A 57,671-nucleotide genomic window follows, 5' to 3' on the forward strand; every position below is an offset into this window, starting at 1 on the left:
ATGGTAATGCCTGGTGACAACGTTGAGATGTCAGTAGAGTTAATCCACCCGATCGCAATGGACCCAGGTCTACGTTTTGCGATCCGTGAAGGTGGTCGTACTGTAGGCGCTGGTGTTGTTGCTAAAGTAACTGCATAATCGCTTAGAGTGATAAAAAACACCCCTCTGGGGTGTTTTTTTATATCTGTGGTTTTGTATTTCTTTTCTTATATCTAAAATCTAATATTCAGTTAAAATTTCCTTTTACGTCAGAAAAGTTGTTTCATTGATTTTCTTTTTTCTCTTGCATCGAGAATTAGTCTTACTTATTTTCTTTTTCTCTTGCGTCGAAAAATTTAATACTTAATTAAATTTTTCTCCTCATGTCCTAAACTGATACTACGCTGTCCTAAACTGCACTTAATTGATTCGCATAAAACCGTAATATAAAACTCAAGAAAACGAACAAAAGTGCTCAGTGGAGATATTCCACTGAAAAGGAGTAGGCAGCATGAATGCTAAAGTGAATGTTTCGAATCGTGCAGGTGCAAGTTTCCCAGTACGTCGTATGAATTTTGATTTTAATGAAGTTCCTGAATATTGGGTCAGTGGTTCTGCTGGATTAACTCATTTTATGACAGGTTTATCTGCACTATTTCCAGATGGTGAAAAACTCTTTATCGATTCAGTGCGTGCTGTACGTTATCACCCAGCCATTAAAGACAATGAAAAACTGCAAAAAGAAATCAGTGCTTTTATTGGTCAAGAGGCGATGCATACCCAAGAGCATGTCAACTTTAATGCTTCAGCTCAGAAATATGGTCATGATGTCGAAACACTTGAACGAAGAACAGGTGTCGTGATTCAAACAGGCCGTAAATTATTTGCTAAATTGGTTAAGCCATTTGGCATGACGCAAGAAATGGTCGATTTGACTGCAACTACAGCACTCGAACATTTTACTGCAACCATTGCATCAGAATTATTGCGTAATCCGCATATTCAAGAGTTAATGCAAGACAAGACCATGGAATATATGTGGTTATGGCATGCAGTAGAAGAAAATGAACATAAGGCGGTTGCTTATGATGTGTATGAAGAAATTTTTGGTCGTGGTGTAAAAGCCTACGCATTACGCAATACTGCACTGGTCGTTTCGATGGTTGCAATTTTCTTGACTCAATCTTCATTCGTATTGAAATTATTGAAAGATGATGGAAAATTAAATTTCAAAGAGCTCGGTATGATTTATGAATACGCCTATAGTCCGTCGAAAGGAATTATCTCTGGAATGGCGGGTGAAATGTTGGCCTACTTCAAGCCTGGTTTCCATCCAAATGATTTAGATACCGTACAATTATTGCAAGATTGGAAGGCAAAATTAGGTCTGTAAACGCTGTTTATTTTAGCCTCGTAATTCCTGAAAAGGGACAATAAGTATTGTCCCTTTTTTATTTTAATCTTTCATTTCATACAGAATTTTGAGCAAGCTGACATGTCCTAAGATGATGCTTTTCTGACCTTATCTGCACTTATTTCATGCACTGAAAAGAGCGTATAAATAAAGTATGGAATACGATCAATGAAAAATATTCATCGGATAGGAGAACAGGGTATGAATGCTAAAGTCAATATTTCAAACCGAGCTGGCGCCAGTTTCCCTGTACGCCGAATGGATTTTGAATTTGGTGAGGTGCCACGTTATTGGGCCAATGGTGATGCTGCTTTAACTCATTTTATGACTGCGCTTTCGGCACTGTTTCCAGAAGGTGAGCAATTCTTTGTGAACAGCACCCGTGCAGTACGGAATGATCCCAAACTCGCAGATGAGCGACTTCAGAAAGAGATCAGTGCCTTTATTGGTCAAGAAGCCATGCATTCAAAAGAGCATCTTGCATTTAATGCTTCAGCGGAGGCCTATGGTTACGATGTTCGTAAAATGGAAGGGCAAACAGGTCGTTTAATCAACCGTACCATTGGAATGACAGCAAAACTCTTAAAACCTTTCGGTTTCACCAAAGAAATGATTGGTTTGACGGGAACCTGTGCCTTGGAGCACTTTACTTCAACCATTGCAGAAGAACTATTAAGTAATCCAGACATTCAAGCGATGTTTATGGATGAAACCATGTACCATTTATGGATGTGGCATGCAGTTGAAGAAAACGAGCATAAAGCGGTTGCTTTTGATGTCTATGAAGCGATGTATGGTCAAGGCCCTAAAGCGTATTTTATGCGTTCATTGGCCTTAGTTATTGCAATGGGGCTCATCTTTATTACCCAATCTTATTTTACCGCCAAGCTTCTACAAACAGATGGCAAATTGACATGGCGTGATACCAAATACATGATCAAATTTATGTATGGCTATAAAGGTTTTATGACCCGCCAAATCCCGACCTTGTTAGATTTTTTAAGACCGAAATTTCATCCGAATGATGAAGATACCACAGCACTTTTGAATAAATGGCGTGCTGAATTGGGTTTTAATCTAAGTTAACTTCAATGGGCAGTCAAAACTGCCCATTTTTTTATTCAAATTTTGCTTTAAATTGCTGATAATCTGCACCAGTATTTTATAGAGTGATAGATCGTGATTCGATTGATGCAAGAAAATGACTTAGAAAGTGTGGCGGGGATTGAGCGATTGGTGCAAACCCATCCCTGGTCAAAGCAGCAGTTTCAGGAGTCTTTCGCCTCGTATCAATGTACGGTGTATGAACAAGCCAATCAAGTGGTGGGATTCTGTATTCTGCAGCCCGTTTTGGATGAAGCAAATTTATTGTTGATGGCGATTCACCCAAGCCAACAGGGTAAAGGACTGGGTTATGAATTATTAGAAAGCTCAATCCAGCAATTAAAAAACAATCCAATTCAGATTTTTTTAGAAGTTCGTGAAAGTAATGCAGCTGCGATTCGTTTGTATGAAAAAACAGGTTTTCATCAAATTGACTTACGTAAAAATTATTATCCAAACCCCGATGGTTCAAGAGAGCATGCCGTGATTATGGTCAAAACATGCACTGATGATTTTGCAGCGTTATTTCAATAAATTTATGCAATTTAAGTTTGACTCAGACATATATTCTAAAATATTAAAAAGTATTTGTTGTAACGGAGTCATTCAGGTTAATTATCCAATTTCATGATAAACCTGCGGTTCGCCCTACTTTTGTTTCGGTATGAGGAGCGAAAGCTCCGCAAGGGCAAACCATCTTTCTTGCACTACTTGATCAAAGTTCACCGCAAGGCGAAAAACTTTGCTTAGTATAAACTACGCACTTCGTTTGTCTTGCGCTGCGCTAAAGCTATAATCGCTTTAACTTGCTCAGGTTGTGAATGACACTTGCGTGTATCAAATAGTCGAAAAAATTATCAAATTTAAATTATTTAATAATTAAATTATTCCACTCAGAAGGCAGCGTACTCATCAATGAATTTCCAAGTTGATGGATTTCATTTTCAGAGAGTGGACGATTAAGTCGACGCCATTGCCCATCAAGCAATAATTCGAGTGGCGTATATTGCGATTTATAATTCATTTTGGGTGAATGTGGCACCCAGTAGCCTAGGTATAAATAGTCTAGGTTGAGTGTGCGTACATATTCGATTTGTTTAAGGATCGCAAACACACCTAAAGAACGGCGTTGTTCATCTGGATCAAAGAAGGTATAGACTGCTGACAGCCCATCGTCCATCAAATCACAGGTTGAAACACCAATCAGTTTTTGGTCTTTCCAAAGTTCAATAAAGAAACTTTCTGTGCAGCTATGTACCAGAAATTTTTCAAACTGATCTAGACTGGCAGGGTACATATCACCATCTGAGTGACGTTCATTGATATAACGTTCATATAAGTCGTAGTGTTGTTGAGTGGCTTGCGAGGTCGGCAAAATACTCATTTGCAAATCTTGATTGCGTTTCCATGCCTTTTTTTGGCTGCTGTTCATTTTAAATTCTTGAACGGGAACACGGCAAGATAAGCATTGGCGACATAAGTGACATTCAGGGCGATAGACAAAATCACCACTACGACGAAAACCAACACGAGAAAGTTCTGACAACGTCACCACATCGATACGGTGAATTGGATCTAGGAACACCATTCGGGCTGATTTGTTATCAAGATAACTGCAGTCGTGCGGTGGCGTAATATAGTACTGTAAGTCATTTAAAAGGGACTTGGGTTGATATGATTTCATTAATCTGTCCCTCCAAGGTGTTAATCCGTTAACCGTCTAATTTTGCAAAAACTGCTATTGTTTTACTTGAAAATACACGTTCTTGATAACTTTTCCAATTGATAGAGGGGGCAATAATTACATCTTGTAACGATTTAAGGTAGGCTTGGCGAGAAAGTGTACTCGCACCGAGGCTTAAAAGGTGATCATTGACCAATTGGCAATCAATCCATGGCAACTGATTTTCTTGTCCAATCAGCATTAAAGTATAGAAAGCCATTTTAGAAACGTCAGTTTCAGTACTAAACATCGACTCTCCAAAGCAGCCTTTGCCAACGCTGACACCATAGAGTCCGCCAACCAATTTATCCTGCTGCCAGACTTCAATACTATAAGCATAACCCGCTTGGAATAATGCGCAATAGCCTTCGATGATATCTTCACTAATCCAGGTTTCATTGGCATAGCTCCGAGGCAATGAACAAGAACGAATCACGTCTTCAAAAGCATTGTTAATGGTAATTCGATAATCATGCTTTTTCATATTTCGAATTAAAGATTTACTTGGTTTGTAAGCATGTGGTTCGATAATGCATCGCGGTTCAGGACTCCACCAGCAAATTGGCTCGTCTTCATTGAACCAAGGGAACAGCCCATGTGTGTAGGCTTCAAATAAAGTAGAAGGGGAGAGGTCTGCACCAATACAAATAAATCCTTGTCCTTCAGGATCAGCTTCGATTGGATTCGGGAAAATATATTGCGAGGGTGGGAGTTGTTGCATAGCATAAAAAATTAATAAGATTAATTCTAAGCTAACTGAAGTTATAGGGAATGGCAATCATTGGCAGAGCCATTCCCTATACGAGATTAATCAAACAAACGTAAATGTTTAGCAATTTCTAATTTTTTACTGTCGAGGAAAAGTTGTGCTTTAGTTTGAATAATTTCAAGACTTTTTTCTTTGTCTGATACGGTTTTACCTTCGCTGTCCAAGACTAACCAATTGAGTTGGCTGATTGCATCCTGTACATATTGCGCAAATTCACTCGCTGATGCTAAACCATCAATGAAATGTGCACGATAGAACAGTTGATGGAAATGCTCAGTTGGAATACCGATTCCTGTAATTGGGCTAATCAGGACATTATAGTTTTGATGAAAACTCGCTTGCTTTAATAAGTAGTGATTTAAACGTTGGGATTGCTCTAAAGTTTGTTGCTTCGGGTCTAAGTTTTGACACGGTTGAGCTAAACCAAGGTGCGATAGAATGACTAAAGCATTGAGAATTTTTGCATAGTTGAGATCTGGCAAACTTTGTTCCAGTTCAAAAATGGTCAGTGGTTGATAGTTTTCCTTTGCAAATTTATCGCCAATGGGCAGATAAATTTCTTCAATTAAATTAAAGGTGCCTAATAACCCACTGATACTGGTTGGTAGTTGTTCCTTGGCTGTAAGTAACACAAAGGCCGTGTTGCGCAGTCGTTCTTGTGCCTGTAATGGGGTTAAGTTATTTTTACCTCGAATAAACAAGTCTCGTCTAAATTGCGTGTTAGCAAAATAGTCGCGGCATTGTTCTTTAAAAATAGGGTGCTCAATGGCATTCAAAAAAGCTTGGTGCTGTTCTGAAAAATTGATGTTATCGAGGTGTGTATTTAAATCGGTTGAACCTGCATAGGACAGTTTGATTTCATCCAGAATACGCACAATTTGCTGGAAGGAAAAACATTGCCAATCTTGATTGAGATATTCATGAATCAAGTAGTTTGGATTTTGCTGTTTTAAATCAGCGACTTTTTGTACGGCATTGGGATTACGTTGCGCAAAAATTGGATTTTGCTTAAGTAAGTCTTCACTGAAGGTGAGGGCTTCATTGACCTTTTGCAGAGGATTGGTACTTTTGCTATTAAACTTAAAATGGCTATGGAACAGTTCGCGAATTGGCATATTCGCTGCCCAACCAGTAACGCAGTTATAGCTGATATAGACAATACCATTGGGTTTTAAGAATTTACGAATAAATTTGAGAATAATGTGCTGATTTTCATAGCTGATCCAGCTCCAAATCCCGTGTAGGCTGATCGAATCAAACATCGGAAGATCAGAACGATTAAGCAACTCTTCAAAACTATCATCATAGAAGTAATGTTCGGTTTTGCTCTGCTCAGCCAGTTGATTGGCATGTGCTGCATGTGCTGGATTGAAGTCTGTACCGTAGAATGCCGCTTCATTACAGGTGGCGTGAATATTAATACTGACACCTTGACCAAAGCCAAGTTCACAATGATTATGATTTTCCTGAAAATCTGGACTATCGATGCCATTTAAAAGTAAGCAAAACTTTTGGAAATTCGGGCTGAGGTCTCGATAATAACCGTAGGTATAATTTACTTCAGTTTGGTAGCCATTCGTCCAGGTCGTTGTCATTGATATATCCTATAGACTGATTGTTGATATGTTTAAAAAGCCGTCAATTTTTCGATTGTATGGATACTCGCAAAAAAAAACCACCAAAGATTGGTGGTTTTTCAATATTGGCCTAATTAGTTTAGATTATCGAGATATTTCTCTGCATCTAATGCTGCCATACAGCCTGAGCCCGCTGAAGTAATCGCTTGGCGATAGATACTATCTGCCACATCACCTGCAGCAAATACGCCTTCAATAGAGGCAGCAGTTGCATTACCCGCAGTGCCGCTATGCACTTGGATATAGCCATCACGCAGATTTAACTGGCCATCAAACATGCCTGTATTCGGTTTATGTCCGATCGCAACAAACAAGCCTTGAACTTGCACATCTTGCGTGCTTGAATCTTGGGTTGATTGGATACGAACAGCCGTTACGCCTGTTTTGTCACCCAATACTTCATCTACTTGATGGTTCCAGATAATACTGATTTTGCCTTCTTTTTCTTTGGCAAAAAGATGGTCTTGTAAAATCTTTTCAGAACGTAAGCTGTCACGACGGTGAACAAGGGTCACATGCGCTGCAATATTAGACAGATAAAGTGCTTCTTCAACTGCTGTGTTACCACCACCCACAACCATGACATTTTGGTTCTTATAGAAGAAACCATCACAGGTTGCACATGCGCTTACACCTTGGCCCATAAACGCAGCTTCAGATTCAAGACCTAGGTATTGTGCAGTTGCACCTGTTGCAATAATCAACGCATCACACGTGTACTCTTCCATATCGCCTTTGAGTACGAATGGACGAGTTTTAAGATCTACTTCATTGATATGATCGTAGACAATTTCTGTACCGAAACGTTCTGCATGAGCTTGCATACGTTCCATAAGCACAGGACCAGTTAATCCTTCTGGGTCACCTGGCCAGTTGTCAACTTCAGTGGTCGTTGTTAATTGACCACCGAGTTGCAAACCCGCAATCAGTGTTGGCTTGAGGTTAGCACGTGCAGCATAGACTGCTGCGCTATAGCCTGCAGGACCAGAACCCAAAATAATTAACCGTGAGTGACGAGCGCTCATTAAAGAACATCCTTTTTATATCAAAACTGCTAAAATTATACGTGAATCCAGAGCGGAGTGGTTTAAATCCATCGGGATAATATTGATTAACTCAATCGAATTGAGCTATATCCGAGCAGGATGTTAACAACAACAGTAAACAATCGTGCATCTTTTTTGTAAGAACGAGTGCATAATATAAAACTTATTGATTAAGGCATTTTAGGCCTTGAAAGATACTAACAAATAACGAATTGGGTTACAGGACTGTATATGACTGCGGTGTCAAGTGTTTATGCACAACGCTTTTTAATGACATTATTTTTGATTTCTTTTGGCATTTATTTATTTCTTGCCACAGTAACCTATACACCATTTGATCCGGGCTGGATGCATATTTCCAGTGATACCCAGCAGGTTTCAAACGCCAGCGGTGTAGCAGGCGCTTGGATCGCAGATTTACTGTTTGGTTTCTTGGGATGGGCAAGTTTGCTGATTCCACTGTTCTTGTTTATTGAAGCCATTCAAGTCTGGTGGCCAAGAAGCTTTTTAAACCGCCCATTTCGTTATGCTGCACAGTTTTTCTTGATCCTGTCCATTTCTAGTTTGTTGTATCTGCATTGGAATACACCTGCAGATACTTTGGATAATGCAGCGGGTGGTATTATTGGTTATGAGTTGGGGCAGAGTTTATCCCAATTATTAACCATCTATGGCGCAACTTTATTCTTATTGGCTTTTAGTATCTTATTACTGACTTTAGCCTTTGGCATTCAGTGGAACAAAACGTGGGCTACATTGAAAAATACGCCTGCTTATTTACAAGATTTATTTTATAAAAATGTGCCTCAGAATGAATCTGCGTATGATCTGACTGAGCAATTAGCCGCTGCTGATACACCTGCAATTAAGAACAAAGTACAAACTGAGTCTGATCTTGTAGCAGATACGAGTGAAGCTAAAGCGAATCAAGTTCAAGCAAAACTGATTAAAATTGATGATTCACATCATCAGTTGATGGCTGAAAAACTGTTTGCCGATGTGCTTGCAAAAGAACAGCAACAAGGTAGTCAGCCAGTACAAACTGAGCAGATTGAAGATTTTGAACAGACTTTACAACGTGCCCATCAGTTTGAAACCGAAAGCCAACGTTTGGTTCAAACAGGTGAAGTATGGCGTGCTTTACAGCGTGATGATGCGAGCCATAAACAGGAAATCGATGCATTATTAAGAGCTGCGGATGACGCTCCTCATGCTCCAGCACAGTATGCATCTACCGCACATGTGGCAACCGCAACGCAGACATCCAGTCACAGCAATCTAGATTGGAATGATGATCAAATCTTTGATGAATTGTTGGCTGCTGTTCCAAACAGTAAGACAGCGACAGATTTACATACTCCATTTACGCAAGAGCCTCCGGCGCATTCAGTCCCTCAGGTTGCTGAGGTCGAATTTGAGGCAGATATTGAAGCATTGATTAATGAATCTGCAAGACCAGCAGCTGTACAGCCAGAAACTGCACCGATTCAAAATGCAATACATCCTATCCAAGAGGATGTTCATCGCATAGCTGAGCAGCAAGCAGATGATTTTAGTGATCTTCTGGTCGAAGAAGAGCGTGAACAGGCTTCACCACGAACGACCAGTTATGCGCAATCCTCTGCTTTTGTAAAAGCACCGATTGAAGTTTCAACACCAACACAAAAAGAAACTCTGTCTAAAGAAGCCTTTATCGAAGCATGGCAAGAAACGGCAGGTAAAGCTGATCCAGATGCAGATTTGGATATTGAAGATGATTTTGATCTGGATGCACCTTTAACGGATGCATTTGGTCGTCCAATGTCACGCGCCATGCAAGTCGCGCAAAAACGCCGTGATCTACCGACTTTACCCGGTCTGGAATTGCTGGATGAAGTTGATCCAAACAAAAAGGTCAATTTTACCGCTGAGCAATTAGCACGTCTTTCTGAGCTGTTAGAGATCAAACTACAAGAGTTTAATGTGAAGGCTCAGGTGGTCGAAGCCCAGCCGGGACCAGTAGTAACACGCTTTGAACTCGATCTTGCACCGGGTGTTAAAGCCTCTAAAGTGACCAATATTTCACGTGATTTGGCGCGTTCAATGTCGATGGCTTCGGTTCGTGTGGTTGAAGTGATTGCAGGAAAACCATATATCGGAATTGAAGTACCGAATAGTAGCCGTGAAATGGTGCGGTTGATTGAGTTATTGAAAACGCCAGCTTTTGAAGACCCTGCGGGTTTGCTCTCTATGGCGATGGGTAAAGACATTTCAGGTAATCCTGTCATTACTGACCTTGGTAAAGCACCACATATGCTGGTTGCGGGGACCACGGGTTCTGGTAAGTCGGTTGCAGTGAACTCGATGATTTTATCGATGTTACTGAAATATACACCAGACCAGTTACGCTTGATTTTGATCGATCCAAAACAGCTTGAATTAGCCAACTATAATGATATTCCACACTTGTTAACGCCTGTTGTCACGGACATGAAAGATGCAGTCAGTGCTTTAAACTGGTGTGTCAATGAAATGGAACGTCGTTATAAGCTGATGTCCTTCCTGAAAATTCGTAAACTCAGTGACTATAACCGTAAGGTCGAAGAGGCGATTGCCAATGGTGAAGATCTCATTGATCCAACATGGAAAGCCAGTGATTCGGTTGTCGGTGAGCGTGCACCACGTTTAGCGCCATTACCATCGATTGTGATTGTTGCCGATGAGTTTGCTGACATGATCATGCAAGTCGGTAAAAAAGCCGAAGAAATGATTACTCGTTTAGCGCAGAAATCGCGTGCAGCAGGAATTCATTTACTGCTAGCAACACAACGTCCATCGGTCGACGTAATTACAGGTTTAATTAAAGCCAATATTCCAACCCGTGTTGCATTACGTGTAAACAGTAAAATTGACTCACGTACCATTCTCGATGCAGGTGGTGCAGAAGACTTACTTGGTCATGGTGATATGTTGTTCCTAGGGCCAGGTAAAATCGAGCCTGAGCGTGTGCATGGTGCCTTTATTAGCGATGATGAAGTGAACCGTATTTGTGATGCTTGGCGTGAACGTGGTGAGCCGGATTATGTTGATGAAATCCTGACGCCATTTGATGAGGAGCCAAGCTCACGTGGTTTTGAAGATGGGGATGGTGATCCAAGTCGTGATGCGCTGTATGATCAATGTGTATCGTTCGTTTTAGAGACACGTAAAGCATCGACTTCATCGCTACAGCGTAAATTTAGCTTGGGCTATAACCGTGCCGCTCGTATTATCGACCAAATGGAAGAGAATGGCATTGTCAGCTCAATGGGCGCCAATGGTAAGCGAGATATTCTGGTTTAAAATTATCTGCTAAAAAAAGCCTCTATTGATAGAGGCTTTTTTTATTGGTATTCAGTGGCTTTATTGAAGAAGAGATTAAGCAAATTTTGCTAAAACTTCTAAGAAACCATCTTTTTGACGTGGAAATTGAGCAATCACATCATGAATGCGTTGACCTTCTGGATTGGTCGCATTGAGATCACGACCATCAGCCAAAAACTGGATAATTAAGCGTTCATAATCATTTGGACGCATATGTTTGAATGCATGATAGAGCACATGAAAGTCAGCATTTACGCCAGTTGGAGGAAGTTGGTTAAGGTAGGCAAACACACGCTCATCTGACCACTCTTCATTGAAAGTTGCTGGCTGTGATAATGCCATGACAATCTCCTCAGTCTTATAAAATAATAAAGGCAAAATACTTGAAGTGGGGAAAGTCCTACTTTCCAAATCCACCCGCGTATTCTGCCTTTATTTGCGAAAAATCGCTAATGAAAAAACTTCTATCGATCTTCAGGTAAATTGATATTCATTTCTAACATTTCGATATTTGCTTCTGAACGAACCTGCATTTGAATATGCTGTTCATCCACACCACGAACATAACGACTCACCACCTGCATGATTTCTTTTTTCATCTGGTCGATTTTGTCTTGGCCTAGGCGACGGCCTAAACCTTGTTCAGAGGCAACAATTACCTTTAAACGATCTTTGGCAGTTTGTGCACTTGATGGCTTTTCATCACTGCTAAAAAGTTTACTCCAGAATCCTGCCATAATTACGCTCCAAATAGTCTAGCTAACCAACCTTTTGGCTGTACTGCAATGTGTCGATAAGGACGGTCTTCGCCAAGGAAGCGAGCCACTAAGTCATCATAAGCTTGGCCAGCTTTTTCTTCTGTATACAGAATCACTGGTTTACCTTCGTTTGATGCTTGAAGTACGCTCGGACACTCAGGGATAACACCCAAAGTTGGCACACGTAAAATATCTTTCGAAATATCATCGATTGTAAGCATTTCTTGTTTATCAGCACGTTCTGGGTTAAAACGTGTAATACATAAGTGCTTACGGATACGACCTTCGTTTTGTTCAACTTTTTTGGTCTTGCTGTCCAGCATACCAATAATACGATCTGAGTCACGTACAGATGAAATTTCAGGGTTAGTTACAATGATGGCTTCATCAGCATGATACATTGCTAAAATCGCACCACGTTCAATACCCGCAGGAGAGTCGCAGATAATATAATCAAACTCTTGAGAAAGTTCATCAATGACACGTGCAACACCTTCATCGCTCAAGGCATCTTTATCACGGGTTTGTGATGCAGGGAGAATGTATAAGTTTTCAATCTCTTTATCACGGATCAGCGCTTGCTGTAAACGTGCTTCATTATTAATAACATTAACGAAATCATAAACTACGCGGCGTTCGCAGCCCATGATCAAATCTAGATTACGTAAACCTACATCGAAATCAATCACAACAGTTTTATGACCACGTAGGGCTAAACCTGTTGCAAAAGATGCGCTTGTTGTAGTTTTACCTACACCACCTTTGCCTGACGTTACGACAACAATTTTGGCCACCGAATCCACTCCTATTTATGGTCATACGCCCCTAAAAGGGCTTATTTGGTGCTTTTAAAACTCAATTAAATAAATTAAAACTGCAAGGCTTCAAATTCAAGTTCTTGCTTGTTATTTAAATAAATATGTACAGGCTTTTTGATCATATCTTTGGGAATATCATCTGCTACACAATAAGTCCCTGCAATAGAGATTAATTCTGCTTCGAGCGAATGGCAGAAAATACGTGCCGCAGTTTGCCCGCCTGCGCCTGCAATGACTCTACCACGAGCATTGCCATAAATGTGAATATTTCCAGATGCAATCACTTCTGATCCACTATTCATACCCGCATTTAAGATAATATCGCCTTGATCTTGGACCAAACATTGGCCTGTCCGCAAAATCTCATCATGATAAGAGGTGATATATGCATTCGATGTATTTTTTTGTGGTGTTTGTATTGCAGCATTATCCGCTGTTTTTACAGGAGCATGATCAACCACTTGTTCTTTGGATGCCTTGATGCGCTGTAAGGGCTGATCGGCAGGGAGAACAGGGAATTGAATCGCCCGAGCTTCATCACCCAAAATGCCATCAATGACGGCCATCGGTTGTAAACCTAAATCAATTAAAAGCTGAATTAACGCAATCAGCTCTTGTTCAACGGTACTATCAATAATGACGAGTGTACCGATATAAGAACCTTCATTCAGTGTATCGCTAAGTTGCTGTCGGATTGCATTATGGTCATTTGTGTCGAAAGTCAGTCGACTAAAATTCACCATTCTGCCCGTAATCCGTATATCAGCCATAATTTATCCTTCAGGGCTTTTTAAGCGCTCTATTGTGTTGAAGCGTGTTGTAAATAAAAGCAAATGCTAGAACAAATTACACGAATTCTCTAGCTTGATTGGTAATTTTTCTTGTAATCATTCTGCTTTTTTATCCAATTGATCAGATTCTTGCAAAGTTTGCTGCCATTGTTTGACTTTTACCTGTTTTCGAATTGCTTCGAGGCTTTCAAATACGACAGATTCGACCAATTCTTCTAAGTACTGATTGTCGATATTCAGCTCACTGACCTGTTGTGCAATATATTGGTAATTTTCATTCGGCTTTTGTACGGAACCTGCTGTAAAGGGTTCGATGAGGCCTGCACTGATATTTTCACCCAATCGTTGCCCAATACTTTGTATTTGTTGTTCGATACGGCTGCCTACAATCGGGATCAGACGCAACAATTGGGTCAGTTCTGGGGTATCTTCAATGGCTTGATTGACAATAACACCGACTTTTTGAGTGATCATGGGTTGCTGTTGTTGTAAGGCTGTCGCCAAAGATTCTTGCAACATTGAAGTCAGCGTCACAGTAAACAGTTGCCGATGATGATCAACCAGATCATGAATAATTTTTTTATGACTAGAGCTGGTTTGCAATTCGTGTCGAATGCCATCAATCACGGTAATGACGACACGATCAGACAGCTCTTCCATCACCACACGATAATAGAATAGAGCTTTGATACGAATGCCATCTGGCACAACCTTATAACCGAGTTCATGGAGTCGATAAGCGATAATTCCTGCACGGAATAAACGCAGGAAACGTAGATGCGGAATGATGGCTAAGATTTCATACCAGTGAATAAAGGGGAAAAACCACCAACGGGCATGATGTTTTTGTGCAATTGAGATGATCCAGCGCACAACCAGTTCAACAATCAAAAAGATAATGAACCATGCTTCAGTGGTAATCACCCAAGGGTGTAAATGGGTACGATAAAAATCCAGCACACTGGAGAGATGGATAAAATTAAAAAACCACGCCCCGATATTACTCATCAGGAAAAAGTTCATACCTAAGCAGAACAAGTTAAAAACAATAATAAACACCATGAAAATGTCATAGACGAGGAACAGCTTAAAAAACACACTGTTCGGATTGACATAGTTATATTTAGAGTTTTGTCCTGAGTCCTGCTGGGTCATGTCTTTACTCAATTCCTGATGAGAATATTAATTATATTTTGCTTTCATTTGTGAAATCAGCTGATCTTTTTCAGTCCAGATTTGATCAACCCATTTTTGGAAACGTTCACGATAGACAGGGTCATCCTCATAATTACCGCCGAGTACCCAGTCTGGAATTTCTATTTTACGCAAATCGACAGCAATACGTGACACATCCCCCAACCAGAATTCGCCATAACCGGGTGCGCCATCAGGATACACAATTGTCATATCGACTAATGCATCAATTTGATCCCCCAGAATACTGAGCGCCAAGGCCAAACCACCCGCTTTGGGTTTGAGGAGGTTTTGAAAAGGGGATTGCTGTGCAGCATGTTTTTCAGCAGTAAAGCGAGTGCCTTCTAAATAATTTAATAAGGTAAAAGGTTGGCTAAGTAACTGTTCACAGGCTTTACGCGCTTCCAGCATATCGCGTGATTTTAGCTCTGGATTTTTGGCAATTTGTTCTTTGCTGTGACGCTTCATCATTGGGAAGCCCAAAATTTTGAAAGCTTGTCCCACAAAAGGAATAAAAATAAGTTCCCACTTGGTAAAGAAGCGAGTCAATGGCATACGGGTTAAACCGAAATACTGATTCACAGTGGTATCGACCCAACTTTGATGATTACACATCATTAAGTATCGCCCCTGCAAATTCAGATCAAGTTGTTCATCAATACTGATGTCCCATTGTAAATTTGGCAGAACATGATCAATTAACCAGTTATTTACCCCTAACCAACTGTTGGTAATTTGAATATTTGTTTCATCTACTTTTGCAGATTGTTTAAATAATTTGGTGAGGCCTAAAGCAAGTACTGGTGGTCCATGAAAGAAGGTACTGCCTGTAATCACAGAACTAACGGTTAATCCTTTACTGACTTTTTGCAATAGGGATGCTTTTTTATTAGCGGTAGCCATAAATCGAACCTTGAGTGCATATGTTTGAAAAAGAGATGTTCCAACTATAAACAACAGATGTTGAAATACAACTGTATATTTTAAGTTATTGACATTTTTATATATTCAAATGCGTACATCGGTTTTTATTGGTAAAAGGTCGAGATGATCTTGTCAAGTTTGCTTGTAAATTGCATGTTTTTTATTTTGTGATTTATTTCTCATTTTGTGTTTGTTATGAGATAGGTATAACAATGGAGAAATTGTGTTGCTTGAATCAAGTAAAATGCATCAAAATATTACAAAACTACAAATAAAGTGTTTATTATTAACAAAAAATCAATGGTCTAGCACCATTTTCTCATTCATCATTTGTCCAGACAACAAAATACATAGACAGGAGCAACGCAATGCGTGCATTAGTAATTTCAACACTCGTAGGGGCTGGCTTGGTACTTTCTGGTTGCCAAACGACTGGTAATAACATTGGTGGCGTAGAATACGATAAAGCAGCTTTAGGTGGATTAATCGGTGCTGCTGCAGGTTATGGTGTTTCTAAGGGTAACGCAAATACGAGTAAGCAAAACAACCGTGCTGCGGCAATTGGTGCAATTCTTGGTAGTGCTGGTGGTTTGTATCTCGATAATAAAGAGAAAAAATTACGTGAGCAAATGGCGGGTACTGGTGTAGAAGTAGGCCGTAACCCAGATGGTTCTGTACAATTAATCATGCCTGGTAGCATTACGTTTGATACGAACAAATCGAACATCAAACCGAACTTCTACGGTACTTTAAACAAAGTAGCGCAGACTTTAGGTGAAGATAACAAGAGTGCGATCCTTGTAACGGGTTATACAGATAACACAGGTAATGACTCAATCAACATCCCATTATCTCAAGCACGTGCTCAATCAGTGAAGAACTATTTAGCTGGTCAAGGCATTTCTGGTAGCCGTATCGATGCACAAGGTTTAGGTTCAGCTAACCCGATTGCTTCAAACACGACTGCTGCTGGTAAAGAGCAAAACCGCCGTGTAGAAATCAGCATTTATGCTAAACAGTAATTTTTACTGATTTCAAAAAAGCCACCTTCGGGTGGTTTTTTTATTGCAGATCAAAATAGGCGACAAGCTACGGCGTGCTATTTGTGTAAGGCATCATAATTTATACATATCCCTAGATTTACTATTGGGATTCTAAAACAGAGATGTCTATAATTGTGCTCGAAAAATCAGGCTCGGAAACGAGAGAGGTATAAACCATGTCATCTGCCAGTCAACTTAATGACAAGCAACTTGAGGCCATGAAATATGTTCAGGGGCCATTGTTGGTGCTTGCAGGTGCAGGTTCAGGCAAAACCTCTGTAATTACCCGAAAAGTTGCCTTTTTAGTGCAGCAGTGTGGTATTCCTGCCTATCGTATTACCGCAATGACCTTTACCAATAAAGCGGCGCGTGAAATGAAAGAGCGTGTTGGTAAGTTACTCTCACGTGAAGAAGCCAAAGGGCTTTCGGTCTCGACTTTCCATACTTTTGGGTTAAATTTACTCCGCCTCGAATTAAAACATTTACCACTTAAAAACAATTTTTCGATTTTAGATGCCGATGACTGTAAACGAATCTTGATGGATTTGATGCAGCGTGACAATTTATCAGGTGCTGAGAGCAAAGAGCTACTCGCCAAGGCGATGAAGAAAATTTCAGACTGGAAAAATGATCTAATCGTCCCTGAACAAGCACATTCAACTTGTGAAACGGTTGAGGATGTCCAGTTTGCACATCTGTATCAGCTCTACGAGCGTAATTTGCGTGCCTATAATGCCGTAGACTTTGATGACTTGATCGTGATGCCAACACGCTTACTTCAGGAAAATGCCGAAGTGCGTGACAAATGGCAAAACCGTGTTCGTTATTTATTGGTGGATGAATATCAAGACACCAACACTGCGCAATATACCCTCGTTAAGCTATTAGTGGGTGTGATGGGGCAGTTTACCGCTGTAGGTGATGATGACCAATCCATCTATGCTTGGCGTGGTGCAAAGCCTGAAAACATGGCCTTGTTAAAAGATGATTTCCATAATCTCAAAGTGATTAAACTAGAGCAGAACTATCGCTCGACCAGCCGTATCTTAAAAGCGGCCAATGCGGTAATTGAAAATAATCCGCATATTTTCGATAAGAAACTATGGAGTGATAAAGGTCACGGTGAAACCATTCGTGTGATCACCTGTTTGAATGATGATGATGAAGCGGAACGTGTGGTGAAAGATCTGATCACGCATAAGCTGATGAATGGTAAAAACTGGAAAGATTATGCGGTGCTGTATCGCGGTAACTTCCAAGCTCGTGTAATTGAAACCCAACTACGTCAGATGCAAATTCCGTATAAGTTATCAGGCGGACAGTCTTTCTTCGCCCGTGCGGAAATTAAGGATGTGATGAGCTATTTACGCCTCATCATTAACCCAGAAGATGACAGTGCATTCTTACGTATTATCAATACACCTAAGCGTGCCATTGGCCCGGTGACGCTAGAGAAACTCGGTTTATTCGCCCAAGAAAATACCTTGTCTTTATTAACGGCATCGTCAGACCAACGTTTAAGCATGGTGTTGCCGAAAAAAGCAGCAACACAATTACATGAGTTTGCTGATTTTATTGCGACATTTACCCGTGAATTGCTTGATGATGATGAGCCGATGCCGAAAGTGCGTCAGATGATCAACGAAGCCGGCTATATTGACTATATCCGTGAACAGGCGGCGACCCCTGCACAAGAGAAGACCAAACTCGACAGTATTGAAAGCTTGTATAGCAGTATTCAAAATCTATTGAATCGTACTGATGATGTGGATGAGAAAAATATTGAAAGCGTGATTCGTAAACTGGTGTTGTTGGATATGCTCGAACAGCAACAGGAAGAAGAAGATACCGATAAAGTGAATTTATTAACCTTGCATGCGGCAAAAGGTTTGGAGTTCCCTTATGTGTATATGATTGGCTTGGAAGAAGAGCTATTGCCGCATAAGAACTCGATTGCATCAGAAACAGTCGAAGAAGAACGCCGTTTGATGTATGTGGGCATTACTCGTGCCCGTCAAGGCTTAACACTGACCCTTGCTGAGCAGCGTAAGAATGGTGGACAAATGCGTCAAATGACGCCAAGCCGTTTCTTGGACGAGATGCCACAAGATGATTTGGAGTGGCATGGTCGTAAAAAGAAACTGGCACCCAATGTTGATCCAAAAGAACAAGCTCAGCAGTACCTTGCCAACTTAAAAGCATTGTTGAAACGTTAAGAAATTGTAAGTAGGAAATTTTAATGAAAGTTCAAGTTAAAGTATTAGATGCACGTTTAGGTCAAGAGTGGGCTTTACCTTCTTACGCAACGACTGGTTCAGCAGGTTTAGATTTACGCGCATGTTTAGATGAAGCGATTGACATTGCTGCAGGTGAAACCGTTTTAGTGAAAACAGGTTTGGCGATTTATATCGAAGATCCAAACTTTGCAGGTTTAATTCTACCGCGTTCAGGTTTAGGCCATAAACATGGTATTGTGTTAGGTAACTTGGTGGGGTTGATTGATTCTGATTACCAAGGTGAACTCATGGTATCGGTTTGGAATCGTGGACAAAATAGCTTCCGTTTAGAACCTGGTGAGCGTTTAGCACAATATGTATTGGTTCCAGTGGTACAGGCTGAGTTCGAACAAGTGAGTGAATTCGTTGCGACTGAGCGTGGCGCAGGTGGTTTTGGTCATACTGGAAAACAATAAGCTTTTTCAGTAGTTATCACTTTAAATGCAATGTTTTGCTGAAAAACGTTGCATTTTTCATATTGATTGTTGCCTTGATATATATTACAAAGCAGCTGACTAATTATTTTAATTTTTCTGAATAAGGGTTAATTAATTTCTTAATAGTTTCTGCTTTTTTTATGGATCAAATGATTATAAAAATAGGGGCTTACAGTGAATATACAACATACATTTCCGCTGAATATTTTCCGTGCTTACGATATTCGCGGAAAGCTAAGTAATTTAACGCCAAATATTATTAGCCTAATTGCTTATGCTTTAGCTTCGCAATATAAAAATGCTGAACAGACACACGTGGTGATTGGTTACGATGCACGTTTAACCAGTCCGACTTATGCCAATATCATCCAAAATATATTCGAAAAACAAGGTTTACAAGTCACTAATATTGGTTGTTGTTCATCGCCGATGATGTATTACATTGCCCGTGATTTTGGTGGCAATGGTATTATGGTGACCGCAAGTCATAATCCAAAATCGGATAATGGCATTAAATGGATTTTAAAAGGTGAGCCACCAACACCAGAAACCATTCAACAGGTGGGGCAGTATGCACAGACTTCTTTGAGCAATATTGAGGATTTCTTGCATTCAGAAAATACGGCACACCAAATTGTTGCTCCGTATTGTTTGCAGTATCAGCATTCCTTAATTAGTGACATACAGTTAGCGCGACCATTAAAAATCGTTCTCGATGGATTACATGGTTCTGCAGGGCGTTGTGCCAAACTGGTTTTAGAAAAACTAGGCTGTGATGTGATTGCTTTACGATGTGATGCCAATGGGCATTTTCCTGATCATGCGCCAGATCCATCTCATGCTGAGCATTTAAAGCAATTACAAGCCGCTATTGTTGCTGAGAAAGCCGATCTCGGTATTGCTTTGGATGGTGATGGGGATCGTGTGGTTTTACTCGATGAGAATGCACTTATTATTAGTCCTGATCGCTTATTGTCTTTATTTGCGCAGATGTGCTTACAGCAGCATCCACATAAAGAAATCGTTTTTGATGTGAAGTGCTCACGTATGGTGGCGGATACCGTACAGGGGCTGGAAGGTCAAGCCAAAATGATTCGTACGGGCAGTAGCTTTTTACGTGCTTATTTATCGCAATCAAAGGGCACGGCTGTTTTTGGTGGTGAATATGCGGGTCACTATGTCTTTAATGATGGACGTGGTTTTGGCTATGACGATGGTTTATACGCAGCTTTGCGTGTGATGGAATATTTAACTCAATCCAAAGCAATAACCCTGTCTGAGTTATTGGTAGCCTACCCAGAACGTTATTGCACAGAAGACACATATATCAGTACCCATGACGCCAATCCTCAGCAAGTTTTAAATGATATTGAAATTTTAAGTCATCGTTTAGGTGCGCGTTTAAGTAAAATTGATGGTGTAAGACTTGATTTTGACGATGGATTTGGCATTATTCGAGCATCAAATACTGGCGAATATTTTACCGTCCGTTTTGATGCTGATAATCAGAAACGATTAATTGAAATTCGTCAAAAGTTTGTTTCTATGTTGCAAGACCAATATCCAAAGATTGCACAAGAACTCGCACAGGCCTAAAAGGAGAGACGCATGCCACATGAGCATATCGGCATTGATAAAGCAAAAATTTTGATCGAAGCTTTGCCGTATATCCAACGTTTTGCAGGAAAAACGCTGGTTGTAAAATATGGTGGTAATGCGATGACTGATCCTGAATTGGAAAGTTCATTTGCCCGTGACATCGTGTTGTTAAAAACGGTTGGTCTGAATCCAATCGTTGTGCATGGTGGTGGTCCACAAGTGGATTCATTGCTAAAACGTTTAGGACAAGAGTCTGATCGTATTGATGGCATGCGCGTGACTGACCAAGCGACCATGGAAGTGGTCGAAATGGTGTTGGGTGGTAGTGTCAATAAGTCGATCGTGAATCTGATTAATAAACATGGCGGTCGTGCCATTGGTTTAACGGGTAAAGACGGTAATTTACTGCGCGCACGTAAATTATTGATGGAAAAGCAGGAAGCTGACGGCTCTATTTCACAAATTGATTTGGGCATGGTCGGTGAAGTGACTGGTGTAAAAACTGATGTACTGGAAATGTTTACCCAAAGTGATTTCATTCCAGTCATTGCACCCTTGGGTGTGGATGAAGAAGGTAATACTTATAATATCAATGCAGATCTTGTGGCTGGAAAAGTTGCAGAAGCGCTAGGCGCTGAGAAGTTGATTCTACTCACCAATATCACAGGGGTATTGGATGAAAATAAAAACTTATTAACAGGCTTAAGCACACAAGAAGTCGATCGCTTGATCGAAACGGGTGTGATTTACGGTGGCATGATTCCGAAGGTGGGTTGTGCATTAGATGCTGTTAAAGGTGGTGTTGTGAGTGCGCATATTGTTGATGGTCGTGTACCTCATGCAAGTTTATTAGAGATCTTCACCGATCATGGTGTCGGTACACTCATTACCAATCGTGCCAAACATTAATTCATCCTATTGATTTGAAAAGAGACCTCAAGCAGGTCTCTTTTTTTGTCATGACCTGTTCATGTTTTAGTCATCGCAATGTCATTTAAGCAATTTAAGGTAGGTCTAGTCATAAGGAGCTTTCATTATGCTAGAAAAATTAAATCAATATCGCCAGACATTGACTTTACCCTTACGCCACAAGCCAGCTCAAAATCAATTCCGTTTTGAATGGGTGGATAATTTAAAAGAATTACAAGAAGTACAACGCTTTAGAGCAACGCAATTTAGCCATCAATTTGGGATGCGTTTTGAAGATGGTTTAGATCAAGATCTTTATGATTTTGGCTGTGAGCATGCAGTATTACGTGAAAAATGGACAGGTGAAATTGTCGCTTATACCCGTCTTAAATTATTCCAAGGCTATGAAATCGGGCAGAGTTACAGTGCTCAAGAGTTTGAAATTGTCCCGCATTTATCTCATTTACCAAGTGTGTTAGAGATTGGACGTACTTGTGTACACCCTAAATTTCGCTCGGGTAAAGCACTATCCATGCTATGGTTGAACTTGACCCCTAAAGTACTTTGGTCAATGCGTGCGAAATACTTAATGGGCTGTGTCAGTATCCATTTGGATGATAACTTGGCACGTGCCTATTACACCCACCGTCAGATCCAACAGTTGGGTGATCATCAAACCATAGATATCCGCTCAAAACGTAGCTTTGAACCAGAACGTCCTGACTATAGTTTCCCGCAAGATGAACGCATGCCAAAACTGTTTCAGACCTATCTGGGAATGCAGTCGAAACTGTCAAAACAAGCATTTTATGATGAAGATTTTAAATGCTTGGATTATTTTGTTTTCCTTGAAGTGAATAAGATTGCGACCTCTTTTGTGATGAACAAAATGGTGCAACGTTAGTGCCTTATCATTCTTAATCTAATAGTGAGCACATATTGAGATTTACAAGCCATCTATCCCTCATGCACAATAGGCGTAGATGTTTGATAGTTTAAAGATATGTGCCAGCTATTAGGAATGAATTGCGCCACCCCGACAGATATTACTTTTTCTTTTCGTGGGTTTTCACAACGCGCAGGGGTGACCTCTGATCATTGCGATGGTTTTGGGATCGCTTTTTTTGAAGATAAAGCTTGCCGCTTGTTTGTGGATAATCAATCTGCGGTTGAATCTCCTATTGCTGATCTGATTCGTAATTATCCGATCAAGTCTCGCAACGTCATTGCCCATATTCGTAAAGCCACTCAAGGTAAAATCAACCTCGAGAATTCACATCCCTTTTTGCGGGAGCTTTGGGGGAGACATTGGATTTTTGCGCATAATGGTGATTTGCATGACTTCAAACCTGAACTAAGTGGGCGATTTGAGCCTGTAGGTAATACCGACAGTGAACTAGCGTTTTGTTATTTACTGGATCAGATGGTTGAAGCATTTGGCTATACAGAACCAAGTTTGGAAGAGATTTTCTCACTGTTGGAACGTATTTCGCCACAAATTGCAGAGCATGGCACCTTTAATTTCTGTCTTTCCAATGGTAAAGCATTATTTAGCTATGCGACGACGAAGTTACATTGGCTCGTGCGTGAGTATCCATTTCAACCTGCACATTTAATTGATCTCGACGTAGAAGTCGATTTTAGTCAGGTCACCACACCAGAAGATCGCGTTGCAGTGATCACGACAGAGCCGTTAACCCATAATGAAGCATGGACAGCATATCAAGCAGGGGAAATGATTTTATTCCAGCACGGTAAACCGATTCAGCATGCCTTAACACGAGTTGAGCGCTTAATCCGCGAAGCAGAAAATCCAGCCTTAAAACGCGTGACCAAAGCGGATCAGTACTGACGTATTCAAATGGATAAAAGTGAACTCATCTCCCGATTAATTTCTTTAGATTTACCCAAAGATGAGTATGTGGTTGTTGGTGGTGGGGTATTAGCCGCACATTGTATCCGTGATACAGCAGATATTGATCTTGTGGTAAGCCCAGAGTTGTTTTGTCATTTACAAGCGACCTGGAACCAGAAAATTCGCCCAAATGGGAAAATAGGACTTTATCAGGGCTGTTTTGAAGCTTATCTAGATGTGAACTGTGGTGACAGTCAGGAAAGTTTTCAAACCCTATTGGCAAGTTCTGACGTGATTGCTGGAATACATTTTATGCATTTATCTATACTCGCTGCATTTAAACGAAATTATGGGCGGAAAAAGGATTTATCTGATTTAAATTTAATAGCAGCATTTCAAAACAATAAATAAGACTATTTTTCTTGGATTTTTTTAATTTTAAAATTATTTTTTATAAAAATTAGACAGATAATTTTTCTTGTTGGTTAAAAAATACTTGAGTGTTTTGATTGGTATAAATATTAAAATAAATACAAAACAATGGGTTAATTTATTTCTTTGAAAATATTTAAATTCTGACAAAAACGCTGTGTTTTTATTTAATTCATTTATCGATATTATATTCTTATTCAATAAATCAAATATGGTTTGGGGTTCGATATGGGTATGAAATGGTCTGTCGAATATAATACAGGAATCGAGGTGATCGATGATCAGCATCGTCGTATTCTAGATTATATTAATGAAATTGATGAATTAAATGAGGGTGATGATCGGGCAAAATTAAAAGGTATTTTGGATAATATCATTGATTATACCCAGTCTCATTTTACCTTTGAAGAAAGCTTACAAGAAGAAGCAAACTATAAATATCGTGTACCACATAAGCGTGTACATGACTTATTTATCAAAAAGATAGAGACTTATCGTCAACGTTTTGAGCTGGGGCAAGAAATTGATAGCGAGCTACATGAAGCACTATCAAAATGGTTGATCAACCATATCCGTCATGATGATGCAGATTATGTCGGTGCTGTAAAAGAAAATATGATCGGAATCATTAAAGAAAATGAAAAGAAAAAAGGGAAAAACTGGTTTTCTCGTTTCTTCTCATAATAATAAGACAATAATAAAAGACCCCTTATGATAAAAAATAATAAGGTGTGGTATGAGTGAACATAAGGGGTCTACTTAATAATATAATAATTCGTGCGCAGCAAATCATCGTAAGGTGATTTGCTTCTTTCTTTCGATATTTTTTGTTTTGATTTTCAGGCGTGAGAAAGGCAAAATAGATTGAATATTTCATTGCAAACTCCATAAAGCGCAATGAGTTCAAAGATTTTTCAAGGAATGCATTATGCAGGACACAACTCTGTCACGCTGGCTTGCACCAGTGATGGCGTTTTGCCTATCTTTTGTCATGATTACCACATTGGCACCCACCGTTGGAATCCAGATTGACCGTCAATTCGATTTCTGGCTACTGTGGTTAGGCACCATGATTCTGTTGGCATTACCCATCGGTTATCTTGAAATTGCTTTAGCAAAGCGTTCGCAGACCACGGCATTACAAGCACTTTCAACCTTAACCCGTGATGCAGATGCTTCACCGAGATGGCGTATCGTGGGCTGGTTGGCTGTTATATTTGTTCCATTCTTTGCAGGCAGTGTATTGACTGCCGCAACACATGTCGTGAGTCAGCAGCCTACGCTTGCTGTATCAGAGCAGATTCTTTTTGCAATCCTTGCCATAGCTGCACTTGGATTATCTTTTATCCCTCGCCAATTTTTAATTGCTTTGACAACGATTGGTGTGATTGCTGCATTTGTTCTTGCCAATGTAATGGGAACACATCTAACGGCTTGGCATTGGACAGGAATCGAATTTAAAGAGTGGGGCAATGCAACAGTTCTTGCTTTGGTTGCAAGTGGTTTAGGACTTGGGTTGTATTGGCAAAGTAGTTTAGTCGCAGTGAAAAAACAGGACGCCGCAACAAGTACCGCCTTGCCAATTTGGGTGGCGCAATTACTTGCGGTGATTGCCTTTGGCTTCTTCTCTGTGCAGGCACAGTTATCTGCATTGGCATGGGTGTTTGCAGCCATCATGTCAGCGGCACTCTTAATTCAATTTGCAAAAGAACAGTTGGCACAACGTCAGCTTGCGATCGTGATCCAATGGGCGATTTTACTTGCTGCTATTGCTGTTTGGGCTGTACCGCAAGTGGAACAAATTTTTAATAGCCTGCTCATGCTTTGGGGATTACTGATTTGCTTGATTTACGCAGTATTTGCTGGCTGGATTATGAAGATTAGTCATCTGCGTAAAGCAATGGGCTTTAGCAATGAGCTGTTTTATAACATTTGGCGTATTGCCATCCGTATCGTGTTACCACTTTCAATTGTCGTAGCAATCATTGCTGTGATTGGACAAGTACTGTAATGGAGCAGGCTAAACAAGTATGGGTCGCTTTCTCAAGTCCTGAACAGCAATTCCATATCGCTGTTCGCTTTAGCGAGGGAATGACGGCCCAACAGGCAATTGATGCCAGTGGCTTAGCAGCACAGGCGGCACTACCAGAAGTTTTACAGTTAGGTGTATTTGGTAGCAGGATTGATGCAGATACAATCCTGCAAGCAGGAGACCGTGTTGAAATCTATCGGGCACTTACCATTAACCCGAATGATATCCGGCGTAAGCGGGCGGCAAAGAACCCCGTTGGGCGATTTATCAAAGGTAATCGCTTTAAGGCATAAAGCTGATAAGTAAAACCCCTCATGATTGACTCGATGAGGGGTTTCTTTTTACTGGAAAGCCGTTATAGTGGTGGCGCAGTCAAAATAGCTTCTTTTGATGCCGGTAAACCAGGTTGTGATTCTGGAATCGTATCTAAACCTTCTAAGCGTTCTACGTTACCATTCGCATCAAAATAAACTTTTAAATGTTGACCGTGTGCCGCAGGTATTTTTGCTTTTTTCGCATAAGTGCCTGGGATATAGTTGTAGATGTAGTCCCAACGTTGTGGGTTCAGTGGATCTGTCACTGTTGGACTACCAAGCAAGAAACGGACTTGCTGAAAGCTCATGCCCACTTGTACTTGAGAAGCTTGTGCTTTGGTTAATGGTGTTCCTTGTGGAATATCAACTTTATAAACACCAAAGACTGAACAACCGCTAAGTACTGTAGTGACGAACAACGCCAGCATGATTTTTTGCATTTTGCTACACTATCCTGATAAATGATGATGCATTTGATTCAAGGATAGATCATACTGCATCTAAACTCTATTGCCTATTCCAACTTAAGATTTGTTGAGAGACCTTTTTTTATGCCGATTTCTAATCAAGACTTACGCAAAGCTGGACTTAAAGTTACCCTTCCTCGTATTAAGATTTTGGAATTATTAGAAAATTCAAAACAACATCATTTGAGTGCTGAAGATATTTATAAAACTTTGCTTGAACAAGGTGAAGATGTTGGCTTAGCGACAGTTTACCGTGTATTAACACAATTCGAAGCTGCGGGCATTATTCAGCGTCATCATTTTGAAAACAATCACTCTGTTTTCGAAATCATGCAGGAAGATCATCACGATCACCTTGTTTGCTTAAACTGTAATAAAGTTATTGAATTTACAAATGATATTATCGAGAAAGAGCAACATTCAGTTGCAGACCAACATGGTTTTGCCTTAACTGGACACTCTTTGAATCTATATGGCTACTGTAGTGATGCAGAATGCCAAGAGGCTTATCGTAAAAAATAAGTTGTATTGAGTAAAAAATCTAAGTGTTCACGAAAATTGAACAAATAAAAAAGGGAAGGTTACAAAAACCTTCCCTTTTTTAATGGCTTAATTTGAATTACTGACCATCAAAGGTGATGTTGCGGCTGGCACTCAATAACTGGTCTGCACCTTCTTCTGACAGTTTGATGGTGAGGCGTAAGTCGTTTGGCGAATCCGCATGTTTTAAAGCATCTTTATAGGTGATCTGTCCTGCCTTATAAAGGTCGAATAGAGCTTGGTCAAAGGTTTGCATACCCAACTCCCGTGAACGTTTCATCAGATCTTTAATCTCATGAATCTCACCCTTACGGATATAGTCAGCCAGAAGTGGTGTATTAATCAGAATCTCAATCGCAGCACGACGTGAATTACCATCTGGGGTTGGAATCAATTGCTGTGCGACGAGTGCTTTTAAGTTCAGCGACAAGTCCATATACAATTGACTATGACGATCAGCTTCAAAGAAGTGAATGATACGATCGAGGGCTTGGTTGGCGTTGTTGGCATGCAGGGTAGCGAGGACCAAGTGGCCCGTTTCTGCGAAAGCGATGGCATAGTCCATAGTTTCACGTGAACGAATCTCACCAATCAAGATCACATCTGGTGCCTGACGTAGCGTATTTTTTAATGCGACTTCAAATGAATCAGTATCAATCCCGACTTCACGCTGTGTCACGATACAGCCTGCATGTTGATGCACAAATTCGATCGGGTCTTCAATGGTGATGATATGACCTTTGGAATTTTGATTACGGAAACCAATCATTGACGCAAGAGAGGTCGATTTACCTGTCCCTGTTGCACCAACAAAGATAATGATGCCACGTTTGGTCATCGCCAATTCTTTCAGCACTTCTGGCAGTTTTAGATCATCCATGCTTGGAATATGGGTTTCGATCTTACGCAATACCATGCCTGGCATATCACGTTGTTGAAAAGCACTGACACGGAAACGCGCTGTCTTTTCACGGTTCATGATCGCAAAGTTACATTCACGCGTCTCTGCAAACTCTTTACGCTGCTTGTCGGTCATAATGGATTGAACCAGTTGACCCACAATTTCCCCTGAAAGTTTCGATTTGGAAACAGGCACGATCTGCCCGTTAATTTTCATTGAAGGTTCAACATCCGCAGTGACAAATAAGTCCGATGCATTTTGTTGAATCATCAAGTTGAGTAAATCATTAAAATCCATGATATTTCTCTAATCCATTTATTCTTATAGGAATGATTCGGGTTGTTTTGCAACAGTACGAGCAGTTTGTGGGCTAATTAAGCCTTTAGACACCAGTGTTTTCAGGCTTTGATCCAAAGTGGTCATACCGTAGTTGGCACCTGTTTGGATCGCAGAATACATTTGTGCAACTTTGTTTTCACGCACAAGGTTACGAATCGCAGGAATACCGATCATGATTTCATGTGCAGCCACACGACCACCACCATTCTTTTTCAATAGTGTTTGAGAAATCACGGCTTGTAGAGATTCAGATAGCATGGCACGTACCATGTCTTTTTCTTCTGCTGGGAATACGTCGATAACACGGTCAATGGTTTTCGCCGCAGAGGTAGTATGCAGTGTACCAAACACCAAGTGACCTGTTTCCGCAGCGGTCAGTGCCAAGCGAATGGTTTCTAAGTCACGCATCTCACCGACCAGAATAATGTCAGGGTCTTCACGCAATGCTGAACGCAGTGCTGCATTAAAGCCGTGGGTATCACGATGCACTTCACGTTGGTTGATTAGGCATTTTTTCGATTGGTGTACAAATTCAATTGGATCTTCGACGGTTAAAATATGGTCATAACGGTTTTCGTTAATATAGTCGATCATCGCTGCAAGTGTGGTGGATTTACCCGAACCCGTTGGGCCTGTGACGAGTACGATTCCACGAGGATAATCACAGATTTCTTTGAAAATTGTGCCGAGTCCTAAATCTTCCATGGTCAAAACTTTAGATGGAATGGTACGGAACACCGCACCTGCACCACGGTTTTGGTTGAATGCGTTAACACGGAAACGAGCAATATTCGGTACTTCAAATGAAAAGTCAGTTTCTAAATCTTCTTCAAAGTCACGACGTTGTTTATCATTCATAATGTCGTACACCAAGCGATGTACATCTTTATGTTCAAGTGCTGGTAAGTTAATACGACGAACTTCACCATCCACACGAATCATAGGAGGCATACCCGCTGAAAGGTGTAAATCGGAAGCACCGTTTTTAACTGAAAAGGCGAGTAGTTCTGTAATATCCATAATTTCCCCGAAACAAACTAAAATGTCTCATTATTTTGTAGAATAATATAAGGCTTTCATTCGGGCTTACCAACACCTTAAAGAATGGAAAGCAAAAAAAGATTTCGTAAATGAGAACTGTGTCAATGAATCAATCGCAACAATCCCGCCAATCTGTTTTAAATCAAATAGAACAAGCCTGTCAGCGTGTTCAACGTGATCCTGCAACAGTGCAGTTGTTGGCGGTTTCCAAGACACATCCCAGTGCTAGCCTTCGCGAAATGTATGCAGTCGGGCAGCGCAGTTTTGGTGAAAACTATTTACAGGAAGCACTAGAAAAAATTGAGGAATTAAAAGAATTAGAGATCGAATGGCATTTTATTGGACATGTGCAGCGTAATAAAACCAAACATTTAGCAGAAAAATTTGACTGGGTACATGGGGTTGATCGTTTGATCATCGCTGAACGTTTGTCCAGTCAGCGTATCGAATCTCAAAAGACTTTGAATGTTTGTCTGCAAGTGAATATTGATGGGCAAGATTCTAAAGATGGTTGCCGACCTACAGAGGTTGCTGAACTGGTTCAGCAAATTAGTCAACTTCCAAATATCCGTTTACGTGGTTTGATGGTGATTCCAGCACCCGAAAATCATGCTGCATTTGCTGATGCGAAAGTGCTATTCGAGCAAGTGAAAGCGCAACATGCACAACCGCAAGACTGGGATACCTTAAGTATGGGCATGTCTGCTGATCTGGACGCTGCAATTGCGGCAGGTTCAACCATAGTGAGGGTAGGAACTGCATTATTCGGAGCACGGGATTATTCAAATTAATATAGAGTGAATTGAATAAAGAGCCGTAGAAATAAAGAACAAATTACAATTATATAAAATATCTCTGCTGCTGAAAAAAACGGCATAAATTAGAATGACGTGTTTATTCATTTATATTCAACCTGAATATAAATGAATCACGATTATTTTACAAAGATAAAAATTGAATTTAGGATTACGTTTAAAATGAAAAAACTGTATTTTTTAATCTCTTTTATTTTATGTCTATTTTTAGCAGCGTGCAGTAAAAAACAGAGTGATGTGGCTGCAGAGGCTGCCGATAGTAATGCTCAAGTAGCTGTAGATGAAAAGCTCGGTACAAAATGGGGCGATGAGATTAGCTCACATGTGACCGAGGTGAATTTAAGCCGTTTAACCGAGCAACCGATTGCTGAATCACAAGTCCGTTATGCCAATAAACAATATCAAGGCAAGACCGTTAATAGTATTTCGTTGGCAGCAGGGAAAATTAGTTTTTCTATTGTTGATGATACTGATCAACCCTTTGCTTTATCTCGTGATGGCCAAAACTATTATCTCTCAGCAAAAGATGGTCAAAGCTACCAATTAAAATATGAAAACCATACCGACAATACCTATGAAGTGGTGGCAAGTGTTGATGGGATCGATGTTTTAGATGGCAGTGCTGCTTCACGAAATAATGCAGGTTATGTGCTGCATCCGCACAGTGAAATTACCATAGAAGGCTTCCGTAAGAGTGACTCTGCTGTCGCTTCTTTTACCTTTAGTAAGCCTGAGGATGCTTATGCGGCAAATTCGGATAATGGCTCAATTCAGAATACAGGCATTATTGGAACAGCGATTTATCAAGTTGAATCACTGAAGTCCGCTGATGCAGCTGCAGAAGAAAAGCCATCTAAGTATGCTCCTCCACCAAAGGCTTTCCCCGCTGATAAGAATGAATAATGGATGAAAACATCCCTAAAAGATTGGTTAGCTTGAAGGGATGTTCTTATTTAAAAATAAGAATTTCTATAAGACGTTTAAAATCATATAGATTTTGATCGGCCAATGATAAATGAATAGAAGGCAATCTAGCCTCTGTTATTTAAAATGTAGGTATATAAATGAATATCGCAAAATACATATTGACTGTTTTAATTGTTGTTATATGTACTTCTAGTAAGGCAACTCCAACACCTGAAATTGAAAAAGCAGTTATTTCTGAGCATAAAACATATCAGGATTTTAAAGAAACTTTTATGTTTTTAATTGCAAAACTAGCTGAAAATACTGGAAATGATTCGCAACAAGATGAGGTCATTGATGCGCATTGGGCATGTGTACATCAAAATCAAATTGTTAAGATGTTTAATAATAATCAAAAATATAGAAAACAGTTTGACCAGGAGTTTGCCAAAGAATATACAACATTTGATGATACTTTAAAGGGCTTTCAAAAGTCTGTGCTCGAAACCAAATCTGTTTGTGCTGAGATGAAAACAGCCTACGACAAAATTTAAAGTTCAAAAAGAGGTGCAATTAGAACCTAATTCATCCTTTAAATGACTTCGCACTTGACCAAATGGTTATGCCTGAATTTTTAAAGGGCTTTGTGCATATTTTCTTTTTTAAGTCATTTATTCTAAGCATGTTAATGTTTTGATGAAGTTTTTAAAATCATGAAGATTTTGATCAGCTATTGCTGAGGAAATCGCTGGATTGGGATGAAAGAAAATAGTTTTCATCCCGACAGCCTTTGCACCTTGTATGTCTGCCAGTTCATTATCTCCGACAAAGGTACAATCTTTTGGGTGAACACCAAGCTGCTGACAAGATAATAGAAAAATTGCGGGATCGGGTTTTCTAAGTCCGACTGCTTCGGAAACAATGATGCTAGAAAAGTATTCAGTCAGCCCTAGCGCATAAAAATTATGTTCTTGAAAGGGCGTTCTGCCATTAGAGATTAATCCAATTAAATAGCCTTGCTGTTTTAATTGGATGATGATGTTTTCCACATGTTCAAAGCAGCATGAAAATTTATTAAAGTCATGAATATAACTGGCTAAAAGGATTTCTTTAGCATGACCTTGAATTGAAAATTCATGAATCAGATTTTCATAAACACGATCTTTCCAAACTTTGCCATTATCATCTAATTCAAGAAAGCGTTGGATAAATGGCTCTCTATCATCGGCAGCAACCAATTGAAAGAAATTAACCTGCCAAGTAAGGAATTTTATTAACGACGTTGTTCGATCTAGTAAGGTTTGATCGAGGTCAAAAATAACCGCTTTTTTCTGATTCATGTGATTTAAGCATGGTGATTATTTAATCATCATAATGCTTTAACCAACAATTTCAATCCGACTCGAACCTGACCCAATTGGCTGTACCTGAATCTGTACAGGAATTCGTTCATGCATTTCCTGAATATGTGAAATCAACACCACTTTACGGCCTTGGCTTTGTAATTGATCCAGCGCATTCATCACCATATGCAAGGAAGAGGCATCCAACGTCCCAAAACCTTCATCAATAAATAGTGATTCGATTTTCATGGAACCAGAGGCCATATTGGCAATTGCCAAGGAAATCGCAAGGGCAGTGAGGAAGGACTCTCCACCGGATAGTGAAGCCACGGAGCGGGTTTCTCCATCCATATCATGGTCAATGATGGCTAGGCTGAGGGAGTTATCCAAACGTTTTAAGGTATAGCGTTGTGACAACATGCTGAGTTGTTGATTGGCGTATTCCAGAAGAATATCCAAATTGTATTGCTGGGCTAAATCACGGAAATCTTTACCCTTAGAATCACCAATCAAACTGGAAATTTTATTCCAACGGTGTTCCTGCTGCTGAATCTGCTGGATCTGATCAGCAAATTGCTTTTGCTTGGCAAGGTTTTGTTGATGTAGTTCCAGTTTCAGTTTGAATTGATCACGTTGTTCAGCTTGTTGCTGTAGCTTCTCATGATTGAGATGGATGTGCTCAAGCAACTGGGTATATTCGATAGGTGGCTGTTGTTGCTGATGTGTCTGTAATTGCTGTTGCAACGTTTTTAGGGCAGAGGCGGCCTCATTGAGCAAGCGTTCTGCATGTTGTAGCGATGTTCGAATTTGCTGCTCTTGCTCAGCACGAATAGCAAGTAAATCCGCTAATTGTTGTTCTTCAAATTCAGGATGCTGGTCTAACCAGGCTCGGATTTCAGTCTTGGATTGGACAAGGGTAGCTTGTTGCTGCTGCTGTTGGGCTTTGAGCTGTTCCAGTTCATTTTTCTGCTGTTCAAAGCTTTGACGAGCTTGTTCAAAACGCTGCTTGATTTGCTGATATTGATTTTGGAGTTGCTGACGCTGTTGGTCGTGTTGGTTTAACCATTCATTGGCTTTGAGTTCGGTTAAACCTGTCATTGCCACAATCAGTTGATGCGCTGACTCTGTATTTTGTTTGCCTTTAATCTCGACATCTTTGAGTTGCTGGCTAAACTCGGTATGTTGAGTGATCAAGCTGGTTAAATTGGACTTTAATAGACTCAGTTGCTGTTCAAGCTGCTGCTGTTGTTTGCTGAGTGTTTCAGCTTGTTCAAGCTGTTGAACACGTTGCTGTAAACGTTGTGCTAGCTGTTGGGCAGAGCCCAGCGTTTGCTGCTGCCATAAGTTTAGTTCATCGTTGCTCAGGCAATCCACAACATGCTGAATCTGTTGCTGTGACTGCTGTACGCTTTCAAGTTGATAGCGGATATTTTGAATCGTTTGGGTCAGGTGATAGTGGTCTTTATTGGCCTGATGCAGTTGTTGTAATTCAATTTCAATCTGCTGTTTGAGTTGAGTTGCTTCACTCGTCCATTGTTGTTGAGCTACCGTGATTTCAGCATGTGGTTTGGTTAAATCTAACTGAATGTCGAACTGTGCTGCATGTTTGACTAATTCTTGATGTTGCAGTTTGAATTTGTCATCGGCTTGTTGCATGGCAGATTGCAATTGAGTCAGTTCGGTACGAATCTGGGTGAATTGCTGCTGTGTGTTTTGCCAAAGTTGAAAGCATTGTTGCTCTTGTTGAATGGCCTGTTGCTCTTGCTGTTGTTGCAGCTCATACAAGGCTTTGGAGAGCTGACTGGCATCATCACGGTAGGGGTGTTCGGTGCTGCCACAGACCAGACAGGCCTCGCCGTGTTTGAGTTCTGCACGGAGATGTTCAATATTTTCAGCATGCAATAAACGTTGTTGTTGCAACATTTGCTGTAATTTTTCCCGTTCAGTTTTGGCAGACTGGAATTCGCCTTGGCTGGTTTGCAGTTGTTGTTCAAGCTGCTGATGTTGTTGCTGTGTGCTACTGAGCTTATGGCTTAGTTCATCCCGTTCTTTTTTAAGCTCAAAATAATGCTGTAACTTTTGTTGAATCAGATCCAGTTGACTCAATCGGGCTTGTTGCTGTTCCCTGAGTTTTTGTTTCTGTTCAAGCTGGCTTTCAATCTGTTGTGGTGTGCCAAATTTTTGAATGAGCTCATTCAATACGATCTGATCTTGTTCAAGCTTGGATTGTGCCTGTTGAATCGAACCTAAATTCTGTTCGACTTTTTGGTATTGCTGAATAAATTGCTGCAGCTGCTGAAGATGTGCATTCAAGCCTTTATCTAAAGTAGAGAATTGTGCGCTCTGTTGCAGTTGTTCAGAGCAGCTTTGTTGTTGTATAGATAGACTGTGGCGACTTTGTTCAAACTGCTGCTGTTGCTCAAGTAATGGTTGTTGTTGCGCTTCGTTTTGGTTTAAGCGAACTTTGGTTTTTTTATATTCCTCGGCAATATATTCACGTTCCTGTACATATTTACGCACTTGAGTGAGTTCATGCTGATGCTTTTGTTCAAAACTCTGAAATTGCTGTAAGGCCGTTTCAGCCTGCGTATAAGCTACTTTTTCTTGCTCAAATTGGGTGCTTAAAGTGCTAAAGTGCTGCTGCTTGTGTTGAATCTGGGGTTCAAGCTGTTGCAGTGTTTTTTCTAGCTGTTGTTGTTGGAACACAATCGGACGAATGCCTGAAAAGGTTTCGAGTTGGCTGAGTCGATTGCGATCTGCGGCTAAAGCCTGATGTGCTTGAATTTGAATGTCATGCTGTTGCTGTTTTCGTGTGATTTCAGTTTCGAGTTTCTGTCGCTGTTCAAACCATTGTTGCTGTTGATTAAGCTGAACTTTGTCGGCTTCCAACCGTTGAACCTGTTGTTGTATCTGCTGAAATTGAGTCTGTAACTCGGCAACTTCTTCATCTGAACGGATTTCAATATGGCCGAGCACATTTTCCAGTTGCTTGCGTTGGTTGCTAATTTCACGGGTTTTTTCAAACGCCAGTTGTCCAATTTTGGCAAAAATACTGGAATTGGTCAGATATTCGAGTAATTCACCACGCTCATTATCGCGTGCCTTTAAAAAAGCGGTGACCTCGGACTGTGCCAACAGTACCGCACGGGTGAATTGCTCAAAACTCAGTTGAGTAATCTGTTGAATATGCGCTTCAACCGCTTTGGTTTTATCTGCAATCACCACGCCGTCAGTCAGGCATTTGAGTGAGCGTTGCACACTTTGCAGTTTGCCACTGGCATTTTCACGGGCACGTTTAATTTCCCAACGTGCGAGATAATGTTTCTGATCTTGTGCCACAAAACACAGTTCAGCAAAACCATGTCCTGTACCGCGACGTAGAACCGTTAAAGGGGAGTTGGTCAGCAGTTCCGAACCATCGACATCTAACAGTTTGCCGTCACTTTCTTTGAGGCGGGGAATTTTATTAAATAAGGCCAGACACATGGCATCTAGAATCGTAGATTTACCTGCGCCCGTTTTTCCAACAATGGCAATCAGTCCCGCACTGGCCAAAGGCTCAGTTTCAAAATCAATAAAATGCTCATCTGCCAGAGATGCCAAATTTTTCAGTCGAATTGATAAAATTTTCATGGCAGCTCCTTAAACAGTCTGATCATCTTCAAGTTGCTTTTGCGCTTCTGCGACCAAACTCATAAAGTCTTGAGTGACTTCATCATCAGCGTGATAGCCCTTTTTCTCCCAAATTTGCTTAAATAGTTTTTCGGGTGTCGGTGGTTCTAAGCTAATAGTTTGCTTGCTCTCGGCATTAGTTTCATTGGAGAGATATTGTCTGGAAATCCGCACCAGTCGATAACGATCTTTGGGCAAAGCATCTTCAAATTGTTGTCGTAAATTAGGCTGTGGTGGTGTCGCGGTATGATATTCGATATCGACATATTCGCGATGCTCGAGATTTTCGATCGGTTCATTTGGCAGATTGCGAAGGCGCTGCATGACTACAGTGAGTTCATCTTTAATTTTATGCAGTTGAATACTTCTGGGGATCGGCAAAGCTTCAAAGTTAAACGAATCTTTACTTTTTTTAGAATCAATCGTGACTTCAACCACTTGGTGTTTATAGTTGATTTCACTAAATGACAGTGGAATTGGTGAACCGCTATAACGAATATGTGGATGCTGTACTTTTTGCGGTTTATGCAAATGCCCCAGTGCCACATAATCAATGCTGTCGTCGAACAGAGCTGTAGATAGGGCTTCTTCATTACCAATAATAATCAGCCGTTCTGAATCGGAGGTTTCTCCGCCTTGCATATGCGCATGTGACATCAGAATCAGGGCCTGATCATCGGTTTTACGACGTTTGGCTTCTTCGATTAACTGTTGGTGTAGATAAGCAATCGCATTTTGACTGTTGGTGGTGTGCTCATTAAAGCCTGTAATTTCAGCTGAACGTAGGAATGGCAGGGCAATACACCACGCTACAATCTGCTTTTGTTCATTATAAATCGGCAAAATTAAACGCTCTAAGTCGAGGGTCTTATCTTGATTCCAGCGAATCACACCGACCGTTTTTGCGTTATATTTTTCTAATAAGGGTTCAACTTGTTCAATGCGATAACCTGAGTCGTGATTGCCAGCAATCATTAAGGTTTGCATATGTGGGGCAAGCTCATGTGCATCGGCAAGAAATTGATAGAGTTGTTTTTGTGCCTGTGAACTCGGGTTGATCACATCAAAGATATCACCCGCAATTAATAATGCATGCGGTTGTTTGGCTTTGATCTGCTCAAGTAACCATGTCAGAAATTGTTCATGTTCGTAGTGGCGGGAATGATTATAAAAAAACTGCCCCAAATGCCAGTCAGACGTATGAAAAAAACGCACGGTCATAAATGAATCTAAAAATAAAATAAACCCGAATAAGGTAGCACGTATTCAGGTGGAAGGGAGAGCCTTGATGAGCAGAAAAGCACTACAAGATCTGCCTTGATCATTTTTCAACGATGCTCTAGTTTGATCTCAATGCCATTATTTTAACAATGAGGAAGATAAAATGAGCTTAGGTCAAGTAAGCCGTGAAATTTTTGATCAGATTATGCTGATCGGTCTGGATCGTGTGGAAAAACGCAATGCTTTTGATAGCCATATGATTCATGATCTATCTCAAGCCTTGACTGAATATGAAAACCAGCCTGAACTACGCTGCGCCGTGATTTTTGCGCATGGTGATCACTTTACTGCGGGCTTAGATCTGGTGGAATTACAGTCCAAAATTTCACAAGGTATTTTTAATTTTGAGGCTGATCAGATTAATCCGTGGGGAACGGGCGGGCGGCATCGAACAAAACCTGTGGTGGTGGCTGTCCAAGGGATTTGTTATACCGCTGGCGTGGAACTCATGCTGAATGCTGATGTGGTGATTGCCAGCGAAAATACGGTCTTTGGTCAGCTCGAAGTGCAACGTGGGATTATGCCTTTTGGCGGTGCAACGGTGCGCTTTGTACAAGCTGCGGGTTGGCAAAAAGCCATGCCTTATTTATTAACGGGGAAGACCTTTAATAGCAAAACGGCGTATGAGCTCAATCTCCTGTCTGAAGTGGTGGAATCAGGGCAACAACTTGAACGTGCCTTGGAAATTGCCAAAGAGATTTGTAGTGCCGCACCGTTGGCAGTGCAAGCTTTATTAGCATCTGCAACCGATGCAGTCGTGGAAGGTCAAACAGTTGCATTTGAAAAAATGAACAATTATTTGATGCCGCTGTTTGTATCTGAGGATGCTCAAGAAGGCGTTCGTGCCATGTTAGAAAAACGGCCACCGCAGTTTAAGGGGCGGTAATCATTTTACTTTAACTTGAGTTTAGCAAGTTATTGCGCCCGCTCATCTATTTCACAAATCCCAAAGGTATTATGATCGAGGTCGATGAAATAGCCTTGCCAGCAGCGGTTCGGGATCGCAAATTTATCCATGGCGATAATCCCACCTAAACTTAGGATTTTAGCTGCAGTTTCATCGAAATTTGCCACCTCTATACTACAGGTAAAGGCATTGGTTCCACATCCTGTTGCTGGTGTTGCTACAGGACGTTGTAATAAACCGCCATGAATTCCTGTGGTTGCGATACGATAATATTCAATCGGTAGGCCTTCTACTTTTTCAAATTGCCAGCCAAATACGGATTGATAAAAGTGAATGTCACGTTGTGGATCTGATGACTGAATTTCAAAATAAATAATGCTGTTCATTCAATCTGTCCCTAATTTTTATAGTCGTAGAATTATTCTAAAGAGATATGGAATTGAAAGACGAGACATTTATGTAAGCAGCTGCGCATTTTGCGGTTTAATCATAAAAACGCGTTGAATACATTTGAGTAAGATATAAGAGGTTAATTCTGTATTGATGAAAATTATTAAATTAGCGAATCATCCTGAATTGCAAGAACAGGCTGCAATCTGGTTTTCAGATAAATGGGGGATTCCTATTGAGGCCTATCGAGACAGCATACAAACCTCGATTGAACAGCCAGAGGGAGTTCCGCAATGGTATGTGATTTTGAATGAACATCAGCACATCATTGCTGGCACTGGAGTGATCGACAATGATTTCCATGAGCGCAAAGATATCAGTCCAAACCTATGTGCTTTGTTTGTTGAGGAAACTTACCGAAAGCAAAATATCGCCAAACAACTATTGGATTTTGCCCGAGCAGAAATGAGAAGTTTAGGATTTGAAAAGCTTTATCTGGTGACAGATCTAGATGATTTTTACGAAAGGTGTGGCTGGACATTCTTAACCATGGTGACAGAAGATGAGGGTGGACTGATTAAAATGTATGTTGCCGATACGGTTTAATTAAAATACAAATTTCAGGCAAATAAAAACCGACGATTCGAGTGATGATAAATCGTCGGTCAAAATCTTTTTCAATGGTTCTGGCTGCTAACACAACCATTGTTAAAGATGGAGAGTCATAATGAAAGGTCACCGAAAACATTGCGGATGCCGTGCAATGTACAATCGGTTGCTGCGACCTTGTACCTTATATAACGCTACTGGTTGAGGATTGGTTGACATAAAAATGAAAAAAAAGTGAAAAAAATTTATAATTATTTTCTAAAGCCAGTCTAATTAGGTTTATCTTTATGATTTCATTGCGTTTGTACTATATCTGGTTTTTTATAATTTGTTTTACTGCAACATTGTTGGCAGGCGTACTGGCCGCTATTTTACCAAATAGTATTGGTGGCGTGTTGACTGCGGTTCCTTATTTAATTGCGATCATTGTTATTTTATTCAAATTTCTCAAGCAACAACGCCGTGCACCGATGGCACAGGAACGGACACGTTTAAGCATCGGCTTTAGTCTGATCTTTTGGGGCTATAACGCATGTGGCTTACTTCTTGGTCTGTTTATTTTTGCACGGAAAGATCCCGAAGTTTGGCAGAACTTTTTACTCTATCTGAAACAGCCCCAATTTTTGCTAACGGTATTGGCGATGTGGTTTGTGATTGCTGTACCATTATTCTTAATTACCTATTGGTTTTATGGACCGCAAGCACAGAGAATGGCCAATAAAATGTTCAACTAGTTGAACAAAGTTCACTTGTAATTCACTTTCATTCTGCTAAGACTGAGATATCGAGCTGATCAATATCATGCAGGATGAGAGTGCGATGCAAAAACAGACAGTTTTAATCACAGGTGCAAGTGGCTTTATTGGCTCACATTTGTTGCCTTTTTTATTAGAACGACAATATCAAATTATTGCACTGACTAGACAGCCAAATCGAGTTTCTCAGCATTCAGCACTACGATGGGTGAATGATCTTGATCAAATTGAAACGCAACAAATTGATTATGTGATTAATCTGGCTGGTGAAAATATTGGCGCAAAACGCTGGACTGAACAGCGTAAGCAACAATTAATACACAGCCGTGTTGCGGTGACAGAACAACTGTATCAATGGCTGGAAAAACGGCAAATTTTTCCGAAAGGTATTATTTCTGGTTCTGCGATTGGTTATTACGGTATTGATCCACAAGAACAATGGAAGCTTATTTGTGATGAAAATACAGCACCGCAAGCGATTTTTATGTCTGAGCTTTGCCAGAAGTGGGAGCAAACCGCTTTAAAATTTAGCCAACAAAATACCAAGATCATTCGTTTGGGTGTAGTTTTTGGACAGGGCGGGATTTTGCCACAAATGCTGTTACCGATTCGATTGAATGCGGTTGCAAAAATTGGTTCGGGACGACAACCGATCGTGTGGATTCATATCCAAGATGTACTGAATGCCATGGTTTTTTTGCTGCAATCCAATCACAGTCAAAAGGTGTATAACCTTGTCGCACCTGAACAAATCAATCAACAACAATTTGCTCAAACGGCTGCTCACATTTTAAAGCGCAAACCTTTTATGCGAATGCCTAAGTGCGTATTTACGTCGATGCTTGGCGAGCAAGCACAGCTTATTTTAAATGGTCAATATGTGGTGCCCAAAGCCTTGCTGGAACAGGGCTTCCAATTCCAATATCCAGATTTAAATGAGGCTTTAACTGCAATTTTAGCAAGAAATTAAATCTTGTCGCTTTAAACGCGAAGGTGAATAAGCATTCGGATCAACCAGCGTATCTTGTCCTAAAATGAGTTGACGTAGCAAACGTGCTGAACCTGAGCCCATGCATAGGCCATTGCGGAAATGTCCAAAATTGGCCCAAAGATTTTCCAGTTCAGGCATTGCGCCGATATAGGGAATGCCTTGTGGAGAACTCGGACGTAGGCCTGCCCAGCGTTTTACAATCGGAAATTGTGCTAATTCAGGCACCATATCTAAACAAGCACTGAGAATATCCTGTTGAGTGTGTTCATCCACCGCAGTACTAAAGCCCGTATCTGCCATGCTTGAACCACAGACGATATGACCATCTTGACGTGGAATTAGATACATCACCCGATTCATGCACATGGTTGGAAGCCAGTTTTCAGGGGTTTTAAATAACAGCATTTGTCCTTGCACGGGATGCACGGGGATATTGCGTTGGGTTTGCTCGGCCCATTGCTGACTCCATGCCCCAGACGTAATCACGACATGATCCGCGCTAAATTTCTGACCATCTTCGGTTTCAATTCCGAGTACTTTCTTATTCTGAATCATTAATTTTTTAACAGGACATTGTTCAAAGAAGCGCACGGCAGGGTGCTGTTTTAAGTAGCAAATTAACGATTGTAATAAACGTGGATTGCGAACATTTGAGAGTTGTGGGAAATAAATAGCTTGTTGGAATTTCTGGGAAATATAGGGATTAATGTTTTCTAGTTTGGGGCGATTGAGCAGTTCGCATTGCTGCATCGGTTCTTGGTACCGAGAGGCATAATTTAAGCCGATCTCGAAATCTTCCTGATCAAAGATCAGCATGCCTGTATCGTGGATCTGAAAATCAATACCAGTAATGGGAAGTAGTTTTTCATTCCATGTTTGGTAGAGCTGTTTGCCATATTGGGCCAGCTGATTGACTTCGGGCGCATAACGCCAAGGATACATGGGTGAGAGGATACCTCCACCCGCCCATGAGGCAGCTTGACCTGCAAGTTGTTGGTCAAAAATATCGACAGAGCAGCCTTGTTCAGCAAGTTCCAATGCTGACATTAAGCCACTAATACCCACACCAATGATGGCAATATGCATGATAAAGTTAAACCAGTTTAAAAATTCCCCTCTTTATAAAAGAGGGGTTAGGGGAGATTTTATTTCATCTCTTTTAATTTACGTGCTGCATCTTCCGCAAAATAGGTCCAGATCCCATCTGCACCTGCACGACGGCAGCACATCAACGATTCTAGAATCACGCTGTCAGAGAGCCAACCGTTTTGAATCGCACCCGCAAGCATGGCGTATTCACCACTGACTTGATAGATAAAGGTCGGAACACCAAAAGTATCTTTGACTTCACGAACCACATCTAGATAAGGCATACCCGGTTTGACAATTACCATATCTGCACCTTCTTGCAGATCCAGCGCAATTTCATGCAAGGCTTCGGCACGGTTGCCAATATCCATTTGGTAATTGTATTTATTGCCACCTTTCAGGTTGCTGGCAGAACCCACCGCATCACGGAAAGGGCCGTAGAAGCTTGAGGCATATTTTGCTGAATAGGCCATGATGTTGGTGTAGATAAAATCATTTTGCTCAAGCGCTTGGCGGATCGCACCGATACGGCCATCCATCATGTCACTTGGCGCAATCACATCTGCACCAGCCGCAGCATGACTAAGTGCTTGTTTCACTAGGCATTCAACGGTTTCATCATTGAGTACATAACCCGTGTCATCAATAATACCGTCCTGACCATGCGTGGTATAAGGATCAAGCGCACCATCGGTAATCAAGACCATCTCTGGTAATTCTTTTTTAAGTAGGCGGCACGTCGCCTGAACTAAGCCATTGTCATCCCAAGCGGCTTCCGCTGTTAAGCTTTTATCTTGTTGTGGTGTGACAGGGAATAGGGCAAGTTTTGAAACCCCGAGTTCAAGTAAGGTTTCTGCTTTTTTTAGTAATAAGTCAGCCGATAAGCGCTGCACATTTGGCATGCTTGGAATGTCTTGAGTTTGTTGTTGTCCTGGTAATACAAACACTGGATAAATCAAATGATTCGCAGTTAAATGAGTTTCGCTGACCATGGCACGAAGTTGGTCATTTTTACGGATACGGCGCATGCGAGTCGCAGGAAAAGCTGGACGATTGAACGTATAAGTCATAACAATCTCGATGTTCAGTATTACACTATAGGAATAATTGAGGTATTAAGTCACGCTAGGGAGAGCTTAGCGCTGTTACCCAATTACAGAACCCCGCTATTGTAGCCCCATATTTTTAGATTTGTGCAAAATAATGGAAAGTTATTCTTTCCATTGAGTGTAGGCCGCGTATGAATGATGTAAAGAGAAACTGGACTGGGAATATTCAGCTAGGTGCTAAGGCAGACCACCAAGTGGTTTTAAAACAGCTGTGCAAGGCATTCAATGCCTGTCCTTTTTTTAAATACAGTGGCATGGTCATGCGAGTGGTCGATGATCAGATTGAAGCGTATTTTGAGATGCAGCCAGAACTGGTGGGGAATGTTGCATTTCAGATTTTACATGGTGGCGTTGCTGCCACGATTCTGGACAGTATTGGTGGGGTGGTTGCGATGGAGCAGCTTTATCGCCGTGCCACACCAGAAGATTTACCCGATACCATAAAAAAAGTATCGCGTTTAGCCACGGTGGATATGCGGGTGGATTATCTGGCACCTGGGCGTGGCAAACATTTTATTGCCCGCGCTGAAACCTTACGCCTAGGTCGTAAAGGTTGCACCATGCGTATGACCATGGTCAATGATGAAGGTAAAGCGATTGCAACCGCGATTGCGTCTTATGCCTATTAATTTAGATGGCACAAGCTCAGCTGTCTTTTAGGCAGTCGTTTCTGTCCTGAACTCCGCTTCCTTTTTTCGCATTGATATCGTATTTCTATCTTGAACGATTTAAGTGTCAGAAAAGGGAGCTTCATTGTGGCAAAGCCAATCCATCATTTCGATTTTCTCAGCCATAATCGTGCAGCTTGGGATCAGCAGGCGAGAGAGCAGCAGGCTTGGTCACGTCCTGTCAGTCATGAACTGATTCGTGCAGCTCGTCATGGTGATTGGGAGCTACATATCACACCAAAGCCATTATCCAAAGCATGGCTTGGCGATATTGTCGGAAAAAACATCCTGTGCTTAGCCTCTGCTGGTGGTCAACAAGCACCTGTATTGGCTGCTGCGGGTGCGAATGTCACGGTCTTTGATCTTTCTGATCAACAATTGCAGCAAGACCGAATGGTTGCTGAACGGGAAGGGCTTCAGCTCAAGACCGTGCAGGGAGATATGTGTGATTTGCAGGCATTTCAGGATGCTGAATTTGATCTGATTATCCAACCGATTTCAAACCTGTATGTTGCCGATGTTGAAGCGGTATGGCGGGAATGCTATCGGGTACTCAAACCGCAAGGGGTTTTAATCGCCAGTTTTTATAATCCAGTGGTTTTTATTGCAGATCGCAATCCTGAATATGCCAAACAGGGGCTGATTCACCCGATTTATAAATTGCCTTATTCCGATCTTCAAGATCTGGGTGCAGGTGCGCTCAATGCCAAACTGCAAGCAGGTGAGGCAGTGGTGTTTGGACATAGCCTCACGGATTTAATTCAGGGGCAACTGACCGCAGGTTTTTTTATTCAAAGCTTTTATGAAGATGATCAACCACAACCACGCTTTTTGGTGGATCAATTTATGCCAACCTTTTTGGCAACACGGGCAATTAAAAATTAACAGCCTATCTTGCTAAAACATCATTCGATGAGTCTAGTTGAGGTGCGAATATTTCCACCTCAATTGGCTTTATTATCTAGCAATCGTGTGATCCTAAAATAATTCCCAAACTGGATAGAGATCTGGAAAAAGTGGATAGAGTCCAGCCATAAATCAAGCTTCAATCATGAAAAGGTTTTTATGGATTGGAGGAGATAAAAATGGCTCCACGTAATATTGCAGAATGGCAAGATTTCATCACAGGATGTTTGGATTTTCGCCCGAAAGAGGGTGTATTCCGTATCGCACGCGAGATGTTCACAGAAGCTGAGCTTTTCGATTTGGAAATGGAATTGATCTTTGAAAAAGTCTGGATCTACGCCTGTCACGAAAGTGAGATTCCCAACAATCATGATTTTTTAACTGTTCAAATTGGACGTCAACCGTTGATCATTAGCCGCGATGGCCAAGGTCAACTGCATGCCATGGTCAATGCCTGTGAGCATCGTGGTGCAACCTTAACCCGTGTGGCCAAAGGCAATCAATCGACCTTTACCTGTCCGTTCCATGCGTGGTGTTATAAGTCTGATGGCCGTCTGGTCAAGGTCAAAGCACCTGCTGAATATTGTGAAGATTTTGACAAGTCGAGTCGTGGTCTCAAACAGGGACGCATTGCCAGCTACCGTGGTTTTGTTTTTGTCAGTCTGGACACACAAGCCACAGATACCCTTGAAGACTTTTTGGGGGATGCCAAAGTATTCCTCGATTTAATGGTGGAGCAGTCGCCAACAGGTGAGTTGGAAGTCCTGCAAGGCAAGTCTGCCTATACCTTTGCAGGAAACTGGAAGCTGCAAAATGAAAATGGTCTGGATGGCTATCACGTCAGTACCGTGCACTATAACTATGTCTCAACGGTACAGCATCGCCAACAGGTCAATGCGGCCAAAGGCGATGATCTGGATACCTTGGATTACAGCAAATTAGGTGCAGGCGATAACCAAACCGATGATGGCTGGTTCAGTTTTAAAAACGGTCACAGTGTCTTATTCAGTGACATGCCAAATCCAGCCGTGCGTCCTGGCTATGACACGGTGATGCCTTATCTGCTGGAGAAATATGGCAGTAAACGTGCTGAATGGGCCATGCATCGTCTCAGAAACTTAAACCTCTATCCAAGCTTATTCTTCATGGATCAGATCAGTTCCCAACTGCGAATTGTCCGTCCGGTGGCATGGAATAAAACCGAAGTGATTAGCCAATGTCTGGCAGTAAAAGGCGAGTCGACTGAGTCGCGTCGTAACCGTATTCGCCAGTTTGAAGACTTTTTCAATGTCTCTGGCTTAGGTACGCCTGATGATCTGGTGGAATTCCGTGAACAGCAAAAAGGCTTCCAAGCACGTTTAGAGCGCTGGAGTGATATTTCCCGTGGACAGCATAAATGGTGTTATGAGCTGACGCAGAATGCACAGGATCTCGGGATTCAACCTCTGATCACGGGCCGTGAACTGACGCATGAAGGCTTATATGTCAATCAACATGGTCAATGGCAGCGCCTAATGCTGGAGGGCTTAAATCGCAAGGCCTTAAAAATGCAGGATATTACCTATCAGTTAGATACTGTGACAGAGGAGGTCTAAGCCATGACTGCTGAATTACATTTTGCTGTTTCACAATTTTTATATCAGAAGTCTGAACTGTGCGATTGCTATGATTGGGATGCCTATCTGGAACTGTATGATGAAGATAGTGAATATCACATTCCGCAATGGATTGATGATCATCGTTATGTCGAAGATCCGAATCAGGGCTTGTCTTATATCTATTATGCTGATCGCTCAGGACTTGAGGATCGCGTGTTTCGTATCCGTACCGGCAAAGCCGCATCAGCCACGCCATTACCTCGCACGCAACACAGCATTCAAAATGTACAGGTTAAAGCCCTACAGAATGGCTTAATTGAAGCCAAAGTTGGATGGAGCACTTTATATAATCGTCAAGGTCTGGAAGGTTGTTTCTATGGACATGCCACTTATCTGTTAAGACCTACGGCAGAAGGATTCCGTATCCGCCGTCAACACACGATTTTGCTGAATGACAAAATTGATTCGGTCTTAGATTTTTATCATGTTTAAGGGAGCATCATGATGGGACATTCAGTTGCGCTTAATTTTGCCGATGGAAAAACCTTTTTTATTTCAGTCCAAGAGGATGAGTTACTGTTGAATGCCGCCATTCGTCAAGGCATCAGTTTACCCTTGGATTGTCGTGAAGGTGTGTGCGGGACCTGTCAGGGACAATGTGAAACAGGCATTTATGAACAGGAATATGTCGATGAAGATGCCTTGAGTGAGCGTGATTTGGCTGAGCGTAAAATGCTGGCCTGTCAAACGCGGGTCAAATCCAATGCCGCCTTCTATTTTGATCATAGCTCCGAGATGTGCCATGCAGGTGAAACCTTAAAAATTGCCAGCAAAGTGACTAAGCTTGAACTGGTTTCAGAGAGCACCGCCATTCTGCATGTCGATGCCAGTTCATATACCAAGCAACTTGAGTTTCTGCCGGGTCAATATGCGCGTTTGCAGATTCCTGAAACAGAGGATTGGCGTTCTTATTCCTTTGCCAATCGCCCTAATCTAGACAATCAACTGCAATTTTTAATTCGGTTATTGCCCGAGGGAGTGATGAGCAATTATTTGCGCGAACGTTGCCAAGTGGGGCAAACCATTATGATGGAAGCACCTTTGGGCAGTTTCTATTTACGTGAAGTGCAACGACCGTTGGTCTTTATTGCAGGCGGCACAGGTTTATCCGCTTTTTTAGGCATGTTGGACAATATTGCCGAGCAAGCCGATGCGCCTGCGATTCAATTGTTTTACGGGGTCAATCAGGCAACCGACTTATGCGAACAGTCACGTTTACTGGCCTATGCAGAAAGGATGCCGAATTTTAACTATCAACCCATCGTCACCCAAGCTTCGGAAACTTGGACAGGCAAAACAGGTTATATCCATCAGCATCTGAATCGGGATCAATTGGCGGAACAGGCTTTTGATATGTATTTATGCGGGCCACCGCCGATGATCGAAGCGGTCAAAAGCTGGCTGGATGAGCAAGCATTAACTAATTACCGTCTCTATAGCGAGAAGTTTTTACAAAGCAACAGTGCACGTATTGCACTCGATGCTTAATAGAGAAAGGGATGGAACATCGTGATGACCATCCCTTTTTTATTCATCAAAAACATCATCCTCAACATTAAAAAATATTGGATGTATGCAATCAGACGACTCTGAAGGAGAGATTGACGACACATATTGAATTGATCCAAGCAACAGAAGTTTTAACAGAATTTGCTTTTAAGGGAATAAAGATGAAGACAGTTGATGTTAATACAGTAATCAATCGTGACAGTTTATCGCCGCTGCAATGGCTGGTATTTACACTGGGTTTCTTGGTGTTTTTTTGCGATGGTTTAGATACAGGAATTATTGGTTTTATCGCACCCGCCTTATTGGATGATTGGGGTATCAGCAAGCCTGAATTGGCACCTGTACTCAGCGCAGCACTGGTGGGGATGTCGATCGGTGCAATTATTTCAGGGCCATTGGCAGATCGGTTTGGGCGCAAAGGGGTGATTGTATTCACGACCTTATTATTTTCCGTATTTACCATCTTGTGTGGTTTTGCTTCTTCCACGCAGGACTTGATGATTTACCGTTTTATTACCGGTGTGGGCTTGGGTGCGGCGATGCCAAACATCAGTACCATTGTTTCTGAATATATGCCTGCGAAACGTAAAGCTTTTCTGACTGGTTTGGCGGGATGTGGGTTTATGTTAGGGATTTCCTGTGGTGGTTTGTTGTCTGCCTATTTACTGGAAAATCTCGGTTGGGCTAAAGTGGTGATTTTGGGTGGTATTATTCCCTTGTTCCTCGTGGTGGTGTTATTACTGAAATTGCCAGAATCAGTGCCTTATCTGATTAAACGAGAGCAGCAAGCCAAAGCGCAACAGATTCTGGTAAAAATTCAAGGTCATGCATTTACCGACACCGTTAAAATCGAGTTGCCACACCTTGATGTGGATCGCAGTGAAAGTCCTGTTAAAACAGTTTTGGGTAAATATCTGTGGGGTTCTGTGATGTTATGGCTGTGCTGTTTTATGAGCCTGTTGGTGTTCTACTTATTGACCAGTTGGATGCCAACCATTTTAAAAACCGCAGGCTTTAGCACACAACAGTTTAGTTTAATTGCTGCGATTTTCCCTTTTGGTGGGGTGATTGGTGCCATCATCATGGGCTGGTATATGGATAAACTGAATCCAACTCAGGTGATTAAATATGCCTACCTGACAGCATTTATCATATTTATCGTTGCGGGCTTCGTCAGTTCCAGCATCCTATTGCTTGGCATCAGTATTTTCCTGATTGGGGCATTGCTGACAGGAGCGCAATCGTCTCTATTACCTTTGGCGGCATTGTTTTATCCATCACAATGTCGTGCGGTTGGGGTGTCTTGGATGCATGGCATTGGTCGCGTCGGTGCCATCTTTGGGGCGTTCTTTGGTTCGTATATCTTTACTTATGAGATTAGTCTTGGCGGAATTTTCTATTTGCTGGCCTTGCCGACCTTTATCGCTTTTATTGCCTTGAGTTTAAAAGCTATGCGTCAGAACAATAAAGTCAAACCCGTGTTAAGCACCAGTTAATTATAAAAAAAGCCCAGTACGTTGACTGGGCTTTTTATTTAAGAGTGTTCACTCATGTTTATTTCGGGTTTCACTTGGTTTTTCCCCAAATTCATCTTTATATTCCTGAGCAAAACGGCTGAGGTGATTAAAACCCCAGTCATAAGCCAGTTTGGAGATTGAAATTTTTTGATGCTTGGCAGTATTACTCAATATTTTATAGATTTGCTGTAGGCGATATTTACGTAGATAGGCCATCGGACTCAGGCCATAATGCTGCTGAAATTCTTCATAGAGTTTTGATTTAGAAACACCTGCCAAGGTGTGTAAGCTTTCGGCATTGAGGGCTTCTTGAGCATGCTGAATGATAAAGTTTTTTACTTTGCGCAGATAGGCTGGTTCGCCTCGGTTGCAACGTTCATGTAAGGCTGCAGAATAATTATTTTCCTGAGACAGCAGCAGGGCTTTAATCACAAAATTTTCATAGTCCTCAGAAAACATGGGTAGGCCGGAAAAGTCGGCATAGTGTGATTTTAACTGTAAAAAGTTTTCAATATTGTGCCACCATGCCTGCATCAAGCCAGTCATCGATAAGGAAATTTCAGGGTTAAAGACGATGGCTTCTTCAATCGGTTGATTCAGGAGTTCGGACAATACCAATTGCAGGCTGTTTTCAGGAATCACCACCTGAAATTTTTGACAGTCCTGATTGATGACCAAATCCTGTAAGTCCTGATTGGAGACAATTAAACCAGTTTGTGCATCGGATTGGTATTTTGCGCCACGGATACTCAGCGTTTGTTTGCCATGAAAGGGCAGGCTGATGCTATAAGCTTTCAGGTTGGCAATATTGATAGCGACATTGGCGCCATAACTAATGGTTCCGATCGCCATTTTTTTATGCGGTAAACGAATCCCGTCATAATGAAAATCGAGTGTTTCTCGACATAGGGTATCCAAGCGGTGTTCACCACAGATCATTGACATCAGATCTTGAGCAAAGTCGGCCTGATGCGAGTGATGGATAAGATCCATGTTTTGGCTGAGTGATGTCATCGTCCTTTCACCTAGCGAAGTGTTTGTTGTTTTAGCAGCAAGAAAAATGCCATTCTGATCCATAAATGACCGTGCTTTTCTCGCGTGGAAGAATGAATTGCCGCGCAAAAATCAATATTCCACCTAAGTTCATTAGAACAAATCCAGCCAAATACACAAGCCTATTCCACATATATCTTCATGCTTTATAGGTATGTTAAGGATTGCTGTATCAGAGAGGATTACGAAAATCTCTCGCTTAGAACCCAAACTTTAAGTTTCTTATCATCGTTAAAATATCAATTTATAAGAATTGAACGCATCAGTTATTTTTTTTAATCTCGCCATATGATTTTTTATCGTTAAAATGTGAAATGGTTTTTGTTCTTATTTTCATTTTTGGTTTTTTTAACATTCAGTTAAGTTTTCAAAATTAAACTGATCGGCTGATTAAACCAAAAGTTAAAAATCTCTTTAATTTTCAGGAATAACTTATGACTGACGCTCAAGCCAACCTACAGGATGCTGCTTCAGATTCGGCATCAGATGATGCAATGAAAGCAAAACGTAAAAAATTCCTCGGATTTTTCGCACTCATTCTCATTCTCGCTGCAATTCTGTATGGCATTTGGGCGTTATTCTTTAATCATTCGGTCAGTACCGATAATGCTTATGTCGGTGCAGAAACTGCACAAATTACCTCAATGGTCAGTGGGCAAGTGGCTGAAGTCTTGGTCAAAGAGACTCAACAGGTCAAACAAGGCGATGTATTGGTACGTATTGATGAACGTGATGCCAAGATTCAATTGGCACAGGCGCAGGCAGAACTGGCTAAAGCGCAACGCCAATATAAACAAAGCCAAGCCAATAGCAGCTCTTTAAATTCTCAGGTTGTGGTTCGTAATGATGAAATCACCAGTGCACAGGCACAAGTGACCAAAGCACAAGCCGATTATGATCGTGCTGCATTGGAATTGAATCGTCGTAATGAACTGGCTGCATCAGGTGCAATTTCTAAAGAGGAATTAAGCAAGGCGCAAAGTGCGGTTTCAACAGCAAAAGCCAGTCTGGATTTGGCGCAAGCAGGTTTGGCGCAAGCCACCTCAAGCCGTAAAGCGGCTGAAAGTACCTATGCGGCCAATGAAGCCTTGATTCAAGGGGTGAATGAAGCATCTACTCCTGATGTTTTAGTTGCAAAAGCGCATGTGGAACAAGCGGCACTGGATTTAGAACGTACGGTGATTCGTGCGCCTGTTGATGGTGTCATCGCCCGCCGTAATATTCAGATTGGACAACGGGTTGCGCCTGGAACCGTAATGATGTCGGTGGTGCCTGTCTCTGCACTGTATGTCGATGCCAATTACAAAGAAAGCCAATTGGCGAAAGTCAAAGCAGGGCAGAAAGTGACTTTACGCTCTGATTTATATGGTGATGACGTGGTTTATCACGGCGTGGTACAAGGTTTCTCAGGCGGTACGGGTGCAGCATTTGCCTTGATTCCTGCACAAAATGCCACAGGAAACTGGATTAAAGTGGTACAGCGTTTACCTGTGCGTATCAGTCTTGATCCGAAAGAACTTGCAGAACATCCATTGCGTGTAGGGTTGTCGATGCAAGCGGATATTGATCTCGCATCGAAGTAATCAGCCATGAAAACGCAAAATCCATTTGCAGAACTGAGTGGCGGGCGCTTACTACTTGCCGCGTTTGTGATCGCCCTTTCAAATTTTATGGTGGTACTGGATACCACCATTGCCAACGTGTCTGTGCCTCATATCACGGGGAACCTTGCTGTTTCTAGTTCTCAAGGCACATGGGTCATTACCTCTTATGCCGTTGCAGAAGCGATTTGTGTACCGTTAACTGGTTGGCTGGCAGGACGCTTTGGTACAGTTCGGGTGTTTGTTTTTGGTCTGATTGGATTCACCATCTTTTCATTCCTGTGTGGTTTGGCAACATCCTTAGAAATGCTGGTATTTTTCCGTATCGGACAAGGTCTCTGTGGCGGGCCATTGATGCCACTCAGTCAAACGCTATTGATGCGGATTTTCCCACCTGAAAAACATGCTCAGGCAATGGGATTGTGGGCAATGACCACAGTGATTGGACCGATTCTCGGGCCGATCCTTGGCGGACTCATCAGTGACAATCTGTCTTGGCACTGGATTTTCTTTATCAATATTCCTGTAGGTATTTTCTGTGTTTTAGCAGCAATACGTTTGTTGTCGGTGGCTGAAACCAAAACTGAAAAACTGCGGATCGATGCGATTGGTCTAGGCCTGTTGGTGCTCTGGATTGGCGCACTGCAATTGATGCTTGATCTGGGACACGAACGCGACTGGTTTAATAGTAGCAGTATTATCATGCTGGCCTTGATTGCCGTAGTTGGTTTTATCGTGTTTATGATTTGGGAATTGACCGAAAAGCATCCTGTAGTCAATTTGTATGTATTTCGACATCGGGGCTTCGCCGTGTCTGTACTGGCGCTGGCCTTTGGCTTTGGTTCCTTTTTTGGCAGTATTGTACTGATTCCGCAGTGGCTGCAAATCAATTTAGGTTATACCGCCACATGGGCAGGCTATCTCACCGCCACCATGGGCTTTGGTAGTCTGACCATGTCGCCCATTGTAGCGAAGCTATCGACTAAATATGACCCACGCGCCTTGGCCAGTTTTGGTTTGGCTCTGCTCGGTGTCGTGACCTTAATGCGTGCCTTCTGGGTGACTGATGCGGACTTTATGGCTTTGGCTTGGCCACAAATCTTGCAAGGCTTTGCTGTACCATTCTTCTTTATTCCATTGTCAAATATTGCAATGGGTTCAGTCTTGCCACAGGAAATGGCATCGGCAGCAGGTTTGATGAACTTCTTGAGAACCATGGCAGGGGCGATTGGAGCTTCAATCGCAGTTACCATTTGGGATGATCATGCCAAAGTGGCGCGCAGTGAAATGGTGAATAACTTACATCCGCAAGAAGTACAAAATACCTTATTGCAAAATGGATTCTCCTCTGATGCAACACTCGCCACGATTGCCAATCTGGTGGACAAAGAGGCGATTACCATGTCTGCCAATCATGTGTTTATGTTGTTGGCGATTGTATTTGTGTTTGCCAGTGCTCTGATCTGGATGAGTCCAAAACCTAAACCCGTGGCTGGTGGACCTGCACCACACTAATGTGAATCGGGACTTGAAAAAGCAAGTTCCGCAACAATATAAGCTTATAAGCGCATATTTTGCTCAATGCTTAGAAATTAAGATTTAAATTCTAGTCATTTATGCTATGATTGCGCTGTACTTTGGGGATGTTCCTGGCTTCGACGCTGGTGATGAAACTCATAGATGCATGCCGAGAGCGCATTTCCTCTCGTAAATCAAATTTGCATTTTTTAGTCGCAAACGACGAATCATACGCTCTAGCTGCCTAAGGGCAGCTTGTCCGCCTCTCTGAATACTTGTGGTTAGAGAGTCCGACTGAAGCGCACGCACACAAGTCCGTATAAAGCCAAGCCTCGGGGCTTTGTACTAAACTTAGAGGATCGCGATTTGTACCCTGTTCGTCGGGTCACAAAGAGTTAAAATAGTAGACGATATCTAAGCATGTAGTATTCTCGGGCGTAGTGCTGGCGGACGCGGGTTCGACTCCCGCCATCTCCACCAAAATATTATTCGGGATTGTTCGATCCGATATGAAAAAGCCTTTAAGTTCAATACTTAAAGGCTTTTTTATTTGCCTTTTTGTCCGATATTATCCGACCTAATTTTTGCTTTTTAAGGGGCAGAATTGGAAATTTTGACTTTTAGTATGTATATCTTGATAAAAAATAAACTCAAATCCTTAAGAATTTGAGTTTATTGATAACACCATCTGATCAATCCGAAGACAGAATGATAATCTAAAGATCATTAAAACAGACTAGAATGAATCAATAGTAATAAGGTTATCATAAGGCAATTTCCCAACTCTAGGGTAAGGTTGCGATGCTGATTTACCAACAGCAATCATTAAACACACTACATGATCTTCAGGTAAGTTAATTAGCTTTGCCATCGCATCAAAGTCAAAACCATCCATAGGGCAACTGTCTAAACCATGTTCTTGAGCAAGTAACATCAAAGTTTGAGCAAAGATACCCGCACTGCGCATGACTTCATCACGTTGGGTTTGCGGGCGGTCACGGTAATATTGGTCAATTGCGCCAACCATAATATTTTGAACTTCTGGTGAAGCCCCATCCCATACATGCTTCGCATCAACTTCCCATGTACTGACTTTTGCACATAAAACAATCAATAATGATGATTCTGTAACTTGTGGCTGATCCCAGGCAATTGCTCTTATCTGCTTTCTTAATTCAACATTCTCAACCAGCACGGGTCGCCAGTGCTGAAGGTTAAAGGCACTCGGTGCATTTTCCATGACACTGCTTAATAATTTCTTTTTATCTTCATCCAAGATTTTGAAATCTGGATCAAAGCGTTTAATGGCACGGCGTTGTTGAATTGCATCGATTACATTCATACATTATATCCTTGAATCTTTTTTGGAAAAATTATTGGGATTGATAACGAAGTGCGACTTCGCTTGAGGAAAAGTTAGGTAAAAGTTTTAAACGTGAATTTTGATAAGTTTTCCACAAATTTTCATCTTTTAAAACAGGTATTGTTATTGTTTCTCGTTTATCAAAGCCAATCAACGCTGCATCAACAAGTTGATCCACATCCATCATTGGAGGCATTTGACTGATATCGGCACCTGAACGTTCCCATATCGCGGTTTTTGTCGCAGAGGGGAGCACAGCCTGAATATAAACATTGGTTTCTTTGAGTTCTAAGCTCAGGCTTTGACTAAAAAATTCAACAAATGATTTACTTGCCCCGTAGACAGTCAGACCAAACTCTGGGGCAAGACCAACTACTGATCCAAGATTAATAATAGCACCCGTGTTTTGAGGGATTAATCTTTGTAGAATTGCGTGAGATAAGCGGACTAACGCTGAGATATTTAAAGAAATCAGTTTCTCAATTTGTTCTAAATCCTGTTCTAAAAACTGACCACTAACGCTAATTCCTGCGTTATTGACCAGTAGATTAATTTGAGGATCGGATTTGAGTCGGTTTTCAATTGATATTACATCTTCATTTTTAGATAAATCGACGGCCATTACTTCAACTTGGACGCCATATTGTTGTTGGATTTTTTGCGCGATTTGTTTCAATCGGCTTTGATCTCTTGCTACTAGAATTAAATCATACCCGCGTTTTGCCAGACGATCTGCATAGACTGCACCAATACCTGAAGATGCGCCTGTTACCAGTGCTTTAGAATGTTTATTCATAATTGCTTCTCTTTAGATTATGATCATAATCTAAACCTGTATTTTTTTGATGTCAATCATAATCAATGTATAATCTAATTATTGCTATCCATGTTGAGCATTGCCAATGAAAGTGACCAAGACTCAGGTTAAAGAAAATCGTGAGAAGATTGTGACTAAGGCGACTGAGCTATTTAAAAGCAAAGGTTATGATGGCATTGGAATTGCTGAATTGATGTCCAGTGCAGGTTTCACACATGGCGGTTTTTATAAGCATTTCAGTTCTAAACTAGACCTAATTCAAATTAGTGTAAAAAATGGTGTTGAACAAGTTTTAAAACAAGTTGATGGGCTAAGCTTGAAACAATTTATTCAACTATATGTTTCTAAGCAGCATCGAGATCATGCTGATCAGGGCTGTACTTTGGCTGCTTTATCCTGTGATGCGGCAAGGCAACCTGAGGAAGTTAAACAAGAGTTTGAAAGTGGTATCGAACATTTACTGCAATTTATTATGGCTGAACTTGCTAAACATTCTACTGATGAAAATGCTGATCTCCGGAAAAAAGCGATTTATATCTTATCTACGTCGGTTGGGGCAGTCGTATTGTCTCGGGCATGCCCTGATAATTCGAGTTTGTCAGATGAAATATTGTTAGACTGTAAAGAAGATTTAATAAAACTTATAGCTGAATAATATGAAGAAACTAATTTTAGTATGTTTAATGGGGCTTTCGGCAACAAATGCTTTTGCTCATTCAGGTGGTACTGATTCTTCAGGCTGCCATACGAACAGCAAGACAGGGGATCGTCACTGCCACTAATGGTAAAAGAAAAGGAAGTTTAGCTTCCTTTTCTTTTAAACGCTAAAACACTAAGCTTATGCACCTATATATAAAATCAAGCCACAGAATGCAGAAGCAAAAATCACATACATGACTTTGACTTCAAAATGGAATAAGGCAACAAATGCTCCAATTGCTATGAATGCAGCTTCAAAGTTGAAAGGATGGTTGAATCCATTCGGCCATAAAACGTGATAACTGAAGAAGAGTGCTAAATTCAATATTACTCCTACAACAGCGGCGGTAATTGCTGTTAAAGGTGCAGTAAACTTTAACTCATTGTGAGTAGATTCAATCACTGGGGCGCCAGCTAGAATGAAAATGAAAGAAAATAGAAACGTGAACCAAGTAACAATGACAGCACCTAAGGCACCTGCTAAAAATACATGATCACTTCCTAAAAATGCATGATTAAAGCCACCTAGAAATCCGACAAATGCAACCACCATAATCAGTGGGCCAGGGGTACTTTCACCTAGTGCTAAACCATCGATCATTTGTGTTGGACTCAACCAACCATAAAAATTTACAGCACCTTGATACACGTAAGGTAATACTGCATAAGCCCCACCAAATGTTAACAGTGCAGCCTTCGTGAAGAACCAAGCCATTTGTGTATAGGCATGATCCCATCCGAAGGTAAGAGTCAAACCTATAATGGGTGTAAACCATAAAATTGCACCGATAAATAAAATTTTTCCAAAGTG

General features: G+C 41.2%; 56 protein-coding genes, 1 other RNA gene and 1 pseudogene (1 of these 58 running past the window's edge). 35 read left to right on the plus strand and 23 right to left on the minus strand.

The genetic code is table 11. The features are described from left to right. From MN869_RS06370 to rimI, 4 genes and pseudogenes are all read left to right on the plus strand, one after another. Positions 1–138 (plus strand): annotated as a pseudogene (locus MN869_RS06370) (elongation factor Tu); the annotation flags it as partial. 352 nt (positions 139–490) lie between these two features. Further along, positions 491–1,372 (plus strand): metal-dependent hydrolase, encoded by an 882-nt coding sequence (locus MN869_RS06375; protein WP_005205449.1) that lies wholly within the window; start codon positions 491–493, stop codon positions 1,370–1,372. A gap of 222 nt (positions 1,373–1,594) precedes the next feature. Next, positions 1,595–2,479 (plus strand): metal-dependent hydrolase, encoded by an 885-nt coding sequence (locus MN869_RS06380; protein ID WP_005205446.1) that lies wholly within the window; start codon positions 1,595–1,597, stop codon positions 2,477–2,479. 93 nt (positions 2,480–2,572) lie between these two features. After that, on the plus strand, positions 2,573–3,031 hold the full coding sequence (gene rimI / locus MN869_RS06385; protein ID WP_201772402.1) for a ribosomal protein S18-alanine N-acetyltransferase: 459 nt from the start codon (positions 2,573–2,575) through the stop codon (positions 3,029–3,031). Positions 3,032–3,365: 334 nt separating this feature from the next. Here rimI and MN869_RS06390 read toward each other — a convergent pair whose 3' ends face one another. The 4 genes from MN869_RS06390 to trxB form a co-directional block, all read right to left on the minus strand. Beyond that, positions 3,366–4,181, minus strand: coding sequence for an arginyltransferase (locus tag MN869_RS06390; protein ID WP_004805148.1), 816 nt, complete (start codon positions 4,179–4,181; stop codon positions 3,366–3,368). Positions 4,182–4,209: 28 nt separating this feature from the next. Further along, positions 4,210–4,941, minus strand: a complete 732-nt coding sequence (gene aat / locus MN869_RS06395) for a leucyl/phenylalanyl-tRNA--protein transferase (RefSeq protein WP_033134354.1) — start codon at positions 4,939–4,941, stop codon at positions 4,210–4,212. A gap of 86 nt (positions 4,942–5,027) precedes the next feature. Next, on the minus strand, positions 5,028–6,584 hold the full coding sequence (locus MN869_RS06400; RefSeq protein ID WP_033134353.1) for a class I SAM-dependent methyltransferase: 1,557 nt from the start codon (positions 6,582–6,584) through the stop codon (positions 5,028–5,030). Between the two features lie 116 nt (positions 6,585–6,700). After that, the gene (gene trxB, locus MN869_RS06405; RefSeq protein WP_004805153.1) at positions 6,701–7,651 is read right to left on the minus strand and encodes a thioredoxin-disulfide reductase; all 951 of its coding nucleotides are present in this window, start codon (positions 7,649–7,651) and stop codon (positions 6,701–6,703) included. Positions 7,652–7,903: 252 nt separating this feature from the next. Between trxB and MN869_RS06410 the strand changes: the two genes are divergently transcribed. After that, a complete protein-coding gene (locus MN869_RS06410) occupies positions 7,904–10,993 on the plus strand; it encodes a DNA translocase FtsK (RefSeq protein WP_033134352.1) in 3,090 nt (1,029 codons plus the stop codon). Between the two features lie 75 nt (positions 10,994–11,068). Here the strand turns inward: MN869_RS06410 and MN869_RS06415 are convergent, their stop codons facing one another. The 6 genes from MN869_RS06415 to MN869_RS06440 all read right to left on the minus strand — a co-directional run bounded on the left by MN869_RS06415 (position 11,069) and on the right by MN869_RS06440 (position 15,478). Continuing rightward, entirely contained in the window at positions 11,069–11,356 is a 288-nt protein-coding gene (locus MN869_RS06415; RefSeq protein ID WP_004805161.1) for a PA4642 family protein, read from the minus strand. 122 nt (positions 11,357–11,478) lie between these two features. Then, positions 11,479–11,751 carry a cell division topological specificity factor MinE gene (minE, locus tag MN869_RS06420; RefSeq protein ID WP_004655180.1) on the minus strand — a complete coding sequence of 91 codons (273 nt, stop codon included), beginning with the start codon at positions 11,749–11,751 and terminating at the stop codon, positions 11,479–11,481. Positions 11,752–11,753: 2 nt separating this feature from the next. Then, positions 11,754–12,566, minus strand: a complete 813-nt coding sequence (gene minD / locus MN869_RS06425) for a septum site-determining protein MinD (RefSeq protein WP_004805162.1) — start codon at positions 12,564–12,566, stop codon at positions 11,754–11,756. A gap of 74 nt (positions 12,567–12,640) precedes the next feature. Further along, the gene (minC, locus tag MN869_RS06430; RefSeq protein WP_033134351.1) at positions 12,641–13,360 is read right to left on the minus strand and encodes a septum site-determining protein MinC; all 720 of its coding nucleotides are present in this window, start codon (positions 13,358–13,360) and stop codon (positions 12,641–12,643) included. Positions 13,361–13,477: 117 nt separating this feature from the next. Next, a complete protein-coding gene (locus MN869_RS06435) occupies positions 13,478–14,536 on the minus strand; it encodes a hypothetical protein (RefSeq protein WP_033134350.1) in 1,059 nt (352 codons plus the stop codon). 27 nt (positions 14,537–14,563) lie between these two features. Continuing rightward, positions 14,564–15,478 carry an acyltransferase gene (locus MN869_RS06440; RefSeq protein ID WP_005205432.1) on the minus strand — a complete coding sequence of 305 codons (915 nt, stop codon included), beginning with the start codon at positions 15,476–15,478 and terminating at the stop codon, positions 14,564–14,566. 389 nt (positions 15,479–15,867) lie between these two features. Here MN869_RS06440 and MN869_RS06445 point away from each other — a divergent pair, with 389 nt between their 5' ends. The 11 genes from MN869_RS06445 (at position 15,868) to MN869_RS06495 (ending at position 26,375) form a co-directional block, all read left to right on the plus strand. After that, complete coding sequence (locus tag MN869_RS06445) at positions 15,868–16,521, plus strand: OmpA family protein (protein WP_243307002.1); 654 nt, start codon at positions 15,868–15,870, stop codon at positions 16,519–16,521. Between the two features lie 197 nt (positions 16,522–16,718). Continuing rightward, a complete protein-coding gene (gene rep, locus MN869_RS06450; protein ID WP_004805171.1) occupies positions 16,719–18,758 on the plus strand; it encodes a DNA helicase Rep in 2,040 nt (679 codons plus the stop codon). Positions 18,759–18,781: 23 nt separating this feature from the next. Beyond that, positions 18,782–19,234 carry a dUTP diphosphatase gene (gene dut / locus MN869_RS06455; RefSeq protein WP_016164487.1) on the plus strand — a complete coding sequence of 151 codons (453 nt, stop codon included), beginning with the start codon at positions 18,782–18,784 and terminating at the stop codon, positions 19,232–19,234. A 195-nt stretch (positions 19,235–19,429) separates the two neighbouring features. Further along, complete coding sequence (locus tag MN869_RS06460; protein WP_033134349.1) at positions 19,430–20,851, plus strand: phosphomannomutase/phosphoglucomutase; 1,422 nt, start codon at positions 19,430–19,432, stop codon at positions 20,849–20,851. 12 nt (positions 20,852–20,863) lie between these two features. Continuing rightward, a complete protein-coding gene (gene argB / locus MN869_RS06465) occupies positions 20,864–21,763 on the plus strand; it encodes an acetylglutamate kinase (RefSeq protein ID WP_004655163.1) in 900 nt (299 codons plus the stop codon). Between the two features lie 127 nt (positions 21,764–21,890). Beyond that, entirely contained in the window at positions 21,891–22,667 is a 777-nt protein-coding gene (locus tag MN869_RS06470; RefSeq protein WP_004805180.1) for a GNAT family N-acetyltransferase, read from the plus strand. Positions 22,668–22,766: 99 nt separating this feature from the next. Beyond that, the gene (locus MN869_RS06475; protein ID WP_026057514.1) at positions 22,767–23,615 is read left to right on the plus strand and encodes a class II glutamine amidotransferase; all 849 of its coding nucleotides are present in this window, start codon (positions 22,767–22,769) and stop codon (positions 23,613–23,615) included. 9 nt (positions 23,616–23,624) lie between these two features. Beyond that, entirely contained in the window at positions 23,625–24,029 is a 405-nt protein-coding gene (locus MN869_RS06480) for a hypothetical protein (RefSeq protein ID WP_005205424.1), read from the plus strand. A 249-nt stretch (positions 24,030–24,278) separates the two neighbouring features. Next, complete coding sequence (locus MN869_RS06485; RefSeq protein ID WP_004655155.1) at positions 24,279–24,734, plus strand: bacteriohemerythrin; 456 nt, start codon at positions 24,279–24,281, stop codon at positions 24,732–24,734. A 244-nt stretch (positions 24,735–24,978) separates the two neighbouring features. Then, positions 24,979–26,061 carry a membrane protein gene (locus tag MN869_RS06490; protein WP_033134348.1) on the plus strand — a complete coding sequence of 361 codons (1,083 nt, stop codon included), beginning with the start codon at positions 24,979–24,981 and terminating at the stop codon, positions 26,059–26,061. Further along, positions 26,061–26,375: an RnfH family protein gene (locus MN869_RS06495; RefSeq protein WP_033134347.1), complete on the plus strand. Its 315-nt coding sequence runs from the start codon at positions 26,061–26,063 to the stop codon at positions 26,373–26,375. The genes MN869_RS06490 and MN869_RS06495 overlap by 1 nt, the downstream gene beginning before the upstream one ends. Positions 26,376–26,437: 62 nt before the next feature. Here the strand turns inward: MN869_RS06495 and bamE are convergent, their stop codons facing one another. Beyond that, a complete protein-coding gene (gene bamE / locus MN869_RS06500; protein ID WP_004805189.1) occupies positions 26,438–26,836 on the minus strand; it encodes an outer membrane protein assembly factor BamE in 399 nt (132 codons plus the stop codon). Between the two features lie 111 nt (positions 26,837–26,947). Between bamE and fur the strand changes: the two genes are divergently transcribed. Beyond that, the gene (gene fur / locus MN869_RS06505) at positions 26,948–27,385 is read left to right on the plus strand and encodes a ferric iron uptake transcriptional regulator (RefSeq protein WP_004655147.1); all 438 of its coding nucleotides are present in this window, start codon (positions 26,948–26,950) and stop codon (positions 27,383–27,385) included. Between the two features lie 97 nt (positions 27,386–27,482). Here the strand turns inward: fur and MN869_RS06510 are convergent, their stop codons facing one another. Together MN869_RS06510 and MN869_RS06515 are read right to left on the minus strand one after the other, a co-directional pair. Beyond that, a complete protein-coding gene (locus MN869_RS06510; RefSeq protein WP_033134346.1) occupies positions 27,483–28,601 on the minus strand; it encodes a PilT/PilU family type 4a pilus ATPase in 1,119 nt (372 codons plus the stop codon). A gap of 24 nt (positions 28,602–28,625) precedes the next feature. Next, positions 28,626–29,663: a type IV pilus twitching motility protein PilT gene (locus tag MN869_RS06515; RefSeq protein WP_004770978.1), complete on the minus strand. Its 1,038-nt coding sequence runs from the start codon at positions 29,661–29,663 to the stop codon at positions 28,626–28,628. A gap of 125 nt (positions 29,664–29,788) precedes the next feature. Here MN869_RS06515 and MN869_RS06520 point away from each other — a divergent pair, with 125 nt between their 5' ends. The 3 genes from MN869_RS06520 (at position 29,789) to MN869_RS06530 (ending at position 31,959) form a co-directional block, all read left to right on the plus strand. Then, complete coding sequence (locus MN869_RS06520; protein WP_033134345.1) at positions 29,789–30,475, plus strand: YggS family pyridoxal phosphate-dependent enzyme; 687 nt, start codon at positions 29,789–29,791, stop codon at positions 30,473–30,475. A 186-nt stretch (positions 30,476–30,661) separates the two neighbouring features. Further along, positions 30,662–31,402, plus strand: a complete 741-nt coding sequence (locus MN869_RS06525; protein ID WP_033134344.1) for a hypothetical protein — start codon at positions 30,662–30,664, stop codon at positions 31,400–31,402. Positions 31,403–31,563: 161 nt separating this feature from the next. Continuing rightward, entirely contained in the window at positions 31,564–31,959 is a 396-nt protein-coding gene (locus MN869_RS06530; RefSeq protein ID WP_033134343.1) for a hypothetical protein, read from the plus strand. Between the two features lie 117 nt (positions 31,960–32,076). Here MN869_RS06530 and MN869_RS06535 read toward each other — a convergent pair whose 3' ends face one another. From MN869_RS06535 to MN869_RS06545, 3 genes are read right to left on the minus strand one after another with little or no spacing between them, the layout of a single operon-like run. Continuing rightward, positions 32,077–32,745, minus strand: coding sequence for an HAD family hydrolase (locus tag MN869_RS06535; protein WP_033134342.1), 669 nt, complete (start codon positions 32,743–32,745; stop codon positions 32,077–32,079). A gap of 39 nt (positions 32,746–32,784) precedes the next feature. After that, the gene (locus MN869_RS06540; RefSeq protein ID WP_033134341.1) at positions 32,785–36,381 is read right to left on the minus strand and encodes an AAA family ATPase; all 3,597 of its coding nucleotides are present in this window, start codon (positions 36,379–36,381) and stop codon (positions 32,785–32,787) included. A gap of 9 nt (positions 36,382–36,390) precedes the next feature. Continuing rightward, positions 36,391–37,641: an exonuclease SbcCD subunit D gene (locus MN869_RS06545; protein ID WP_033134340.1), complete on the minus strand. Its 1,251-nt coding sequence runs from the start codon at positions 37,639–37,641 to the stop codon at positions 36,391–36,393. A 163-nt stretch (positions 37,642–37,804) separates the two neighbouring features. On the opposite strand from MN869_RS06545, the gene MN869_RS06550 reads away from it, so the two are divergent. Continuing rightward, positions 37,805–38,587 carry a crotonase/enoyl-CoA hydratase family protein gene (locus MN869_RS06550; protein ID WP_033134339.1) on the plus strand — a complete coding sequence of 261 codons (783 nt, stop codon included), beginning with the start codon at positions 37,805–37,807 and terminating at the stop codon, positions 38,585–38,587. Between the two features lie 29 nt (positions 38,588–38,616). Here the strand turns inward: MN869_RS06550 and MN869_RS06555 are convergent, their stop codons facing one another. Further along, entirely contained in the window at positions 38,617–38,994 is a 378-nt protein-coding gene (locus MN869_RS06555; protein ID WP_033134338.1) for a VOC family protein, read from the minus strand. A gap of 157 nt (positions 38,995–39,151) precedes the next feature. Here MN869_RS06555 and MN869_RS06560 point away from each other — a divergent pair, with 157 nt between their 5' ends. The 3 genes from MN869_RS06560 (at position 39,152) to MN869_RS06570 (ending at position 41,332) form a co-directional block, all read left to right on the plus strand. Beyond that, the gene (locus MN869_RS06560; RefSeq protein ID WP_033134337.1) at positions 39,152–39,604 is read left to right on the plus strand and encodes a GNAT family N-acetyltransferase; all 453 of its coding nucleotides are present in this window, start codon (positions 39,152–39,154) and stop codon (positions 39,602–39,604) included. A gap of 290 nt (positions 39,605–39,894) precedes the next feature. After that, on the plus strand, positions 39,895–40,341 hold the full coding sequence (locus MN869_RS06565) for an ABZJ_00895 family protein (RefSeq protein WP_033134336.1): 447 nt from the start codon (positions 39,895–39,897) through the stop codon (positions 40,339–40,341). Positions 40,342–40,426: 85 nt separating this feature from the next. Continuing rightward, entirely contained in the window at positions 40,427–41,332 is a 906-nt protein-coding gene (locus MN869_RS06570) for a TIGR01777 family oxidoreductase (protein ID WP_033134335.1), read from the plus strand. Here MN869_RS06570 and thiO read toward each other — a convergent pair. Continuing rightward, on the minus strand, positions 41,318–42,439 hold the full coding sequence (gene thiO, locus MN869_RS06575; protein WP_033134334.1) for a glycine oxidase ThiO: 1,122 nt from the start codon (positions 42,437–42,439) through the stop codon (positions 41,318–41,320). The two genes, MN869_RS06570 and thiO, sit on opposite strands and share 15 nt — an antisense overlap. Before the next feature lie 59 nt (positions 42,440–42,498). Continuing rightward, positions 42,499–43,512, minus strand: a complete 1,014-nt coding sequence (hemB, locus tag MN869_RS06580) for a porphobilinogen synthase (RefSeq protein WP_033134333.1) — start codon at positions 43,510–43,512, stop codon at positions 42,499–42,501. 170 nt (positions 43,513–43,682) lie between these two features. Here hemB and MN869_RS06585 point away from each other — a divergent pair, with 170 nt between their 5' ends. From MN869_RS06585 to MN869_RS06610, 6 genes are all read left to right on the plus strand, one after another. Beyond that, on the plus strand, positions 43,683–44,180 hold the full coding sequence (locus tag MN869_RS06585) for a thioesterase family protein (RefSeq protein ID WP_004805214.1): 498 nt from the start codon (positions 43,683–43,685) through the stop codon (positions 44,178–44,180). A gap of 126 nt (positions 44,181–44,306) precedes the next feature. Further along, the gene (locus MN869_RS06590) at positions 44,307–45,104 is read left to right on the plus strand and encodes a class I SAM-dependent methyltransferase (protein WP_033134332.1); all 798 of its coding nucleotides are present in this window, start codon (positions 44,307–44,309) and stop codon (positions 45,102–45,104) included. A 200-nt stretch (positions 45,105–45,304) separates the two neighbouring features. Further along, on the plus strand, positions 45,305–46,720 hold the full coding sequence (gene antA / locus MN869_RS06595; RefSeq protein ID WP_033134331.1) for an anthranilate 1,2-dioxygenase large subunit: 1,416 nt from the start codon (positions 45,305–45,307) through the stop codon (positions 46,718–46,720). 3 nt (positions 46,721–46,723) lie between these two features. Continuing rightward, positions 46,724–47,215 (plus strand): anthranilate 1,2-dioxygenase small subunit, encoded by a 492-nt coding sequence (gene antB / locus MN869_RS06600; protein WP_005190880.1) that lies wholly within the window; start codon positions 46,724–46,726, stop codon positions 47,213–47,215. Between the two features lie 6 nt (positions 47,216–47,221). After that, a complete protein-coding gene (gene antC / locus MN869_RS06605; protein ID WP_164467935.1) occupies positions 47,222–48,271 on the plus strand; it encodes an anthranilate 1,2-dioxygenase electron transfer component AntC in 1,050 nt (349 codons plus the stop codon). A gap of 182 nt (positions 48,272–48,453) precedes the next feature. Beyond that, positions 48,454–49,788 carry an MFS transporter gene (locus MN869_RS06610; protein ID WP_033134356.1) on the plus strand — a complete coding sequence of 445 codons (1,335 nt, stop codon included), beginning with the start codon at positions 48,454–48,456 and terminating at the stop codon, positions 49,786–49,788. Between the two features lie 48 nt (positions 49,789–49,836). Here the strand turns inward: MN869_RS06610 and MN869_RS06615 are convergent, their stop codons facing one another. Next, on the minus strand, positions 49,837–50,823 hold the full coding sequence (locus MN869_RS06615) for an AraC family transcriptional regulator (RefSeq protein WP_033134355.1): 987 nt from the start codon (positions 50,821–50,823) through the stop codon (positions 49,837–49,839). A gap of 473 nt (positions 50,824–51,296) precedes the next feature. Here MN869_RS06615 and MN869_RS06620 point away from each other — a divergent pair, with 473 nt between their 5' ends. The 3 genes from MN869_RS06620 (at position 51,297) to ssrA (ending at position 54,461) form a co-directional block, all read left to right on the plus strand. After that, positions 51,297–52,445, plus strand: a complete 1,149-nt coding sequence (locus MN869_RS06620; RefSeq protein ID WP_033134329.1) for an HlyD family efflux transporter periplasmic adaptor subunit — start codon at positions 51,297–51,299, stop codon at positions 52,443–52,445. 6 nt (positions 52,446–52,451) lie between these two features. Beyond that, on the plus strand, positions 52,452–53,978 hold the full coding sequence (locus MN869_RS06625; protein ID WP_004805230.1) for a DHA2 family efflux MFS transporter permease subunit: 1,527 nt from the start codon (positions 52,452–52,454) through the stop codon (positions 53,976–53,978). A 124-nt stretch (positions 53,979–54,102) separates the two neighbouring features. Then, positions 54,103–54,461, plus strand: a transfer-messenger RNA (tmRNA) gene (ssrA, locus tag MN869_RS06630). A gap of 256 nt (positions 54,462–54,717) precedes the next feature. Here ssrA and MN869_RS06635 read toward each other — a convergent pair. Next, entirely contained in the window at positions 54,718–55,323 is a 606-nt protein-coding gene (locus MN869_RS06635; RefSeq protein WP_004805232.1) for a nitroreductase family protein, read from the minus strand. Between the two features lie 31 nt (positions 55,324–55,354). After that, positions 55,355–56,140: an SDR family oxidoreductase gene (locus MN869_RS06640; RefSeq protein ID WP_005205356.1), complete on the minus strand. Its 786-nt coding sequence runs from the start codon at positions 56,138–56,140 to the stop codon at positions 55,355–55,357. A 106-nt stretch (positions 56,141–56,246) separates the two neighbouring features. Between MN869_RS06640 and MN869_RS06645 the strand changes: the two genes are divergently transcribed. Further along, on the plus strand, positions 56,247–56,816 hold the full coding sequence (locus tag MN869_RS06645) for a TetR/AcrR family transcriptional regulator (RefSeq protein WP_033134328.1): 570 nt from the start codon (positions 56,247–56,249) through the stop codon (positions 56,814–56,816). A 1-nt stretch (position 56,817) separates the two neighbouring features. Beyond that, positions 56,818–56,943 carry a YHYH domain-containing protein gene (locus tag MN869_RS06650; RefSeq protein WP_096089487.1) on the plus strand — a complete coding sequence of 42 codons (126 nt, stop codon included), beginning with the start codon at positions 56,818–56,820 and terminating at the stop codon, positions 56,941–56,943. A gap of 56 nt (positions 56,944–56,999) precedes the next feature. On the opposite strand, the gene chrA is transcribed toward MN869_RS06650, so the two are convergent. Next, positions 57,000–57,671 carry the 3' portion of a chromate efflux transporter gene (gene chrA, locus MN869_RS06655; RefSeq protein WP_241345412.1) on the minus strand. 681 nt of this gene lie beyond the right edge of the window, so the window shows 672 of its 1,353 coding nt (coding positions 682–1,353); its start codon lies off the right edge, out of view — the gene reads right to left on this strand; it ends in the stop codon at positions 57,000–57,002.

This window comes from Acinetobacter sp. NIPH1876 (assembly GCF_022808535.1).
GTDB classification, from domain to species: Bacteria; Pseudomonadota; Gammaproteobacteria; order Pseudomonadales; family Moraxellaceae; genus Acinetobacter; species Acinetobacter higginsii.

Coding starts and splice junctions, on each gene's coding strand:
- MN869_RS06480 (WP_005205424.1), top strand. CDS start 23,625: ATGGATAAAAGTGAACTCATCTCCCGATTAATTTCTTTAGATTTACCC.
- MN869_RS06625 (WP_004805230.1), top strand. CDS start 52,452: ATGAAAACGCAAAATCCATTTGCAGAACTGAGTGGCGGGCGCTTACTA.
- MN869_RS06400 (WP_033134353.1), bottom strand. CDS start 6,584: ATGACAACGACCTGGACGAATGGCTACCAAACTGAAGTAAATTATACC.
- MN869_RS06415 (WP_004805161.1), bottom strand. CDS start 11,356: ATGGCATTATCACAGCCAGCAACTTTCAATGAAGAGTGGTCAGATGAG.
- rep (WP_004805171.1), top strand. CDS start 16,719: ATGTCATCTGCCAGTCAACTTAATGACAAGCAACTTGAGGCCATGAAA.
- MN869_RS06390 (WP_004805148.1), bottom strand. CDS start 4,181: ATGAAATCATATCAACCCAAGTCCCTTTTAAATGACTTACAGTACTAT.
- argB (WP_004655163.1), top strand. CDS start 20,864: ATGCCACATGAGCATATCGGCATTGATAAAGCAAAAATTTTGATCGAA.
- antA (WP_033134331.1), top strand. CDS start 45,305: ATGGCTCCACGTAATATTGCAGAATGGCAAGATTTCATCACAGGATGT.
- minE (WP_004655180.1), bottom strand. CDS start 11,751: ATGGCAGGATTCTGGAGTAAACTTTTTAGCAGTGATGAAAAGCCATCA.
- MN869_RS06585 (WP_004805214.1), top strand. CDS start 43,683: ATGAATGATGTAAAGAGAAACTGGACTGGGAATATTCAGCTAGGTGCT.
- MN869_RS06410 (WP_033134352.1), top strand. CDS start 7,904: ATGACTGCGGTGTCAAGTGTTTATGCACAACGCTTTTTAATGACATTA.
- MN869_RS06560 (WP_033134337.1), top strand. CDS start 39,152: ATGAAAATTATTAAATTAGCGAATCATCCTGAATTGCAAGAACAGGCT.
- MN869_RS06555 (WP_033134338.1), bottom strand. CDS start 38,994: ATGAACAGCATTATTTATTTTGAAATTCAGTCATCAGATCCACAACGT.
- MN869_RS06490 (WP_033134348.1), top strand. CDS start 24,979: ATGCAGGACACAACTCTGTCACGCTGGCTTGCACCAGTGATGGCGTTT.
- MN869_RS06380 (WP_005205446.1), top strand. CDS start 1,595: ATGAATGCTAAAGTCAATATTTCAAACCGAGCTGGCGCCAGTTTCCCT.
- MN869_RS06620 (WP_033134329.1), top strand. CDS start 51,297: ATGACTGACGCTCAAGCCAACCTACAGGATGCTGCTTCAGATTCGGCA.
- bamE (WP_004805189.1), bottom strand. CDS start 26,836: ATGCAAAAAATCATGCTGGCGTTGTTCGTCACTACAGTACTTAGCGGT.
- MN869_RS06520 (WP_033134345.1), top strand. CDS start 29,789: ATGAATCAATCGCAACAATCCCGCCAATCTGTTTTAAATCAAATAGAA.
- MN869_RS06545 (WP_033134340.1), bottom strand. CDS start 37,641: ATGACCGTGCGTTTTTTTCATACGTCTGACTGGCATTTGGGGCAGTTT.
- fur (WP_004655147.1), top strand. CDS start 26,948: ATGCCGATTTCTAATCAAGACTTACGCAAAGCTGGACTTAAAGTTACC.
- MN869_RS06640 (WP_005205356.1), bottom strand. CDS start 56,140: ATGAATAAACATTCTAAAGCACTGGTAACAGGCGCATCTTCAGGTATT.
- MN869_RS06540 (WP_033134341.1), bottom strand. CDS start 36,381: ATGAAAATTTTATCAATTCGACTGAAAAATTTGGCATCTCTGGCAGAT.
- MN869_RS06610 (WP_033134356.1), top strand. CDS start 48,454: ATGAAGACAGTTGATGTTAATACAGTAATCAATCGTGACAGTTTATCG.
- MN869_RS06495 (WP_033134347.1), top strand. CDS start 26,061: ATGGAGCAGGCTAAACAAGTATGGGTCGCTTTCTCAAGTCCTGAACAG.
- MN869_RS06435 (WP_033134350.1), bottom strand. CDS start 14,536: ATGACCCAGCAGGACTCAGGACAAAACTCTAAATATAACTATGTCAAT.
- minC (WP_033134351.1), bottom strand. CDS start 13,360: ATGGCTGATATACGGATTACGGGCAGAATGGTGAATTTTAGTCGACTG.
- MN869_RS06445 (WP_243307002.1), top strand. CDS start 15,868: ATGCGTGCATTAGTAATTTCAACACTCGTAGGGGCTGGCTTGGTACTT.
- trxB (WP_004805153.1), bottom strand. CDS start 7,651: ATGAGCGCTCGTCACTCACGGTTAATTATTTTGGGTTCTGGTCCTGCA.
- MN869_RS06530 (WP_033134343.1), top strand. CDS start 31,564: ATGAATATCGCAAAATACATATTGACTGTTTTAATTGTTGTTATATGT.
- MN869_RS06645 (WP_033134328.1), top strand. CDS start 56,247: ATGAAAGTGACCAAGACTCAGGTTAAAGAAAATCGTGAGAAGATTGTG.
- aat (WP_033134354.1), bottom strand. CDS start 4,941: ATGCAACAACTCCCACCCTCGCAATATATTTTCCCGAATCCAATCGAA.
- hemB (WP_033134333.1), bottom strand. CDS start 43,512: ATGACTTATACGTTCAATCGTCCAGCTTTTCCTGCGACTCGCATGCGC.
- MN869_RS06615 (WP_033134355.1), bottom strand. CDS start 50,823: ATGACATCACTCAGCCAAAACATGGATCTTATCCATCACTCGCATCAG.
- MN869_RS06375 (WP_005205449.1), top strand. CDS start 491: ATGAATGCTAAAGTGAATGTTTCGAATCGTGCAGGTGCAAGTTTCCCA.
- antB (WP_005190880.1), top strand. CDS start 46,724: ATGACTGCTGAATTACATTTTGCTGTTTCACAATTTTTATATCAGAAG.
- MN869_RS06535 (WP_033134342.1), bottom strand. CDS start 32,745: ATGAATCAGAAAAAAGCGGTTATTTTTGACCTCGATCAAACCTTACTA.
- thiO (WP_033134334.1), bottom strand. CDS start 42,439: ATGCATATTGCCATCATTGGTGTGGGTATTAGTGGCTTAATGTCAGCA.
- dut (WP_016164487.1), top strand. CDS start 18,782: ATGAAAGTTCAAGTTAAAGTATTAGATGCACGTTTAGGTCAAGAGTGG.
- MN869_RS06650 (WP_096089487.1), top strand. CDS start 56,818: ATGAAGAAACTAATTTTAGTATGTTTAATGGGGCTTTCGGCAACAAAT.
- MN869_RS06440 (WP_005205432.1), bottom strand. CDS start 15,478: ATGGCTACCGCTAATAAAAAAGCATCCCTATTGCAAAAAGTCAGTAAA.
- MN869_RS06565 (WP_033134336.1), top strand. CDS start 39,895: ATGATTTCATTGCGTTTGTACTATATCTGGTTTTTTATAATTTGTTTT.
- MN869_RS06635 (WP_004805232.1), bottom strand. CDS start 55,323: ATGAATGTAATCGATGCAATTCAACAACGCCGTGCCATTAAACGCTTT.
- MN869_RS06515 (WP_004770978.1), bottom strand. CDS start 29,663: ATGGATATTACAGAACTACTCGCCTTTTCAGTTAAAAACGGTGCTTCC.
- MN869_RS06510 (WP_033134346.1), bottom strand. CDS start 28,601: ATGGATTTTAATGATTTACTCAACTTGATGATTCAACAAAATGCATCG.
- MN869_RS06475 (WP_026057514.1), top strand. CDS start 22,767: ATGTGCCAGCTATTAGGAATGAATTGCGCCACCCCGACAGATATTACT.
- MN869_RS06470 (WP_004805180.1), top strand. CDS start 21,891: ATGCTAGAAAAATTAAATCAATATCGCCAGACATTGACTTTACCCTTA.
- MN869_RS06525 (WP_033134344.1), top strand. CDS start 30,662: ATGAAAAAACTGTATTTTTTAATCTCTTTTATTTTATGTCTATTTTTA.
- MN869_RS06485 (WP_004655155.1), top strand. CDS start 24,279: ATGGGTATGAAATGGTCTGTCGAATATAATACAGGAATCGAGGTGATC.
- MN869_RS06550 (WP_033134339.1), top strand. CDS start 37,805: ATGAGCTTAGGTCAAGTAAGCCGTGAAATTTTTGATCAGATTATGCTG.
- MN869_RS06570 (WP_033134335.1), top strand. CDS start 40,427: ATGCAAAAACAGACAGTTTTAATCACAGGTGCAAGTGGCTTTATTGGC.